Source organism: Rhodopseudomonas sp. P1 (genome assembly GCF_039642825.1).
Classification (GTDB): Bacteria; Pseudomonadota; Alphaproteobacteria; order Rhizobiales; family Xanthobacteraceae; genus Rhodopseudomonas; species Rhodopseudomonas palustris_H.
In genome coordinates this window covers 2,442,951-2,498,912 of the sequence record NZ_CP088006.1, presented here as the reverse complement: position 1 = coordinate 2,498,912, position 55,962 = coordinate 2,442,951, and the positions used below count along the sequence as shown (strand labels likewise).

The 55,962-nt window shown below is 64.3% G+C and carries 55 protein-coding genes (2 of these 55 running past the window's edge); 24 read left to right on the top strand and 31 right to left on the bottom strand.

Translation table 11 applies throughout. The features are described from left to right. The 3 genes from LRC39_RS11605 to LRC39_RS11595 form a co-directional block, all read right to left on the bottom strand. Window positions 1–120, bottom strand: partial view of a hypothetical protein gene (locus tag LRC39_RS11605; RefSeq protein ID WP_346297358.1) — the beginning only. Its footprint begins 357 nt before the window's first position; 120 of the gene's 477 nt are visible here — the first part of the coding sequence; its start codon is at window positions 118–120; its stop codon lies beyond the left edge, outside the window. Further along, complete coding sequence (locus LRC39_RS11600; protein ID WP_263991576.1) at window positions 117–677, bottom strand: PepSY domain-containing protein; 561 nt, start codon at window positions 675–677, stop codon at window positions 117–119. Before LRC39_RS11600 ends, LRC39_RS11605 begins: the two co-directional genes overlap by 4 nt. A 566-nt stretch (window positions 678–1,243) precedes the next feature. Further along, entirely contained in the window at window positions 1,244–1,936 is a 693-nt protein-coding gene (locus LRC39_RS11595) for a TetR/AcrR family transcriptional regulator (protein WP_430624934.1), read from the bottom strand. A 216-nt stretch (window positions 1,937–2,152) separates the two neighbouring features. On the opposite strand from LRC39_RS11595, the gene LRC39_RS11590 reads away from it, so the two are divergent. Both LRC39_RS11590 and LRC39_RS11585 read left to right on the top strand, forming a co-directional pair. Beyond that, on the top strand, window positions 2,153–2,743 hold the full coding sequence (locus tag LRC39_RS11590; RefSeq protein WP_107355388.1) for a hypothetical protein: 591 nt from the start codon (window positions 2,153–2,155) through the stop codon (window positions 2,741–2,743). A 185-nt stretch (window positions 2,744–2,928) separates the two neighbouring features. Next, window positions 2,929–4,347 carry a sensor histidine kinase gene (locus tag LRC39_RS11585; protein ID WP_107344195.1) on the top strand — a complete coding sequence of 473 codons (1,419 nt, stop codon included), beginning with the start codon at window positions 2,929–2,931 and terminating at the stop codon, window positions 4,345–4,347. A gap of 14 nt (window positions 4,348–4,361) precedes the next feature. On the opposite strand, the gene LRC39_RS11580 is transcribed toward LRC39_RS11585, so the two are convergent. Next, window positions 4,362–6,656, bottom strand: a complete 2,295-nt coding sequence (locus LRC39_RS11580; RefSeq protein ID WP_346297357.1) for a CHASE2 domain-containing protein — start codon at window positions 6,654–6,656, stop codon at window positions 4,362–4,364. 171 nt (window positions 6,657–6,827) lie between these two features. On the opposite strand from LRC39_RS11580, the gene LRC39_RS11575 reads away from it, so the two are divergent. Continuing rightward, window positions 6,828–7,232, top strand: coding sequence for a hypothetical protein (locus LRC39_RS11575; protein ID WP_346297356.1), 405 nt, complete (start codon window positions 6,828–6,830; stop codon window positions 7,230–7,232). Between the two features lie 14 nt (window positions 7,233–7,246). On the opposite strand, the gene LRC39_RS11570 is transcribed toward LRC39_RS11575, so the two are convergent. After that, a complete protein-coding gene (locus tag LRC39_RS11570; protein WP_346297355.1) occupies window positions 7,247–8,968 on the bottom strand; it encodes a FecR domain-containing protein in 1,722 nt (573 codons plus the stop codon). Between the two features lie 11 nt (window positions 8,969–8,979). Then, window positions 8,980–10,308 carry a tetratricopeptide repeat protein gene (locus tag LRC39_RS11565; protein ID WP_346297354.1) on the bottom strand — a complete coding sequence of 443 codons (1,329 nt, stop codon included), beginning with the start codon at window positions 10,306–10,308 and terminating at the stop codon, window positions 8,980–8,982. Window positions 10,309–10,589: 281 nt separating this feature from the next. Here LRC39_RS11565 and LRC39_RS11560 point away from each other — a divergent pair, with 281 nt between their 5' ends. The 5 genes from LRC39_RS11560 to LRC39_RS11540 all read left to right on the top strand — a co-directional run bounded on the left by LRC39_RS11560 (window position 10,590) and on the right by LRC39_RS11540 (window position 15,605). Beyond that, window positions 10,590–11,051: an SRPBCC family protein gene (locus LRC39_RS11560; protein WP_346297353.1), complete on the top strand. Its 462-nt coding sequence runs from the start codon at window positions 10,590–10,592 to the stop codon at window positions 11,049–11,051. Window positions 11,052–11,318: 267 nt separating this feature from the next. Then, a complete protein-coding gene (locus LRC39_RS11555; RefSeq protein WP_346297352.1) occupies window positions 11,319–13,145 on the top strand; it encodes a tetratricopeptide repeat protein in 1,827 nt (608 codons plus the stop codon). Beyond that, entirely contained in the window at window positions 13,142–13,309 is a 168-nt protein-coding gene (locus tag LRC39_RS11550; RefSeq protein ID WP_346297351.1) for a hypothetical protein, read from the top strand. Before LRC39_RS11555 ends, LRC39_RS11550 begins: the two co-directional genes overlap by 4 nt. 41 nt (window positions 13,310–13,350) lie before the next feature. After that, a complete protein-coding gene (locus tag LRC39_RS11545) occupies window positions 13,351–14,103 on the top strand; it encodes a hypothetical protein (RefSeq protein ID WP_346297350.1) in 753 nt (250 codons plus the stop codon). Continuing rightward, window positions 14,100–15,605 carry a hypothetical protein gene (locus tag LRC39_RS11540; RefSeq protein ID WP_346297349.1) on the top strand — a complete coding sequence of 502 codons (1,506 nt, stop codon included), beginning with the start codon at window positions 14,100–14,102 and terminating at the stop codon, window positions 15,603–15,605. The genes LRC39_RS11545 and LRC39_RS11540 overlap by 4 nt, the downstream gene beginning before the upstream one ends. Before the next feature lie 615 nt (window positions 15,606–16,220). Here LRC39_RS11540 and LRC39_RS11535 read toward each other — a convergent pair. Beyond that, window positions 16,221–17,846: a peptide chain release factor 3 gene (locus LRC39_RS11535; RefSeq protein WP_346297348.1), complete on the bottom strand. Its 1,626-nt coding sequence runs from the start codon at window positions 17,844–17,846 to the stop codon at window positions 16,221–16,223. Window positions 17,847–18,075: 229 nt separating this feature from the next. Here LRC39_RS11535 and sugE point away from each other — a divergent pair, with 229 nt between their 5' ends. Continuing rightward, window positions 18,076–18,390, top strand: a complete 315-nt coding sequence (sugE, locus tag LRC39_RS11530; protein ID WP_107355376.1) for a quaternary ammonium compound efflux SMR transporter SugE — start codon at window positions 18,076–18,078, stop codon at window positions 18,388–18,390. Window positions 18,391–18,496: 106 nt separating this feature from the next. On the opposite strand, the gene LRC39_RS11525 is transcribed toward sugE, so the two are convergent. Beyond that, a complete protein-coding gene (locus LRC39_RS11525; protein WP_264076480.1) occupies window positions 18,497–19,507 on the bottom strand; it encodes an inorganic phosphate transporter in 1,011 nt (336 codons plus the stop codon). Window positions 19,508–19,521: 14 nt separating this feature from the next. Continuing rightward, window positions 19,522–20,166: a DUF47 domain-containing protein gene (locus LRC39_RS11520; protein WP_107355372.1), complete on the bottom strand. Its 645-nt coding sequence runs from the start codon at window positions 20,164–20,166 to the stop codon at window positions 19,522–19,524. 599 nt (window positions 20,167–20,765) lie between these two features. Here LRC39_RS11520 and LRC39_RS11515 point away from each other — a divergent pair. Beyond that, a complete protein-coding gene (locus tag LRC39_RS11515; RefSeq protein ID WP_346297347.1) occupies window positions 20,766–23,336 on the top strand; it encodes a DUF4407 domain-containing protein in 2,571 nt (856 codons plus the stop codon). A 152-nt stretch (window positions 23,337–23,488) separates the two neighbouring features. On the opposite strand, the gene LRC39_RS11510 is transcribed toward LRC39_RS11515, so the two are convergent. The 6 genes from LRC39_RS11510 to LRC39_RS11485 all read right to left on the bottom strand — a co-directional run bounded on the left by LRC39_RS11510 (window position 23,489) and on the right by LRC39_RS11485 (window position 28,247). After that, entirely contained in the window at window positions 23,489–24,460 is a 972-nt protein-coding gene (locus tag LRC39_RS11510) for a branched-chain amino acid ABC transporter permease (protein WP_264076478.1), read from the bottom strand. Window position 24,461: 1 nt separating this feature from the next. Further along, window positions 24,462–25,337 (bottom strand): branched-chain amino acid ABC transporter permease, encoded by an 876-nt coding sequence (locus LRC39_RS11505; protein ID WP_107344180.1) that lies wholly within the window; start codon window positions 25,335–25,337, stop codon window positions 24,462–24,464. A gap of 39 nt (window positions 25,338–25,376) precedes the next feature. Continuing rightward, a complete protein-coding gene (locus LRC39_RS11500; RefSeq protein WP_264076477.1) occupies window positions 25,377–26,123 on the bottom strand; it encodes an ABC transporter ATP-binding protein in 747 nt (248 codons plus the stop codon). Next, window positions 26,116–26,871 (bottom strand): ABC transporter ATP-binding protein, encoded by a 756-nt coding sequence (locus LRC39_RS11495; protein ID WP_107344178.1) that lies wholly within the window; start codon window positions 26,869–26,871, stop codon window positions 26,116–26,118. Before LRC39_RS11495 ends, LRC39_RS11500 begins: the two co-directional genes overlap by 8 nt. A gap of 185 nt (window positions 26,872–27,056) precedes the next feature. Continuing rightward, entirely contained in the window at window positions 27,057–27,704 is a 648-nt protein-coding gene (locus LRC39_RS11490) for a hypothetical protein (protein WP_346297346.1), read from the bottom strand. Window positions 27,705–27,899: 195 nt separating this feature from the next. Continuing rightward, complete coding sequence (locus LRC39_RS11485) at window positions 27,900–28,247, bottom strand: ArsC family reductase (protein ID WP_346297345.1); 348 nt, start codon at window positions 28,245–28,247, stop codon at window positions 27,900–27,902. Window positions 28,248–28,465: 218 nt separating this feature from the next. On the opposite strand from LRC39_RS11485, the gene LRC39_RS11480 reads away from it, so the two are divergent. The 5 genes from LRC39_RS11480 (at window position 28,466) to LRC39_RS11460 (ending at window position 33,780) form a co-directional block, all read left to right on the top strand. After that, entirely contained in the window at window positions 28,466–29,944 is a 1,479-nt protein-coding gene (locus LRC39_RS11480; RefSeq protein WP_346297344.1) for a pyruvate kinase, read from the top strand. A 110-nt stretch (window positions 29,945–30,054) separates the two neighbouring features. Next, window positions 30,055–31,026, top strand: coding sequence for a hypothetical protein (locus LRC39_RS11475; RefSeq protein WP_346297343.1), 972 nt, complete (start codon window positions 30,055–30,057; stop codon window positions 31,024–31,026). A gap of 188 nt (window positions 31,027–31,214) precedes the next feature. After that, a complete protein-coding gene (locus tag LRC39_RS11470) occupies window positions 31,215–33,017 on the top strand; it encodes an NAD(P)/FAD-dependent oxidoreductase (protein ID WP_346297342.1) in 1,803 nt (600 codons plus the stop codon). 108 nt (window positions 33,018–33,125) lie between these two features. Continuing rightward, window positions 33,126–33,404, top strand: coding sequence for an AbrB/MazE/SpoVT family DNA-binding domain-containing protein (locus LRC39_RS11465; RefSeq protein WP_346297341.1), 279 nt, complete (start codon window positions 33,126–33,128; stop codon window positions 33,402–33,404). Further along, on the top strand, window positions 33,391–33,780 hold the full coding sequence (locus tag LRC39_RS11460) for a type II toxin-antitoxin system VapC family toxin (protein WP_346297340.1): 390 nt from the start codon (window positions 33,391–33,393) through the stop codon (window positions 33,778–33,780). The genes LRC39_RS11465 and LRC39_RS11460 overlap by 14 nt, the downstream gene beginning before the upstream one ends. A gap of 16 nt (window positions 33,781–33,796) precedes the next feature. Here LRC39_RS11460 and LRC39_RS11455 read toward each other — a convergent pair whose 3' ends face one another. The 3 genes from LRC39_RS11455 to LRC39_RS11445 form a co-directional block, all read right to left on the bottom strand. Further along, entirely contained in the window at window positions 33,797–34,354 is a 558-nt protein-coding gene (locus LRC39_RS11455; RefSeq protein WP_346297339.1) for a flavin reductase family protein, read from the bottom strand. A gap of 64 nt (window positions 34,355–34,418) precedes the next feature. After that, a complete protein-coding gene (locus LRC39_RS11450; RefSeq protein ID WP_346297338.1) occupies window positions 34,419–34,856 on the bottom strand; it encodes a hypothetical protein in 438 nt (145 codons plus the stop codon). A 228-nt stretch (window positions 34,857–35,084) separates the two neighbouring features. Continuing rightward, on the bottom strand, window positions 35,085–35,729 hold the full coding sequence (locus LRC39_RS11445) for a glutathione S-transferase family protein (protein WP_346297337.1): 645 nt from the start codon (window positions 35,727–35,729) through the stop codon (window positions 35,085–35,087). A gap of 84 nt (window positions 35,730–35,813) precedes the next feature. Here LRC39_RS11445 and LRC39_RS11440 point away from each other — a divergent pair, with 84 nt between their 5' ends. Next, window positions 35,814–36,794: a helix-turn-helix transcriptional regulator gene (locus LRC39_RS11440; RefSeq protein WP_346297336.1), complete on the top strand. Its 981-nt coding sequence runs from the start codon at window positions 35,814–35,816 to the stop codon at window positions 36,792–36,794. A 119-nt stretch (window positions 36,795–36,913) separates the two neighbouring features. On the opposite strand, the gene LRC39_RS11435 is transcribed toward LRC39_RS11440, so the two are convergent. Together LRC39_RS11435 and LRC39_RS11430 are read right to left on the bottom strand one after the other, a co-directional pair. Next, complete coding sequence (locus LRC39_RS11435; protein ID WP_346297335.1) at window positions 36,914–37,318, bottom strand: hypothetical protein; 405 nt, start codon at window positions 37,316–37,318, stop codon at window positions 36,914–36,916. A 31-nt stretch (window positions 37,319–37,349) separates the two neighbouring features. Further along, the gene (locus LRC39_RS11430) at window positions 37,350–37,745 is read right to left on the bottom strand and encodes a hypothetical protein (RefSeq protein WP_346297334.1); all 396 of its coding nucleotides are present in this window, start codon (window positions 37,743–37,745) and stop codon (window positions 37,350–37,352) included. A gap of 151 nt (window positions 37,746–37,896) precedes the next feature. Here LRC39_RS11430 and LRC39_RS11425 point away from each other — a divergent pair, with 151 nt between their 5' ends. Together LRC39_RS11425 and gltS are read left to right on the top strand one after the other, a co-directional pair. Beyond that, window positions 37,897–38,781 (top strand): AraC family transcriptional regulator, encoded by an 885-nt coding sequence (locus LRC39_RS11425; RefSeq protein WP_346297333.1) that lies wholly within the window; start codon window positions 37,897–37,899, stop codon window positions 38,779–38,781. A 104-nt stretch (window positions 38,782–38,885) separates the two neighbouring features. Beyond that, the gene (gene gltS / locus LRC39_RS11420; RefSeq protein WP_346297332.1) at window positions 38,886–40,082 is read left to right on the top strand and encodes a sodium/glutamate symporter; all 1,197 of its coding nucleotides are present in this window, start codon (window positions 38,886–38,888) and stop codon (window positions 40,080–40,082) included. Between the two features lie 303 nt (window positions 40,083–40,385). Here gltS and LRC39_RS11415 read toward each other — a convergent pair whose 3' ends face one another. Continuing rightward, a complete protein-coding gene (locus LRC39_RS11415) occupies window positions 40,386–40,997 on the bottom strand; it encodes a TetR family transcriptional regulator (protein ID WP_013502946.1) in 612 nt (203 codons plus the stop codon). Window positions 40,998–41,122: 125 nt separating this feature from the next. Between LRC39_RS11415 and LRC39_RS11410 the strand changes: the two genes are divergently transcribed. Then, window positions 41,123–42,025: a DUF3313 domain-containing protein gene (locus LRC39_RS11410; protein ID WP_346297331.1), complete on the top strand. Its 903-nt coding sequence runs from the start codon at window positions 41,123–41,125 to the stop codon at window positions 42,023–42,025. Between the two features lie 176 nt (window positions 42,026–42,201). Then, window positions 42,202–43,026: a hypothetical protein gene (locus LRC39_RS11405; RefSeq protein WP_346297330.1), complete on the top strand. Its 825-nt coding sequence runs from the start codon at window positions 42,202–42,204 to the stop codon at window positions 43,024–43,026. On the opposite strand, the gene LRC39_RS11400 is transcribed toward LRC39_RS11405, so the two are convergent. Continuing rightward, a complete protein-coding gene (locus tag LRC39_RS11400; RefSeq protein ID WP_346297329.1) occupies window positions 43,023–43,700 on the bottom strand; it encodes a thermonuclease family protein in 678 nt (225 codons plus the stop codon). The genes LRC39_RS11405 and LRC39_RS11400 overlap by 4 nt on opposite strands. 198 nt (window positions 43,701–43,898) lie before the next feature. On the opposite strand from LRC39_RS11400, the gene LRC39_RS11395 reads away from it, so the two are divergent. Then, window positions 43,899–44,072: a hypothetical protein gene (locus LRC39_RS11395; protein WP_346297328.1), complete on the top strand. Its 174-nt coding sequence runs from the start codon at window positions 43,899–43,901 to the stop codon at window positions 44,070–44,072. Window positions 44,073–44,141: 69 nt separating this feature from the next. Next, window positions 44,142–45,245: a DUF4238 domain-containing protein gene (locus LRC39_RS11390; RefSeq protein WP_346297327.1), complete on the top strand. Its 1,104-nt coding sequence runs from the start codon at window positions 44,142–44,144 to the stop codon at window positions 45,243–45,245. A 32-nt stretch (window positions 45,246–45,277) separates the two neighbouring features. Here the strand turns inward: LRC39_RS11390 and guaA are convergent, their stop codons facing one another. The 7 genes from guaA to LRC39_RS11355 form a co-directional block, all read right to left on the bottom strand. Beyond that, on the bottom strand, window positions 45,278–46,900 hold the full coding sequence (gene guaA, locus LRC39_RS11385) for a glutamine-hydrolyzing GMP synthase (protein ID WP_346297326.1): 1,623 nt from the start codon (window positions 46,898–46,900) through the stop codon (window positions 45,278–45,280). Between the two features lie 298 nt (window positions 46,901–47,198). Next, complete coding sequence (locus LRC39_RS11380; RefSeq protein WP_346297325.1) at window positions 47,199–48,500, bottom strand: RsmB/NOP family class I SAM-dependent RNA methyltransferase; 1,302 nt, start codon at window positions 48,498–48,500, stop codon at window positions 47,199–47,201. Between the two features lie 188 nt (window positions 48,501–48,688). Continuing rightward, window positions 48,689–49,714 carry an NADP-dependent oxidoreductase gene (locus LRC39_RS11375; RefSeq protein WP_107344159.1) on the bottom strand — a complete coding sequence of 342 codons (1,026 nt, stop codon included), beginning with the start codon at window positions 49,712–49,714 and terminating at the stop codon, window positions 48,689–48,691. A 246-nt stretch (window positions 49,715–49,960) separates the two neighbouring features. After that, the gene (gene guaB, locus LRC39_RS11370; RefSeq protein ID WP_107344158.1) at window positions 49,961–51,457 is read right to left on the bottom strand and encodes an IMP dehydrogenase; all 1,497 of its coding nucleotides are present in this window, start codon (window positions 51,455–51,457) and stop codon (window positions 49,961–49,963) included. Between the two features lie 188 nt (window positions 51,458–51,645). Next, on the bottom strand, window positions 51,646–52,311 hold the full coding sequence (locus tag LRC39_RS11365) for a nucleotidyl transferase AbiEii/AbiGii toxin family protein (RefSeq protein WP_346297324.1): 666 nt from the start codon (window positions 52,309–52,311) through the stop codon (window positions 51,646–51,648). Then, entirely contained in the window at window positions 52,295–52,615 is a 321-nt protein-coding gene (locus LRC39_RS11360) for a hypothetical protein (protein WP_346297323.1), read from the bottom strand. The genes LRC39_RS11365 and LRC39_RS11360 overlap by 17 nt, the downstream gene beginning before the upstream one ends. A 75-nt stretch (window positions 52,616–52,690) precedes the next feature. Beyond that, a complete protein-coding gene (locus LRC39_RS11355) occupies window positions 52,691–52,939 on the bottom strand; it encodes a hypothetical protein (protein ID WP_107346564.1) in 249 nt (82 codons plus the stop codon). A 191-nt stretch (window positions 52,940–53,130) separates the two neighbouring features. Between LRC39_RS11355 and LRC39_RS11350 the strand changes: the two genes are divergently transcribed. Further along, window positions 53,131–54,606 carry an MFS transporter gene (locus LRC39_RS11350; protein ID WP_107355348.1) on the top strand — a complete coding sequence of 492 codons (1,476 nt, stop codon included), beginning with the start codon at window positions 53,131–53,133 and terminating at the stop codon, window positions 54,604–54,606. Window positions 54,607–54,621: 15 nt separating this feature from the next. On the opposite strand, the gene LRC39_RS11345 is transcribed toward LRC39_RS11350, so the two are convergent. Continuing rightward, a complete protein-coding gene (locus LRC39_RS11345; RefSeq protein WP_234822365.1) occupies window positions 54,622–54,783 on the bottom strand; it encodes a hypothetical protein in 162 nt (53 codons plus the stop codon). A gap of 179 nt (window positions 54,784–54,962) precedes the next feature. Further along, window positions 54,963–55,676 carry an RlmE family RNA methyltransferase gene (locus tag LRC39_RS11340; RefSeq protein WP_263991537.1) on the bottom strand — a complete coding sequence of 238 codons (714 nt, stop codon included), beginning with the start codon at window positions 55,674–55,676 and terminating at the stop codon, window positions 54,963–54,965. A 197-nt stretch (window positions 55,677–55,873) separates the two neighbouring features. On the opposite strand from LRC39_RS11340, the gene LRC39_RS11335 reads away from it, so the two are divergent. Continuing rightward, window positions 55,874–55,962, top strand: the beginning of a protein-coding gene (locus tag LRC39_RS11335; protein ID WP_346297322.1) for a hypothetical protein. The gene runs 487 nt beyond the window's last position; the window shows 89 of its 576 coding nt (coding positions 1–89); the start codon lies at window positions 55,874–55,876; its stop codon lies off the right edge, out of view.

The following is a 55,962-nucleotide window of genomic DNA, read 5'->3' as shown; positions in this document are numbered from 1 at the left end:
CGCGATGCGCGCGGTCTGCTCCTGATGGCTCTGCGTCAGCCACGCGGTGGCCAATGAGGCCAACCCGCCGATCGCCGAGCCGGCGAGCGCGGCCAGGGCTGAGATCGAGGCGCCGGTCATGACGGCTGCTTGGCTCCCGACGCGTGCGGCTGATCAGAGCTGCCCGGGCGAAGCGGCGCCGGCCGGCGCAACCGCGCTCCGGGCGGTTCGAGCACCACTTCTTTGAAGTCGTCCCCGGCCAGCACCACGATGACGAATTTGAGCCGGCCCCGCTCGATCTGCAGCTCGCCGAGCACGGCCCGGCCGCGCGCCGAACGTTCGGCGACCGCAACCGCCTCGGACATTCCAGGTCCGACCGCGTCCAGCGTCGCCATCTCGGCCCGCTCATCTCCATCAGCGTCCTTCCGCGGCGGCGACGGATGGTCGCTGACGATCATGCCGGAGTCGGCGGAGACCACGCTTTCCCACACTTGGCCGTCGCGTGCAGCCCGAACCCGATAGATCAGCCCCTCGGCCGCAAGGTCGGTCTCGATCCGCAGGCTCTTGGTGCCGGGATGACGCTGCTCTGCAATACCGAGCGCCTGTTGCAGCGTCACCGGAGCGGCGCGCACCAGATCGAGCTTATGCCCGTCCTGCACCTGCTCAGAGGTTGCCTCGCCGGCTGCAGGACCGGCCATCGGTGCGCTGGACGCTGCGGCCCAACCGGCCGCCGGCGGCTGTGCCAAGCACAGGATGAGACCAAACGCGGAGATCAACGCGGGACGCATGGAATTCGGCTCCGGCCCTCAGGCCGTACAGGAAATGACGCCCGCCGGGACGAAAACAAGAAACGCGACCGATCACATGGGGCGGCAGGTGATCGGTCGCGCGCGGCCGCTCGACGGCGGCGGGAGTACGGCCATCTTGCAAGCCACGAGGCGCTGGGGCGCCACAACGATACGGTACCAGTTCGTTTCGTTTTGTCAAACACCGGACCGAGGAACGATGTGGACCAACTCACAAGATCAGCGTTGGTGAGACCGGCGCGGTCTCCAAGATCAGCGGAGATTCGGCAGGCGATCTCAAGCGATTAGGTAGTTCGGAGAGACGGCGCTGGCCGATCATCGATCGCGCTCACACGTCCGCGTGATCAGCGTCGCATCACGGCGAGCGCAGCAGCAGGAGCTTCATTCGATGGTAATTCAGTATCGTTCGCGAGAGCGCCGCATCACCGTCCCTGAACGACGTCGTGAACTTCGCGGCCTTACGGATCGACCGGCTTGATGCCGTTGACGAACAGTTTGACCGCGAGACGGAGCTGACGCTCGCGATACTTCTCGTCGATCGAGATGCCGAACATCGTCAGCCGCGTCAGCGGACCCACGACGATGTTGAGGAAGGTCTCGGCCGCCACCATGCTGTCGGGGACGCGAACGAGGCCCTGTTCGATCAGGTGGTCGAACAGGCGCGCCAGAGTCGCGACCGCCCGCCCCCACCCTTCCTCATGCGCAAGCCGCGCCAAATCAGGGAAATTCGCCGCCTGGAACGACAGCGTGCGCATGATCGCGATAACTTCCGGCCTGATGCCGATCTCCTGCACCTGGCGTCCGATGTTGAGGAACCAGTTCTCCAGCGATCCACTCGACGGATTGTTGCGACGCTCTTCGACACCATGCGACAGCGGCGCCATCCAGCGCTCGATCTCCCGCCGCAGCGCCGCTTCGAACAGGCCACGCTTGTCGGTGTAGCGCGAATAGACGGTGAGCTTGGAGACCCGCGCTTCCTCAGCGACGGCATCGATCGTGGTGGCATCGAACCCGCGTTCCATGAACAAGCGGGTGGCTACATCGAGCAGCCTGAGGTCGCGCTGGAGAGCGGCGGTGCGCGTCGGGCGCCCTCCGCGGGATTTGGTGGTGCGTTCCTTTGCAGCGGTGTTTTTCGCTGCGGACTTCAACATTGCTTGCGATGCCTCCCGTGGTCTCGCGTTGGAAACATTATAACCTGCTCCTGCCCTATATCTACACGACCATCGCCGCTTTGTCAGGAAACACCCTATCGACTTCCACAAAACAAAACGTTATCGTTCTATTAGGCGGTTTTGATGGAGTTCCGGCGCGGTCGCGGCTTGCCCGCCCGCGGTTGGACGTCTTCGTGAAGGTCGAAGGTCTGCAGCATGTCTATGAGCGCGAGCGAAAGCGACGAGGTCATTTGGATCCGGCAAAAGCGCGACGAGATCGATCTGCTCGCCTCCTCGCTCGGGCGCTGGGCCGCCCACCTCGACCGTGACGGCCGTACCGATGCGCATCGGGCGGTCGCGGAGCTGCTGTCGATCCGCACCGTGTTCGCCGAGCGGTTGGACGCGCTCTCGACCCATCCGACGATCCCGCCGCAGATCGCCGAAATCACCCTCGCCCGTCTGTCCGACGAATGGGCCAAGGCCGACGACGAGATCCGCTCGTTCCTGTTCGCCCGCTGCGGCACCTGCCCCAGCTCGGCCGAGCGTGACGACGACCGGGCTCAGCAGCGCGATGCCATCCAGGCGTCGCTGGAGCGGCTGCGTCAGGAATCGCGCGCTGCGATCGATCAGGCCAAGCGCGACCTCGACATCACCGTCAGCCGGATCGCCTCGGAGCAGGTCCGGCTCGGCACCTTCTCGACCACGAGCGACAAGGCGCTGAAAACCATCAAGGCGAGCTTCGAGCGGACCCGGACGCTGCACGACCAAACCTGGGAACGGGTCGCAGAACTGCTCAGCGAGCTATGAGCCCGATCCCCTCCTGATCAGCACCGCCATCGGCAAAATACTTTCGTCTTTCGTCTAATTCAGGGTTATCAGCGACGAAATCGCACACCAGAACTGCGTCCCTAGACCAAATCTACAAGTCTGATGCGATTCAATCCGCGCCGGATTTGCTTTAGGGTATCCCGGTCGTGATTGCGTGAGTGCCGATGACTCGAAACTCGTTATCAAGAACATTTCTCGCGCCGTGGCTGCTCGGCGCGACCTTGCTGTTGTTCATCGTCATCGCCGGCGCGCTGGTGCTCAACCTGGTGCGGCTCCGGGACAGCTTCGCCTGGGTGCAACAAACCAACAAAGCGCTGCTGGCGATCTCCGCCATCCAGCAGGCCGTGCTCGAAGCTGAGACCAGCGAGCGCGGCTTCCTGCTCACCGGCATCGAGACCTATCGCGACAGTTACATCCGCGCCCGCGACGCCCTCGCCACCCGGCTCGATGGGCTGCGCGCGGTGCTCGCTGATAATCCCGAGCAGATTGCCCATATCGACGAACTCAGGCTGCTGACCGATATGCGCATGGCCCAGCTCGGCCGCGTGGTCGAACTCGGCCCCGACCGGATGCGGGAGGCGCTGGACATTCTGGAACAGGCGCGGGTCGACCGGCTGACCGAGCGGATCGAGACCAGCCTGTCGGTGCTGACGCGCGCCGAGCAGCTGCTGCTGATCCAACGGCTGTCGAAGCACGACCGCGAAAGCCTCGCCGCGGCACTCATCACCGCCTGTCTGCTGATCCTCGCGGTGGGGAGCGCGGCGATCGCCGCCTTCCTGCTCGAACATCAGCGCGCGGTGACGCGGCAGCAGGAGGCCGACCAGCGGCTGCAAGCGCTGCAGGCCGAGCTGCTGCGGGTCGCCCGGCTCAGCACCATGGGCGAGATGTCGAGCGCATTGGCCCACGAACTCAATCAGCCGCTCGCCGCCGTCACCAACTATGTCCAAGGCTCGCGGCGACTGATCGAAGCCAGCAGCCATCCCGACAAGAGCAAGATCAGCACCGCGCTCGACAAGGCCGCCCAGCAGACGCTGCGCGCCGGAGCGGTGATCCAGCGGCTGCGCGAATTCGTCGGCCGCGGCGAGACCGACAAGACCATCGAAAGCCTGCGTGCGATCGCCGAGGACGCCCTAGCGCTGGCCTCGGTGCTGACCCGCGACCGGCCGGTCGATGTCGCGCTGTCGCTCGATCCTGCGTTCGACCGCGTGCTGGTCGACAAGGTCCAGGTGCAGCAGGTGTTTCTCAACCTGATCCGCAACGCCTTCGAAGCGATGCGCGAACAGCGTGAGCGCAAGCTGACGATCGGCAGCCGCCTGGTCGAAGACGACATGGTCGAAGTCGTGGTCGCCGACAGCGGTCCGGGCCTCGACTCTTTGATCGCCGAGCGGATCTTCCAGCCGTTCGCCACCACCAAGCCGGACGGCATGGGCGTCGGCCTGTCGATCTCGCAGACCATCATCCAGGCGCATGGCGGATCGATCAAGGCCGAGCCGGCGCCCGGCGGCGGCACGCTGTTCCGCTTCACCCTGCCCTGCGCCGACCCGATCCGCCAGCAGATCTCGTTCAGCCCGGCGGCAGAGTAACTGCCGTTTCGTTGCTAACCGCCGGCACGGTCCAGCACCGGCCGAGCCACGTCGGCCAACGCCGCAGTGCGCCGGGCGAAGTGATCGTACAAGCCGGTCAGCGCCGGAGGCGCCAAGGTGCGGCACGCGGCCAACGTCGTCTGCGCACGCGCTCCGTCACCAGCGGCAAGCGCATCGAGCAGATCGCGATGCAGCCGCTGCAGTTCGGTGAAGGTGTCCGATGCCGCGAACGCCTCGTCGCCGGCAAGCGCAAACAGCCGCGCCGGGTGCGACTTGCCTTTCAACCTGATCTCGCCGGCTTCGAGCAGCGCCAGCTTCGGCACGGCGCGCGCGACCTCTTCCGAGACCAACAGATCGGTGCCGAATTCCTTCGAGGCGCTCTCGATCCGCGCCGCGACGTTCACCACATCGCCCATCGCCGAATAGTTGAACCGCCGCGAAGAGCCCATGTTGCCGACGCAGGCCGTGCCGGTGTTGAGGCCGATGCCGATCCGCACCACCGGATCGGCGAAGCCGCGGGCGGCGAAGCCGAACGCATCGCTGTCGTTGAGCTGTTCGACGATGCTGCGCATCTTCAACGCGGCGTGGCAGGCGCGTAGCGCGTGATCCGGCACGTCGACCGGCGCGTTCCAGAATGCCATGATCGAGTCGCCGATGTACTTGTCGATGGTGCCGAGCTCGTCCTGGATCGCATCCGACAGCGGCGACAGCAGCGTGTTGATGAAATCCACTAGCTCGGTCGCGCTCAGCGCCTCGGAAATCGGGGTGAAGCCGCGCACGTCCATGAACATCACGCTCAGCTCGCGCTGCTCGCCGCCGAGCCGCAGGCCGTCCGGCCTGCGTTCGAGCTGAGCGAGCAGATCCGGCGCCAGATACTGGCCGAACGCCTGGCGCACGAACTTCTTCTCGCGGTCCGATGCAGTGTGCAGCACACGCTCGACCGCGATGTAGGTCAAGAGCGTCGCCAGCGACGGATACACCGGATCGATCAGCAGCCGGAAGTGCGAGAACGCGATCCACGAGCCGCCGATCGCGCCGACGAACACCAGCGCGCAGGCGACCAGCGAGAACCGCGCGCCGGCGATCAGCACCAGCGCTGCGACCAGCGAGCCGAGCAGCAGCGTCATTACGATCTCGAAGCCGTTCGCCCAGTCCGGTCGCTCGAGAAATTCCTGCGAGACGATCTGCTCGATCATCTGCGCCTGAATTGCGACGCCCGGCATCACCTGCCCGATCGGCGTGGCGCGGACGTCGCCGAGACCGGATGCGGAGGTGCCGATCAGCACGATGGTGCCTTCGAGCCGGTCGCGCATCTGCTCGGTTTGGGCCGGATCGAGCACGTCCTTGGCCGACACGTAGCGGTCCGCGCGGTCGCGATTGAAATACAGCCAGGCCTCGCCGTCGTGGGTCAGCGGCAGCTTGAACTGACCGATCCGCATGTCCACCAGCGCGGCATCGCCGACGTCGTCGTCGCCGGAAGCCCCGGTGCCGCGAATGATGACGCCCTTCTGGCCCTGCGCCACCCGCAGCGCCTCGACCGCGAGGCTCGGATACACCCGTGCGCCGTCGGACATCAGCATCGGCAGCCGCCGCACCACGCCGCCGCGATCGCTTGCCGACAGATTGATCGCGCCGATCCCGGCCGCGACGGCGTCGAGCTGCGGCAGATTGGAGACCGCGCCGCGGAACGGCGGCAGCACGTTGGCCGGCGCCACGCCGACGAATGCCAGGCCGGTCTTCACCGAGGGCCGCGTGTCGTTCGGGCGCTGGCTGGCGGCAAAGCCGAGCACGGTCGGCGTCTGCTGCATCGCTTCGGCGAAGCTGGTGTCGTGATCGGGCAGACTCTTCAGCAGCGCCACGGCGCGATCGCGATCCGGCAGATCGGAAGCACTCAGATCGGCAATCAGCCGCTCGGGCGTGGTGCGGTCCGGCTCGGAGAAGATGATGTCGTAGGCGATAACGCCGGCGCCGAGTTCGCCGAGCCGCCTGGTCAGGGCCGCGAGCCGCGTGCGCGGCCATGGCCACTGGCCGAACGCGGCGAGCGAGGCATCGTCGATATCGACGATCCGCACCGGCAGGTCGTTGCCCGGCGGCCGCGGCGCCAGCCGCTGATACGCGTCGAAGGCGCGCTCCTTGGTTTCGGTGACGATGCGCGGCTCGTAGGTCCGCAGCGCCGTCAGCGCGATCAGTGTCGCCAGCGCGGCGAGCACCGCGCGCATGTACTTGCCGCGAAACAGCCGCCGCAGCCGAACCCAGCCGCGCGCGGCGCGGCCGAGCAGCGGATGCGTCCCCCGGCTCAGCAGCCGCACGGCACGGCCTCCCGCTCCGCAAACGGGCGGATCGAACGGGACAGCGGCCATATCACGGCCGGGGGAACGGGGAACTGGCGCATCACGCCGACGTTAGCAGATCGCAGGCCGGTTCGGGAGCACGCCCGTCCCGCCAGGAGGAGCGCCCCGATGGGACCGCACAGCTCTCGCATGCGCATCGCAACCCCGCTGGCAGTCTTGTTCGCCATTCCGGTCGGTCTTGGCGCCGTCTATGCGGTCCCGCTGATCCACCCCACCGATCCGCCGCTGCAGCGGCTGGCCGACCAAGCCGCCCTGCAGGGCGTCACCGCGCTGGCCGCCAGCGCGGCCATCTCTCAGGAGCGCAGCACCGCTGTCTCGACCGCAGCCGCCCGCCGCGTTCTCGGAAACCGCGATGCAACGGTGCAAGCCAGCAGACTGTCCGCGGACGAACTCGAAGTCTCGGTCGAGGTCGTCGACCCCGTCACCCAACAAAGGGTGCGGTCGAGCGCACGCTACGTGCCGCCGAGCTCGGGCCGCATCGATCAGCAGTCGGCAGAGATCGGCCGCCGCGCCGGCCCGCCCGGCCATATGTAGGCGATCATCGGCCGTTACTTCATCTTCGCCGCGAAGATGCCGGCACCGAGATAGCCGGGACCGCTGACCGCGAGGCTGCCGCCCATCTCGCCGACCGGGTTCGATACGCCGCGGAAGAACGATCCCGCCAGCGCCATGTTGCGCGAACCGACGTCGCCCGCGAGCGATCCGACGAAGCCTGTCGTTCCCGAGAGCAGCGAGACCTGGCCTGCGTAGTTGGTGCCGTCGAGGCCCGTGACGCTCACCTGCCCGGTCCGGGCACCGAAATTGACCGTGTTGTTGAAGACGCCAGCCGCGTAATACGTGCTGCCGTCGTTCTGGATCGCTGCGACGGCATGGCCGACATAGCTCGCCTGCCCGCTGAGCGGCACCTCGCCGGCGCTGGGCGGCCGGCCGGCGACCCAGAAGCCATGGGCCCAATCATAGTAAGGCCCCTGGTTGCTGCCGCTGCTCCAGAAGCCCCACTTGGTGTAGTCGCAACCGCATGGCTGGATGTTGCCGAAGCCTAGCGCCGAGCCGTATTGCTGGGCCATCTCGCGGGAGATCGTCACCATCGCGCCGGTCTGGTTGGTGATCGGCGCGCCGTCGATGGTCGACACGATCGACCCATTCCTGCGGATCGCCGGCCCGGCGGCAAAATTGGACTGGTCGTAGTAACCGCCTTGCGGGTCCTCATTCGGGTCGAGGGAGCCGAACTGATAGCTGAACGACCCTGGCAGATAATTGCCGTTCGCATCGTGCGCGACCGTGCCGTCGAAATTGGCCTGGACGCGCCGACGGACGGCATCGATACCGACCACCGCGGTGCCGGTGAACGGGCCGACCGTGGCATAGCCGTAATTGCCGTAGGTCGGGTTGGCGGTGTCGGTAAGCCACGTCGTCATCAGGCCGCCGATGAAGCCGAACAGCGTGCCTGACGCCTGCTGTATGGCGGTCTTTTCCACCGCGGTCTGCTGGGTCGAGGTCTGGATCGTCTGGTTCAGGGTCGACGCGGTCTGATTGATCGGCGGCAGCGGCGTCGGCACCTGCGGCGTCAGCGAGCCGGCGACCGAGCCGTTGGGTGTGCCGGTCGCGCGGGCCTCGGCGCGCTGCACATTGCCGCGCGAAGCGGTGCCCTGCCCGGCGCCGCCGCTCTGGCCGGGAGCACTCTGGAACGACTGAATGAGATTCTGCACGAAGTTCGGCGGCGGCGGTCCCGGAGGCGACGGCGGCTCGCCGGCGCCAGGGGTTTGGGTGAATTCGCCGGCGCCGAGCGTCACCGTGCCGCCGGGCGTCGTCACCGTCGAGGAGCCGTAGCCCGCAAACACGAAGCCGGTTCCGATCATCGCGACGCCGCCGCGGATGCCGACGGTGGCCGCGGCGGTTTTGATCTCGGCATCGCCGGTGTGGCTGATCTGGCCGCCGACGAACCGCAGTGCGCCCTTGCCGAGCCGGGCCGCCAGCTTGCCGGTGCCGGAATTCGGATCATAGACGTATTCGTCGATCGTCAGATCGCTGTTCGGCCCGACCGTCATCGAGGTCTTGTCGATGAACAGGATCTGCACCGAGCCCTTGTCGGTGGTCTTGATCCGCTCCTTGTGGGCGATCGACTCGCCGATCGAAATCGTCCGCAAATTCGCCGTCGCAGCGGGGTTCACCGCCGACGCCTTGCCGACCTCCTGCGCCACCGCGAGGTTCGTCCCGCTCCCGGCCGCGAGCAGTGCGGCGGCTCCGATCATCCATCCCGACAGACGCATCGCGAGCCTCCTCAGAAACGCACCGTCGGCCCGAGCGAGGCCGACAGGTTGTTGGTGCGATAGTTCGGCAGGTTGGAGTCGATCTTGGTGTACAGCACCTGGGTGCGCACGCCGACATTGCCGGCGATCTGCGCATCGAGAATGGCGCCGTAGCGGTATTCGTCCTCGCGCCGCGCCAGCGTCGGGTCGACGATGAAGTTCGGCGCATCGTAGTTCGAGCGGCTGTAGCCGATCGTCGGCGCCACCACGAACTGATGCGGCTGGCCGAACACCGGCACCACGAATTCGACCGGGAACGCCATGTCGATCGAGTAGCGCTTGTAGCTGTTGTAGTCGGCGACCGCCTTGTTGACGTCATAGCCACCGCGCGTGGTCCAGTGCACCGGACCGAACCGGAAGTCGGTGGTGATTGCCGCGGTGGTCAGATCGCCGGTCTGGGTGCCGGCGGTCGGGTAGTAGGTCGAGTCGGTGAATTTGCGGTGCCGGGTCTCGACATAGCCCTCGATCAGGCCGTTGTCGCCGATCGTCGAGCGCGCCGACAAACCGCCGCCGAGCGCGCCGAAATAGCTGTAGTCGCCGAGCCAGACCTTGTCGCCGATCGCGTAGTATTTGAACGAGGCGTTCTGGCCGATCCCGACGCGGTGGCCGACGGTGCCTTCGAGCAGGCCGAGGTTGAACTGGCTCTGCGTGAACTGCCGCGAATTGTAGCCGAGGAAGGTGGTTTCGATCGCGTCGCCGCGCATGTTGAGCTTATAGGCGTAGGCGGCGGTGATGCTCTGGAATGCGTTCCAGTCCGGCTTGCGGCCGAACCGCGGATCGAGGATCGCATCCTGGCCGAGCGCGCGCACCTGCAGCGAATTCGGACCGATATTGGCGTTGGTCTGGTAGCGCATGCCACCCTGCATGAACACGCTGTATTCATGCTTCGACAGCCGCCGGTCGATCTCGGACAGATACGCCATCACCTGACCGCGGATTTCGTCCGGAACGTTGCCGCCTTTGATCGCGTCGAGCAGATAGCCGCGCGCGATCTCGTAGGAGGCAAGCTTGAAGTACAGCACGCCGAGTTCGAGCTTCACCCGCGGCAGATCGGGATTGAAGAACAGCATCCGCTCCAGCGCGCCGATCGCGGCCTCGTAGTCGCCGCGCTCGACCGCCGCATGGGCGAATTTGAAGCTGACGTCGAGGTTGGCCGGCTGCTGATACATCTGGTTGAACAGCGCGTCGTAGCCCTGCTGCACAACCGCGGCGGGTGTCGCCTTCTGCTCTTGCGCGGACGCGGCCGAGCCGGCGATCACCGTCGCCGCCACAGCGCATAACCATGTCGCCTTCAATCGCACGCCGCACCCCGAAATGATCTGTCTGGAAACCGATTGCTCGTTGGCCGAGCTAATTGGTCGGGATTTTGCGGGAGGCGTTCGGCCGGCGGTATCCTTTTTTGCGCGAAAGGTCCGCAATTGCACGCCGACGTGGCCTTTTTGCCACGCGGATCGTCCTGAAACAGAACGGAACCGGCAGTTTACGCAAGAACCGCGCTTCGCGACTGGGGAATACTGATCCTGGAACCGCCTGCCGCCCATCCGACTGCGGCAACAGAGCAACACCGCCCGAGGGACTCTCCATGGCCGATGCACCCGCCCGCAGCCCGACCTCGCCGTTCGAAATCCGCCATGCGGTGACGATCGCCGCGGCGCCAGAGGCCGTGTTCGACTACGTCACCAATCCGAAATCCTGGCCGGAATGGCTTCCCTCCTCCCACGCGCTGGACTGCGACGACCGCCCGATGGGATTCGGCGATACTTTCCACGAGCACTGGTCGACCCGCAGCGGCCCGGTCGACCTCGACTGGCTGGTGATCGCCTGCGACCGCCCGACGCTGTGGATCGGCCTGACCCAGACCAGCTTCATGGGCCCGGTGGTGGTGCACTACACGTTCGAGGCGACGGACGGCGGCACCCGCTTCACCCGAATCCTGCGCAACCCGGCGAGGCCGAAACCGCCGACCGCGGAGATGGTCGAGCGGATGAGCGCGGAGGCGGAGCTGGGGCTTTCGAATATCAAGCGGATCGTCGAGGCCAAATAGGCCCGCCCAACGAAGCGCCAACGCCATCCCGCCGGCGACACCGTCCTGGGAGACGCCGAGCGTCCGCCTCCCTCACTTTCTCCAACCTCCGCTTGATATCGACCCTAGCCGATTACCAGACCCATGACGACCGGGAGCGCGATTCCCCGTCGTCGCATTTAGCGTTGCATGAGTTCGTATTTAGAGCTGAGCTAACATGTGTGATGTATGGTGGATTCGCCTTGCTACCGGCCGGCGGCTCGCCGCTGCATGATGGAATGCTCGCCGATGACGGGGATGAATCGTAACGAGCGGAGGAAGCAGGCGAAGCTGGCCGCCAAGGATGGCGGCCCGAGCCAGCAACACAACATCGTTCAGCAATGGTTTGCGGCCGCGGTGCAGCACCATCAACAGGGCCGGCTGGCGGAGGCCGAGGCGCTGTACCGGCAGGTGCTGAATGCGGATGCGCGCCATGCCGACGCCTGGCATCTGCTCGGCGTGCTCGCGCTGCAGGTCGGGCGCAACGACATCGCGCTGGAGATGATCGGCAAGGCGATCGCGATCAACCGGATGGTCGCGGCCTATCACGGCAATCGCGGGCTGGCGCTGGACGGTCTCGGGCGTCCCGCGGAGGCGCTGGCGTCTTACGATGCTGCGCTGGCGATCGAACCGCGCTTTGCCGAGGCGCACTGCAATCGCGCCGCCGCGCTGATCACGCTCGGCCGGCTCGAGGACGCCCTGCGCGCGGCCGAGGCAGCGCTGCGGCTGCGGCCGGATGACGTCAACGCGCAGATCAACCGCGGCAACGCGCTCCGCGATCTCGGCCGGCTGGACGAGGCGCTATCCGCCTATGAAGCCGTGTTGCGAACGGCCCCCGGTAACGCGCTGGCGCACACCAATCGCGGCATTGTCCTCAAGACGCTGGGGCGGCTCGACGAAGCCCTCGCCTGCTACGACGCCGCGCTGCAAGCCAATCCCAACCTCGCCGAAGCGCACACCAACCGCGGCGTCACCCTGAAGAACCTGTTGCGGCTCGACGAAGCCCTGACTGCCTGCCGCACAGCGATTCAACTCCAGCCGCGCAGCGCCGAGGCGCACTACAATCTGGCGACCGTGCTGCACGATCAGTGCCGGCTCGACGACGCTCTCGCCAGCTACGATCAGGCGCTGGCGCTGCGGCCCGACTTCGCCATGGCGCGCTGGAATCGGGCCTGTATCCTGCTGTCGACGGCCCGTTTCGAGGAAGGCTGGCGTGAGCACGAATGGCGATCGCACAGGGAAAGCGCGCCGCGGCAATTTCCGCAGCCGCAGTGGGGTGGCGAAGCGATCGCCGGCCGAACCCTGCTGCTGCATGCCGAGCAGGGTCTCGGCGACACGCTGCAATTCCTGCGCTACGTACCCAAGGTTGCGGCGACGGGCGCGCGGATCATCCTGGCGGTGCCGGGACCGCTGCACCGCCTCGTCGCGCAGTCATTCCCGGACGTTGTCGTCGTCGACGATGCCGGCGCCCTGCCCGCGTTCGACTTGCACTGCCCGCTGCTGTCGCTGCCGCTGTGCTTCGGCACCACGCTCGAGACCATTCCGGCGGACGTACCGTATCTGTGCGCCGATCCCGCCGCGGTGGCGCGCTGGCGCGAGCGCCTCGGCCCAGGATCGCGTCCCAAGGTCGGTCTGGTCTGGGCTGGCAATCCGCGACACGCCAACGACCGCAATCGCTCGATCGCGTTCGAGCAACTCGCGCCTCTGCTGGATGTTGCCGGGATCGACTGGATCTCGCTACAGGTCGGCCCGCGCCGCGCTGACCTGTCAGGCGCGCCCGCCGGCTTCATGCACGACGTCGCGGACGACCTGACCGACTTCGCCGAGACCGCCGCCGCGGTGAGTGCGCTCGACCTCATCGTCTCCGTCGACACCGCAGTGGCCCACCTCGCCGCGGCGCTGGCGCGACCGGTGATCATGGCGATCCCGTTCGTGCCCGATTGGCGATGGCTGCTCGGCCGCGACGACAGCCCCTGGTATCCGACCGTCCGCCTGGTGCGCCAAACCCGGCCGCAGGACTGGGACAGCGTCGTGACCAAACTCGCCGCAACGCTGACGCGCTGCATCGAGACATGACCGGCGGCACCCGCTTGACCCGCATCCTGCGCAATCCGGCCAGGCCGAAACCGCCGACCGTAGAGATGATCGAACGGATGAGCGCGGAGGCGGAGCTGGGGTTGGGGAATATCAAGAGGATTGTGGAGGCCTTCACATTCGCGGATGGCGAGTGTAATGACTGACATCAATCCTTAGATTCACCGAATTCAAATTTAGGCGCATTATGGCTGCGATTGGGCACTTACTCTGCGGCAAAAATGAGAATTGCGAAGGCATTGCGAAGACTGCGCTGAGCCAGCTCTCATCGTCAATCGATACGTTTGCTGAGAGAGCCGTTTCCTTTTTGTCAGGAGATTTTACTCACGACGCTCTCACCTTCGGGCCATTCTGCGCTCGCGTGCTATTGGAAAATAGTTGCGCCGCCCTCGTTGGCCGCCTCGACTCGTTCCGAATGCTGTACCTCAGTGAATTTCAAACCCAACCAGAGTACGAACACGGCAAGCGAGCCAAGTCCGCTTTCTCATGGACGGGAGACGTTATCCCTGAAGAGAAGCAGCAACAGCAGCTCTGGAATCTGGATCACGACCTATCGAAAATAAGTCGAGCACTTTTCTCTAAGCATCTCGACCACCTCTACTGGAAACCCGCAGTTGAACGAATGCTCGACTATTCTTCCCAGCACGACTCCGACCCACTGCTAACTGAAATTCGATCACTCGATGCGGATAATTTTATCAGCACGGTCAGGGGCAAGAGTATTCAATTATATTCAACCCTGTCTAAAGGGGTCCATTGGGAGTTTTTCACCAGCGCGCTCGTATTTGACGAGACTACTGTGAAGAGCGCAATTCGCGACACCTGCTTACTTGTTAGCCAACTTGGCCTTGCATCACATTTCATTCCCACGGCGTATGCTTCATTACCCCACAGCGACGCCCTCGGCACCTACAAGAGCTTCAGAGAGGAACTGGCGTGAGTAACGATCATGACCGAGACATCGACGCAGGCTTGATTCTTGCCGCGGAAGAGTGTCCGCCAGATACCTTTTCAAAGTATCACAGCTTCTCAGCATATGATGACGTTATCATTCGCAAGCTTAGCTCTCATGGCCCAGTGCTTGTTAGAGGAAGCCGCGGCAGCGGAAAGAGTGCGCTTTTGTTGGAAGCGCATCGCCGAATGCGTGGCGAAGGAAACATTCTTCCGGTGTACGTAAGCCTCAGATATTTGCCGCTCCTGCAATCAGACGGAGCCGAATATATTGAACACTTTTGCATCATCCTTTCAAAGGCGATTCAGAAAGAATTGCAAGATCGTGGAATCTCGTTTGATTTTGGAATTGCAGGAGATCAACTGACGCTTCAGCTGGGACTGACCAGCCTCTCTCAAAACGTAAACAAGCGGATAGTGCTTCTGTTTGACGACGCCGCACATATCGGCCGCGAAAAGCCGCTTGAGGTCTTCTTCGACCTATTCCGAACGCTTTCGAGCAATCTAACGTCGTGCAAGGCATCAATATATCCCGGTGTAACTAAGTTTGGCGTACGCTTCGACGTGTTCAACGACTCTACCGTAATAGACATCAACCGATCGGACGTATCTGCCGGATCGAACTTCTTTCCCGACGTAATAAGAGCTCGCTATCCAAAGCTAGCTGACAAAGGCAGCTTCTCGGACCGCCTTTCTCCCGCGCAGTTTGCCAATATTTTAGGTCGCGCCGTCGTAGGAAATCTCCGCGGTTTCATCTTGGCGTGCAATAGATTCGAAGAGAAGGAAAGGATTGGCATTCCGGAGTTGACTAGCTGCTTCCTTGACATGGCAACGGACTATTTCTGGCCGCTAATGGATGAGGTAGCGCCAAAGCTCGGCGTTTATGAACCTCTAATTGAACCAGCTCGGCAGGTTGTCGAACTTGTAGTTGATCATGCCGCACGTCCTGTGAAGGAGAAAACGCGATCAATCGCTCAGGATCGCGTCCTTATCCATCGCCAGATCGTCAGCCACTATGCGAAAATCTTCGAAATATTGGAGTACCTAGGATTCGTTGCTCGTCGGGAGGCCTCTCGCGCTTTGAAATCTGGTGGCCGTGGTCCCGTCTTCGCAGTAAATTTGTGCCACCTTCTCGAAGCCGTCCCTTCGAGGCGCCTCACTTTTGAGATGATTGAAGAATGGATTAAGGGCACACCAGATCCATCGGAGATCCACATTTCCGGAACTACTTTTCATGAAGTTGTCCTGCCCGAATTGCCGGACGAACATGGACTCGCCATTCTGGAAAGACCCGTCTCTGTTCTAGGCAAGTCAAAGACGTATCCGTACGGACTTACCAAAGACATGATCGATCGTCTTGAGAATGCGGGTATTCGCTCCGTGGGCCAACTAGCAACTACCACTAATCAAGAGCTGGACCGAATTGACTATATCGGAAGCGCGAAGATCAACCGCATTCGTGACGTGGTCTATCAAGCCATCTGGATGTAGTTTACCGTTAGCGGCCCGATTGACAGCCCCACAGATCTGCTTATATTCCTATTCGTCTCGTTCGCGAGGGGCGCTTCTCGAGGGCGCTTGCGAGGCGGAGCGGGATACGGCGTCCTGCGTGACGTGCCTCGCAAGCACGCGCCCGGGAGGTTGAGGGTCACCGTCCGCCGCTACTACGAGCGGCCGCCGCTTCAGAGGCTGGACGGGTGCGGTAGAGGCCGGGGAAAGCCCGCAAGCTCGCCGTATCCCGGAAGAGCGGTCCTTCAGCCAAAAACCGCCGGGGTGGCGCGCCGCAAGGCGACGCGCGGTTCGCGATCTTCGCCCCTCGCGCGGGCGAAGGCCGGATCGCGACACTCCCAACGCCGCGTCTTGCGGCGCGCCGCCGCCCCTCACTTTAGGGCGGCTGTTCGGGCACAACTCGGGCGCGACGCGCCGCGAGGATGCGGAGGTGTGGCTGTTTGACAGGGATGATTATATGAAAGTCGTCATGCGCGGGCTTGACCCGCGCATCCATCGCGCGCTTAGCGCGCAACAAAGACAGCGACTAAGCGAAGAGGATGGATTGCCGGGGCAAGCCCGGCAATGACGCATCGTGATGGCGCGTAGTACGCCGCCTCACCCCGTCTTCTTCACGTCCTTGATCTCGGAGAACACGATCCCTTCGGCGCGGTCGCGGGTGTAGCCGAGATAGAATTCGTTCTTGGCGAGGTACACCGGATCGCCGTCGACGTCGTCGGCGATCGACGAGCCGTTATTGGCGATGAAGGTCTCGAGCTTCTTGCGGTCGTCGGAGGAGATCCAGCGCGCGAGCTGGAATTCGGACACTTCGAAATCGACCGGCAACTGATACTCGGCGGCGAGCCGGGCTTTCAGCACGTCGAGCTGCAGCGGGCCGACGACGCCGACCAGCGCCGGAGCACCGTCGCGCGGGCGGAACACCTGCACGACGCCCTCTTCCGACATCTGCTGCAGCGCCTCTTTCAGCTTCTTGGCCTTCATCGCATCGGTCAGCCTGACGCGGCGGACGATTTCCGGCGCAAAGGAAGGCACGCCGACGAAGGTGACGTCCTCGCCCTCGGTCAGCGTATCGCCGATCCGCAAGCTACCGTGGTTGGGAATGCCGACGACGTCGCCGGCGAACGCTTCGTCCGCCACCGAGCGGTCCTGCGCGAAGAAGAACTGCGGGCTGGACAGCGGCATCGCCTTGCCGGTGCGCACCAGCTTGGCCTTCATGCCGCGGGTCAGCTTGCCGGAGCACAGCCGCGCGAACGCGATGCGGTCGCGGTGGTTCGGATCCATGTTGGCCTGGATCTTGAAAACGAAAGCGCTCATCTTCGGCTCGTCGGCTTCGACCTTGCGGGCGCTGCTTTCCTGCGCGCGCGGCGGCGGCGCGTAGCGGCCGAGGCCCTGCAGCAAATCGCCGACGCCGAAATTGCGCAGCGCCGAGCCGAAATACACCGGCGTCAGATGGCCTTCGCGGAACGCCTCGAGGTCGAACGGCTTGCAGGCTTCGGTGGCGAGCTCAAGCTCCTCCTTGACCGCGGCGACGTCGAGATTGGGATGGCGCTTGCCGAGCTCCTCGATGGTGATCTGCTCGGCCGCGCCGGTCTTGGCGCCGCCGCCTTCGAGCAGGCGCACGCCGCCGTCGAGCACGTCGTAGGTGCCGAGAAAGTCGCGGCCGCGCCCGACCGGCCAGGTCATCGGCGTGGTGTCGAGCGCCAGCGTCTTCTCGATCTCGTCGAGCAGATCGAAGATGTCGCGGGTCTCGCGGTCCATCTTGTTGATGAAGGTGATGATCGGAATGTCGCGCAGCCGGCAGACCTCGAACAGCTTCCGCGTGCGCGCTTCGATGCCCTTGGCGGCGTCGATCACCATCACGGCGGAGTCGACCGCGGTCAGCGTCCGGTAGGTGTCTTCCGAGAAGTCCTCGTGGCCCGGCGTGTCGAGCAGGTTGAAGACGAGCCCGTCGAACTCGAAGGTCATCACCGAGGTGACGACCGAGATGCCGCGGTCGCGCTCGATCTTCATCCAGTCCGACCGGGTATTGCGGCGCTCGCCCTTGGCCTTGACCTGGCCGGCCAGATTGATGGCGCCGCCGAACAGCAGCAGCTTTTCGGTCAGCGTGGTCTTGCCGGCGTCAGGATGCGAAATGATCGCAAAGGTGCGCCGCCGCGCCACTTCATGGGCGAGCGAAAACGGGGTCGAGGACGGCGCTTCGGCCGGAACAGCGGTGTCGGACATTCATCAGCCTGTGGCAGGGAAAGCCGGCGCGATCAAGGGCTTCCGGCGGGTCGTGGCGCCGGCAGTTGCGCGGCGGAACGGCGTCCCTCATATAAGGGATCGAGGACGACCTCAAAATCACCTTTTCGGCCGGGACGACCCGGCCTCCTCAACACCGCGCATTGCGCCGGCGCGCCATCCCGTTGGATGGCCTCATGAAAATTGCCCGGACGTGCGCAAGGAGGCCGCTATGGCTTGGTTCTATCTGTTCGTCGCCGGTCTGATGGAGATCGGCTGGGCGCTCGGCCTGAAATACACCGAAGGCTTTACCCGCTTGGTTCCGACGGCGCTGACCGTGTCGGCGATGGTCGCCAGCGTCGCACTGCTCGGGCTCGCGCTGAAGACGCTGCCGATCGGCACCGCCTATGCGGTATGGAGCGGCATCGGCGCGGTCGGCACCGCGGCACTCGGCATCGCGCTGTTCGGCGATCCGGCCACAGTCGGCCGCCTCGCCTGCATCGGCCTGATCGTCGCCGGCATTGTGGGGCTGAAAATGGTGGGCTGACGCCGACCAGTCCATCCGTCATTGCGAGGAGCAAAGCGACGAAGCAATCCAGGATTCGGTATGCCGGCCTTGGATTGCTTCGCTACGCTCGCAATGACAGCCCGCTTCAGAACGCCGGCACCAGCCGCGTCGCCCAATACGCCAGCGCCGCGACGATCGCCGAGGCCGGGATCGTGATCACCCAGGCATAGACGATCGAGCTTGCCACGTTCCAGCGCACCGCCGACATCCGGCGCGCGGCGCCGACGCCGACGATCGCACCGGTGATGGTGTGGGTGGTCGACACCGGCACGCCGAGAAAGGTCGCCATGAACAACGTCGCGGCGCCGCCGGTCTCCGCGCAGAAGCCCTGCATCGGCGTCAGCTTGGTGATGCGGAGCCCCATGGTGCGGACGATCCGCCAGCCGCCCATCAGCGTGCCGAGCGCCATCGCGGCCTGGCACGACAGCACCACCCAGAACGGCACCGAGAACTCGCTGCCGAGATAGCCCTGCGAATACAAAAGCACCGCGATGATGCCCATCGTCTTCTGGGCGTCGTTGCCGCCGTGGCCGAGCGAATACAGCGACGCCGAGGCGAACTGCAGAATGCGGAAGGCGCGGTCTACCGCGAATGGCGTCGACCGCACCGACGCCCAGGAGACGATCGCCACCAGCACCAGCGCCAGCAGAAAGCCGACCAGCGGCGACAGCACGATCGCCAGCAGCGCCTTGGTCAGACCGCTCCACACCGCGGCCGACAGGCCCGCCTTGGCAAGGCCGGCGCCGAGCAGGCCGCCGATCAGCGCGTGCGACGAGCTCGACGGGATGCCGAGCCCCCAGGTCACCAGGTTCCAGACAATGGCGCCGGTCAGCGCCGCGAAGATCACCGAGGCGTCGATCACGCTGGGCTCGATGATGCCGGTGCCGATGGTGTTGGCGACGTGCAGGCCGAACACCATGAAGGCGATGAAATTGAACGAAGCCGCCCAGAACACTGCATATTGCGGCCGCAGCACGCGGGTCGAGACGATGGTGGCGATCGAATTGGCGGCGTCGTGCAAGCCGTTCAGAAAGTCGAACAGCAGCGCGACGGCGATCAACCCGACCAGGATGGGCAGCCCGAGCGAAGCGTCCACGGCCGGCCCCTGCCCTAGACCTGCTCGATGACGATGGAATTGATCTCGTTGGCGACGTCGTCGAAACGGTCGGCGACCTTCTCAAGGTGATCGTAGATCTCTGCGCCGACGATGTAATCCATGGTGTTGGCGTTACGGTGCTTGAGGAACAGTTCCTTCAGCCCGATGTCGTGGAGATCGTCGACCCGGCCTTCCAGCTTGGTGATCTCCTCGGTCATCGCCGTCAGCATCTGCAGGTTCGGCCCGATCGACTGCATCAGCGGCACCGCGCGCCCGACCAGATTGGCGCTTTCGACCAGGAGCGACCCGATCTCGCGCATCGGAGGTTCGAACTCGCGGACCTCGAACAGGATCACCGCCTTGGCGGTCTGCTGCATCTGGTCGATGGCGTCGTCCATCGAGTTGATCAGGTTCTTGATGTCGACCCGGTCGAACGGTGTGATGAAGGTGCGGCGCACCGCGGTCAGCACCTCGCGGGTGATGCTGTCGGCCTCGGATTCGAAATGGCTGACGCGCTGGCAGTGCACCAGCGTTTCGTCGCCGCCGCGCAGCATGTCCTGCAGCGCCTGGGCTCCCTGCACGACCGTATGCGTGTGCTGGGCGAACAGGTCGAAGAACCTCTCTTCCTTGGGCAGAAAGGCTCGAAAGTATCGTAGCATCGGGAGCTATCCGGTTGACGTAACGCGGGTTCGTAGGTCGGCCGTGGGAGGCCGGAGACGCCCGACCGCGTCACACCGGCGTCATAAAACACTTCAGAGGCTCACAGGCAACCGTCCATTCCGGACCGATTGGACGTGGGAGCCGCGGACCGGTCCTGTCCGCGATCGGACGGCACGGGATCGGGACATTTCCGCAATCGCCGTCCCCCCTCGTCCACAGGTTTCGCGCCGCCGCCGGGTTGCCGGCGGACACCTTGTCACGGCCCGGGTCTCGCTAGCTCGCGAATCACTTCAACGCGCTGATGTGAAATCGAGCCCCGAGAGGTCGCTTAGCAGTGGTAATCGAGGAATGGACGGACGTGTCCGCCCCCACCATCACGACAAAATATTGAGGACGGCGAAGGCCGCCTCCCCGCCTCTCCAACTCAGCAAGTTTGCAATCGATCACGGTCACTTAGCAGCAACTGCTGAGATCAAATCGGAGCCTGGTGACTCGCCTACTAAACGTCGCCTCGTATTGAATTTGTTTACGCTCTGTTAGACTCGATCGACCTGTCACAACCAAACCGCGGCGCATGTCACCGCAGAACTGGGCGGCCATGATTCAACGCGTTCTTGGCATCATCGCTGGCGTCGATCGCAAGACTCTTCAGAGCTGCCCGCCCTCCGACAAATTATGGGCCACGCATCTCGGTGCATCGCTCTGTCTGTCGTTCGTGGTCGTGCTCGGCGTGTCGTTCCACGCCACCGGCTACATGATCGACAATATATGGACTCGGCTGCTGGTCTCGACGGTGATCGCGCTGACCGTGCTGATGTTCGACCGCGCGCTGTGCCAGTCTGACTGGTTCTATCAGGGCACGCTGTGGAATACCTCTGCGATCCAGTCGCGCGCCGAGGCGAAGCAGACAGCCTGGCGGTTCGTCCGCGTCGGCATCCGGCTGCTGCTGTCGTTCGGGCTCGCCTGGGTGATCGCGATGTTCCTGGAACTCGCGATCTTCTCCTCGACCATCAACGAGAAGATCGAAGCCGACCGCGTCGCCGCCAACCAGCCGATCTACGACAAGATCGCAAGTTTCGAAGCCGGGCTGAACGCCGAAGCCAAGCGCCGGCTCGCCGACATCGAACAGCTCGAGGCGCTCCACCGCGACGCCCTCACCGAGCAGCCGAAGCCGGAGCCGACCACCCAGGCCCGCACCGAGGACATCGAGCAGCAGATCCGCGCGCTGGCGACCCGCGAAGCCGGCATCCGCGCCGACATCGCCGAGATCGACAAGACGATCCAGCGCTACATCGCCGACATGAACGCCGAAGAGTTCGGCCTGAAAGCCACGCCGAACAATTCCGGCCGCCCCGGCGCCGGCCCCCGCTACGAATTCGCCAGGAAGCAGCGCCAGGCTTTCCAGGCGCAGCGCGCCGAGCGTGAAGCCGAGATCGCCCAGCTCCACGTCCGCCGCGACGACCTCCGCGCCGCTCAGGCCAAGATCACCGCGGATGCGCTGGGCGCCCGCGAGCAGGAGCGCGGGGCGATCAAGGCGCGCGCCGATGCGCTGCAGCAGCGGATCGATGCGGCCCGCGCCGACCTGAAGCAGTTCGAAGTCGACAAGGCCGCCAGCGTCGCCGACTTCCGCAAGAAGGTGATGGCGGACTCCTATTACCAGGAGAAGAAGGACAAATTCGATCCGCTGACCCGGATCGCGGCGTATCAGGAATTGAAGAACGACCCGCGTGACGGCGCCACCATGACGCTGTTCTCGTGGATGACCCGCTGCTTCATCATCTTCCTGGAAATCGTTCCGGTGGTTGCGAAAATCTTCTTCTCGCCGCCCAGCGTCTACGCCGCGAAGATTCAGGCGCAGGTCGAACGCGCGCGGCAGCGCATCGAGAACAACGAAGACCTCGAGGACGAAGCGCCGAAGCCCGCTCCGGCAGCCGCGGTGGCTGCGGTCGGCCAGCCAGCGGCGCCTGCTGCCGTCGCAGCCGCGCAGCCACCGGAACAACCACCGAAGCCACAGCCTGTGGCGCCGGAGCCGGTGCGCGCCGAAGAACCGCCCCCCGCACCGCAGCGCCCGGCGGAGCGCCCGCGCAGCTTCGAGCATGCGTCCTACGATGACGAAGCCGAGTACGAGGAGATGCGCCGCCGCGACGATCGCCGCGCCTACGAATGGCGGCGCTACGGCGGTCGCGACAGCGATGGCGGCTATGACGAATACGATCCGCGTGAGGTCGAACGCCGCGAGTTCGCTCGCCGCCACGACTACGACCGCTATGACGACCGGCCGCGCCGCGCCACCGCTCGGCGTGCCCAGCCGCAATTCGTCGCACGGGACTATGCGGTGCGCGACTATGGCGGCCGTGACTTCGCCGAACCGGACTACGAAGCCAGCGACATCGACGTCCGCAATCTGATCATGCCGCGGCGCGGGTCAGCGCGGCGCGAGGCCTATGCGGTCGAACCGGCCGCGCGGGTTCGGGTCCCCGTCGATGACCGCGCGATGGCCCGGAGCGCTGCCCTGGAGCCGGCCGCCGAACGCAGCCTGCGCTGGCCGGACGGCATTCCGGTCGACGACCACAATACCCGCGAACTGGTGCGTCAGGTGCTGGCCGATGCCGGCTCAGCCGCCCGCGCCGAACCATTGCGCAGCGAACCGGTGCCGACCGAGGCGCCGCGCGTCGAAGCCCTGCGCCCGGTCGAGGCTCCGCGCCCTGAGCCCGTCCCCAGCGAGCCGGCCGCCGTCGAGCTCGCGACGCCCGAGCCCGCGACAAACGAGCCTGCTGCCGCAGAGCCTGTCGTCGTCGCAGTGGCCGAACCGGCAGCCTCGATCCCGGTCCCAGAGCCGGCCATGACGGTCGCTGAAGCACCGCCGCAGGCGCTGGAGCCGGATGTCCTGCCGAACGTGCTGGCGCGCACGCGTCCGGCCCCGGTGGAGCAGCCGACGCCCCAGGCGGCGATCGCAAGCGACACCGCGACGGCAAGCATCGGCAGTCCCGAGGCCATCGGACCGCAGTTCAAGTCCAGCGGCGACGTCGAGAAACTGATGACCGACGCTGTCGAGCAGGCCCGGCCGCGCAAGAAGGCGGCGCATCCTCGGCGGGAGCATCACGCCGAAGGCGAAGCCGAATTGCCGCTGGAGCACAAGGTGCGACACGAGACGCCGCCGCAGGCGTAACGCCTGCGGAATTAGAGCCGCCCCAACAGAAAACCGCCGCGCGGCTCAGCCACGCGGCGATTCTTGTTTCTGACAGCGGTCTAACGAGGCCCGCGAGCCAGAAGACCAGCGCCCTTTGCGGCGCTTGCTTTCCCTCTGCCCTCGCCTCGCCGTTATAGCGAGCGTTTGAACAGGTGCCCGATCTCGCCGACGATGCCGCGGCGGAAGGTCAGCACGCAGGCGACGAAGATCACGCCCTGGATCACCGTGACCCATTGGCCGAAGCCCGCAAGGTATTGCTGCATGGCGATGATCACGAAGGCGCCGACCACCGGGCCAAACACCGTCCCGAGGCCGCCGACCAGCGTCATCAGCACGATTTCGCCGGACATCGACCAGTGCACGTCGGTCAGCGAGGCATTCTGCGCCACGAAAACTTTCAGCGCGCCGGCAAAGCCGGCCAGCGTGCCCGACAGGATGAACGCCAGCAGCTTGTACTGGTCGGTCTTGTAGCCGAGCGAGATCGCCCGCGGCTCGTTCTCGCGGATCGCCTTCAGTACTTCGCCGAACGGCGAGTTGATCGCCCGGTAGATGATCAGGAAGCCGAGCAGGAAGCCCGCCAGCACCACGAAATACAGCGTGGTGGCGTTGGACAGGTCGATGAAGCCGAACAGCTTGCCCTGCGGAATGCCCTGGATGCCGTCTTCGCCATGGGTGAACGGCGCCTGCAGATAGATGAAGTACAACAGCTGCGACAGCGCCAGCGTGATCATCGCAAAATAGATGCCTTGGCGGCGGATCGCGATCAGCCCGGTGACCACAGCCAGCGCGAACGAGGCGCCGGTGCCGGCGATGATCGCCAGTTCCGGCGGCAGTCCCCACACCTTCAGCGCATGGCCGCTGACGTAGCCGGCGGTGCCGAGAAACATCGCGTGGCCGAACGACAGCAGGCCGCCATAGCCGATCAGCAGATTGAAGGCGCAGGCGAGCAGCGCGAAGCACAGTCCCTGCATCACGAAGAACGGATAGACGCCGGTGAACGGCACCACCACCAGCAGCGCGGTCATGATGCCGAACGCGATCATCTCGTCGCGCACCGGGCGGCGGGTCGTGGTCGGGACGGAATTCTGCGTAATCGTGGTCATGTCAGGTTGCCCGTCCAGTCAGGCCCGAGGGTTTCACCAGCAACACCAGCACCATCAGCACGAACACCACGGTGTTGGAGGCCTCGGGGTAGAAATACTTGGTCAAGCCCTCGATCACGCCGAGGGTGAAGCCGGTGATGATCGAGCCCATGATCGAGCCCATGCCGCCGATCACCACCACCGCGAACACCACGATGATCAGATCGGCGCCCATCAGCGGCCGGACCTGGTTGATCGGCGCCGACAGCACGCCGGCCAGCGCCGCCAGCCCGACGCCGAGTCCGTAGGTCAGCGTGATCATCCGCGGCACGTTGATGCCGAACGCCCGCACCAGTGTCGGGTTCTCCGTGGCGGCGCGCAGGTACGCGCCGAGCCGTGTGCGCTCGATCAGGAACCAGGTAAGCAGGCACACCACCAGCGAGAACACCACCACCCAGCCGCGATACACCGGCAGATACATAAAGCCGAGATTGATCGCGCCGCGCAGCTGTTCGGGGATCGCATAAGGCAGGCCGGACGAGCCGAAATAGTTCTGGAACACGCCCTGGATGATCAGCGCCACGCCGAAGGTCAGCAGCAGGCCGTACAGGTGATCGAGCCCGGACAGCCATTGCAGCAGCGTGCGCTCCATCACCATACCGAACAGGCCGACGATGATCGGCGACAAAATCAGTGCCCACCAATAGTTCAGGCCGAGCAGGTTGAGCAGGAAATACGCGCAGAAAGCGCCCATCATATACAACGCGCCGTGCGCGAAGTTGATGATGTTGAGCATGCCGAAGATCACGGCAAGGCCGAGGCTGAGCAGCGCATAGAACGAGCCGTTGATCAGGCCGACCAGAAGCTGCGCCAACAGAGCGGGGACGTTGATATCCATCTTGCTCTCAGTCTTTCGTGGAGGTCACCGGTCCCGCCGTCAGACGCCGAGATAGGTGTGAAGCTTGTCCATGTTGGCTTCGAGCTCGGAATTGGCGAAGCCGTCGATGATCTTGCCGTGCTCGACCACGTAGTAGCGATCGGCCACCGTGGCGGCGAAGCGGAAGTTCTGCTCAACCAAGAGAATGGTGAAGCCCTGCTTCTTCAGCCGCGCGATGGTGTGGCCGATCTGCTGGATGATCACCGGCGCCAGACCTTCGGTCGGCTCGTCCAGCATCAGGAACCGCGCCCCGGTGCGCAGGATGCGGGCGATCGCCAGCATCTGCTGTTCGCCGCCCGAGAGCTTGGTGCCCTGGCTCTTCAGCCGCTCGCGCAGGTTCGGGAACAGTTCGAAGATCTGATCGAGCGACAGCCCGCCGGGGCGAACCTGCGGCGGCAGCATCAGGTTTTCGCGCACGTCGAGGCTGGCGAAGATGCCGCGCTCCTCGGGGCAGAACGCGATGCCGCGGCGGGCGATCTTGTCCGACGACGCCCGGCTGATGTCGGTGCCGTCGAACGTGATGGTGCCGCTGCGCTTGCCGACGATCCCCATCACCGCCTTCAGCGTGGTGGTCTTGCCGGCGCCATTGCGGCCGAGCAGCGTCACCACCTCGCCTTCGCGGACGTCGAAATTCATGCCGTGCAGAATGTGGGATTCGCCGTACCACGCCTGCAGATCGCGCACGCTCAGCATCGCTGCGCCGGCAGCCGACTTTGCGGGCCGTTCCATTGTGGTCGCCTCAACCATGGCCCGCTCCGAGATAGGCTTCCTTGACCCGCTGATCCTGGGTCAGGTCGGTGTAGTTGCCTTCCGCCAGCACCTGACCGCGGGTCAGGACGGTGATGACGTCCGACAGATTGGCGACAACGCTCAAATTGTGCTCGACCATCAGGATCGTGTACTTGGCCGAGATCCGCTTGATCAGCGCCGCGATCTTGTCGATGTCCTCGTGCCCCATGCCGGCCATCGGCTCATCGAGCAGCATCATCTCCGGATCGAGCGCCAGCGTGGTGGCGATCTCCAGCGCACGCTTGCGGCCGTAAGCCATCTCGACCGCGGGCGTGTCGGCGAACTCGCTCAGCCCGACGTCATCGAGCAGTTCCCGCGCCCGGTGGTTGTACTTGTCGAGCACGCTCTTGGAGCGCCAGAAATCGAACGACGACCCGTGCTGCCGCTGCAGCGCCACCCGCACGTTCTCGAGCGCGGTCAGATGCGGGAACACCGCCGAGATCTGGAAGGAGCGCACCAAGCCGAGCCGCGCCACGTCGGCCGGCGCCATCGCGGTGATGTCCTGCCCATTGTACAGGATCTGCCCGGCGGACGGTCGCAGGAACTTGGTGAGCAGATTGAAGCACGTGGTCTTCCCGGCCCCGTTCGGACCGATCAGTGCATGAATGTGACCACGGCGGACCCGCAGGTTGACGTCCCGCACGGCAAAGAAGCCGGCGAATTCCTTCGTCAATCCATTGGTTTCGAGGATGATATCATCGGCCAAGCAACTTCCCCCCATCGAACGCAGGCGGTGCCGGCGCAGACGTCCGATGTCTTCTTTTTTGGAGCCGGTGCTCGGAGCGCCGTTGGCGCCCGGCCCGTCTTTCTGGCCCGACTATGCCGCTATTCGCGAGCCTTGTGCAAGATGCAAAGCTGGGCAGCGAAAAAGACGGCATCCACTACCGCGAGCTATGGGCCGGCGGCCGGCAGATCGACCTTCAGCCATTCGACTGCCAGGCTGACGAAGTCGGCGAAGGTCAATTCCGTAGGGTCGAGTTCGGCATGACGACAAACCTGCGGCAGGGCCGTTTCGAACAACTGATACCTGCGAAACACCTCGGCGCCGCCGGGAAGAGTCCGGCCGGACGCCGTCCGCAACCAGTTCCGGACCGCCGCAATGGCGCGTTTCTGCTCGCCGCCATGAGCCTGGATATCCTGGCCGGCAATGTCGGACATGAATTTCTGGTAGCGATAGCGCTCGGTGTCGAGCACCAGGCACGTCTTCTGCCGCTGCACCCGTCCGCCGCACCGCTTCACACCTAGGAACATGCCGAGTTCGAGCGGCATGTTGAACCGCGGTAGTTGGGAGTGGTCGTCGAGCTCGGTTCGGGAAAGATCGTGAATTCCGAAACGGCAACGCTCGATGATCGAGAAGATCTTCTCGATCCGCGGCTGGCTGCCGTCATCGATCTCAAGGGCGCATCTTGCGCGAAATCCGCACAGAATGACGGTGAAGACGATCGCGTTGAAGAGAGGCTTGTATTGGGAATCGAACGGGCAGTTGACGAAGACGCTGTCGTCGTAGTCGGCGGACTGCTTACTTAGCTTTCGCGCCATGCACTTCGCGCACCGCCTTGCGGATGTCCTTCAGGGAAGCGGAACTCGGTCGCTGCTTGGGCTGCAACAGGGTGACCTTCGTCGCTTCCTCGCGCGACCGTGCGGGAGGTACGTACCGAATGAATCGCCCCGTCTCGGCGTGCCGTTTGTTCGTCATACGATTAAGAATGCAATATCCCTGGTCAGGTTCAAGCCCTAATCGAACACCTCGGCATAGGCTTCCGGGCGGAAGCCGACCAGCAGCTTACGGCCGTGCTCCAGCACCGGACGCTTGATCATCGACGGCTGCGCCAGCATTAGCGCGATCGCCTTAGCTTCGGTCAGCCCCTCTTTGTCCGCCTCGGGCAGCTTGCGGAAGGTGGTGCCGGCGCGATTGAGCAGCGTCTCCCAGCCGGCCTGCTTCGCCCAGCGCTCGAGATGCTCCCGGTCGATGCCCGCGGTCTTGTAGTCGTGGAACGTGTAGCTGACGCTGTGGCCATCGAGCCAGGTCCGCGCCTTCTTCATCGTGTCGCAGTTCTTGATGCCATAGAGGATGGTGGGCACGCGCAGGCTCCGCAAGATTGAAAGCAATCGACTCGCATTCAGGCCGCCCACCCATCAGCCGTCAAGCGCGATGGCCGCGCTGTGCATGAACTCGCGAAAGAAGCTGGGAAGAAAGTCTGAGGCTGCGGAACGGCACCTGTCACATCGGTTTCATCCAGCGCTCCTAGAGCGGGTGGAATGCGGTTCTCTATGCCGCCCAAACCCGTGAGATGCCTGCGATGTCGACCGAAATCCTCCGCCTCAAGCACAAGCTCGACACGCTGATCACCGAGATCGACGAAGGCAGCCGCGAGCGGCTGGCCGGCTGGGCGGATCAGATCCATCGTCCCGGCTTCGGCCCCAGCGCCGCCAACCTCGCCCACTATCTGGCGCTGCGTCACCACGATCTGCGCCCGCTGCAGCACGCCCTGATGGCGCTGGGGCTGTCCTCGCTCGGCCGGCTCGAAAGCCGGGTGATGCCGACGCTGCTCGCGGTGCGCGCCACCCTGGCGGCGCTGGCGGGCGAGCCGGACATGCTGCGGCCGTCGTCGAAGCAGTTCTTCGCCGGCGAGCACGATCTCGCCAGCCGCAGCGCCGAGCTGTTCGGACCGCTGTCGGGCGCCCGCCACTCCGCCCTGCTGGTCACCTGCCCGTCCGAAGCCGCCGACGATCCGACCTTCATGCTGCGGCTCGCCGAGCGCGGCGTCGAGGCAGTGCGGATCAACTGCGCCCACGACGATGCCGCCGCCTGGCAGCGGATGATCAATCACCTCCATGTCGCAGAGGAGGCGACCGGGCGTCGGATGAAGGTGCTGATGGATATTGCCGGCCCCAAGATCCGGACCGGCGCCGCGCGCACGCCCGACGGCCGCGACCGCATCGTCACCGGCGATCTGGTGGCGATCGTGGCGCAGGGCGAATTCGAGCGGATTGATCTCGACGACGAGCATTTCGCGGTGGAATGCACCTTGCCCGATCCGCTGACCCGCGCCGCCGTCGGCGCCCGGGTGTTCGTCGACGACGGCAAACTGTGCGTCCGGATCGAGCGCAAGACGGCGTGGGGTCTCGTCGGCCGCGTCACCGCCACCGCCGACACCGGCTTCCGGCTGAAGCCGGAGAAAGGCCTGAACTTCCCGGATACGCCGCTCGACATCCCGGCGCTCACCGCCAAGGACCGCGCCGACCTCGATTTCGTCGCCGCCCATGCCGACGGCGTCGAGTTCTCGTTCGTGCAGTCGGTCGGCGACGTGAAGATGCTGCAGGCTGCGCTCGCCGAACGCCGGCCCGACGACTGGCACAAGCTGTCGCTGGTGCTGAAGATCGAGACGCCAGATGCGGTCGCGCACCTGCCGGACATTCTGGTCCAGGCCGCCGGCCGCCAGCCGACCGCGGTGATGATCGCGCGCGGCGATCTGGCGGTCGAGATCGGCTTCGCCCGGCTCGCCGAAATGCAGGAAGAGATCCTGTGGATCGGCGAAGCCGCCCATGTCCCGGTGATCTGGGCCACCCAGGTGCTCGAACATCTGGTGAAGAAAGGCACGCCGTCGCGGGGCGAAATGACCGACGCCGCGATGGCGGCACGCGCCGAATGCGTGATGCTGAACAAGGGCCCGTATCTGTTCAAGGGGATCACCGAGCTCGATACGCTGCTCGGCCGGATGGCCGACCATCAGCACAAGAAGACGCCGCAGCTCCGGCGGCTGCGTAGCTGGGGGTGAGCGCAATCACTTTCGGTATCAACCTAAGGTTGACTCTATAACTCCTTCGTTCACTCTATGTTCCCAAACGGGCAGAGCCGCTGTGCCGGCCGGAGTGAGCGGAGGAAATCATGAGGCAGCAGACGGCTCGATTTGCAGCCGCGATCACCCTGCTGATGACCTTGGGCGTGACGGCAGCGCCGGGGCACGCCGAAGAGGCTGCGGTCGATCGGATCGACGCCGCGCTGCAGAACATCACCAGCATCGTCCGGGCCAAAAAGGTCGGCTACGCGACGATCTGGGACGGCAACAAATACATCCAGTGCCGCCGCCTGCCGAGCCGCGAGATGCGCTGCGAAGCTGCCGGCCCGACGCTGCAACCAACGTTGAAGCACGTCCTGACGATCGAACGGCAAAATCGGCTTGCGGCGCTCGGCTGGACCATAGATCCGGCTTTCGGCAACTACGCGAAAGTATTTCCGGCCGACGCGCCGACCGGCCAGATCTCTGCGGACATCTTACGCACGCTGACTGATGCCTACGACATCAACCTTCAAGACCTCGAACTGAAAACCGACTGGGTGATCGACATCCCCTGCCCGCCGCGGAACGGGCCGTCCCAGAATCTCGCCGGCATGGTCAGCGGCGCACCGTCGATGCGTTCGACGGCGCTACTCACTTGCTCCTATGCGGCGAACCCGCAGCCGCAGACCGCCGAAACTGCGGAAGCGCTGATCAAGCTGTACGGTCCGTCGGTCACAGCAGAGATTCAGCGACTGCGGGTGAACGCGGCACATCGGGTCTATGCGGTGTTCGACAGCGGCATCGGCTACATCCAGTGCATGCCGGAAACGCCGCCGGTGGCGCTGTATTGCGAGGCCGCGTCGGCCGAAAGCTGGGCGGCGTTGAGCGCCGTCCTGAATCCGGATCGCATCGCCCGCCTGACGGCCGCCGGCTACAAGGAGCCCGGCCGCGCGCCGAACTACAGCAAGAGCTATCCGCTGACCCTGACGGATGCCGCGATCGCCGCCGAAATCCTCACATTGCTGCACGACGTCTACAACTACACCGGCGCGTCCAAGCTCGACGTCAAGACCGAATAGAGCCGCACACGCGGCCATTGCAAACGCTGTCGCCACTGCGTGCATCGCAGCAACCGACTGATCACAACTTCACTAGCTGGCTCGCTTCGCTCTCCCCTCGGATGCACGCGATGGTATCATCGCGAAAAAACGACGCCGCATCGCGACGCAACAATGCTGTCAAAACAACAGCCCATGGGAGGACCAGCATGCTCGACACCGCACCGAACGGCAAAGTCACCACGCTCCTCGGACAACTCGACGACGCGCTGAGCGCCGGCGACATCGACCGCGCGGTCGATCTGTTTCAGACCGACTGCTACTGGCGCGACCTGATCGCCTTCACCTGGAACATCAAGACGATGGAAGGCAAGGATCAGGTCCGCGACATGCTGACCGCGCGGCTCACCGATACCAAGCCGTCGCATTGGCGGATCGCCGACGGCGAGGACGCCGCCGAGACCGACGGCATCGTCGAGTGCTTCATCCAGTTCGACACCGCGCTCGCCCGCGGCGTCGGCCATCTCCGCATCAAGGACGGCCGGATCTGGACGCTGCTCACCACCATGGCCGAACTGAAGGGCTTCGAAGAGCCGCAAGGCTTTCAGCGCCCGATGGGCGTCAAGCACGGCGCCGATCCCAGCCGCAAGACCTGGAAGGAAGAACGCGACGCCGAAGCCGCCGAACTCGGCATCACCCGCCAGCCTTATTGCGTGGTCGTCGGCGGCGGCCAGGGCGGCATCGCGCTCGGCGCGCGGCTGCGCCAGCTCGGCGTGCCGACCATCATCATCGAGAAGAACGAGCGCCCAGGCGACAGCTGGCGCAAGCGCTACAAGTCGCTCTGCCTGCACGACCCGGTGTGGTACGACCACCTGCCCTATCTGCCGTTCCCGCCGAACTGGCCGGTGTTTGCGCCGAAAGACAAGATCGGAGACTGGCTGGAGATGTACACCAAGGTGATGGAGCTGAATTACTGGGGCTCCACCGTCTGCAAGCGCGCCTCCTACGATGACGTCGCCAAGGAATGGACCGTGGTGGTCGAGCGCGACGGCCAGGAGATCACGCTGAAGCCGAAGCAGCTGGTGCTCGCGACCGGCATGTCGGCCAAGCCGAACATGCCGAAATTCGAAGGCATGGACGTGTTCAAGGGCGATCAGCATCACTCCTCGCAGCATCCCGGGCCGGATGCTTGGAAGGGCAAGAAAGCGGTGGTGATCGGCTCGAACAATTCGTCGCACGATATCTGCGCGGCGCTATGGGAAGCCGGCGCCGACGTCACCATGGTGCAGAGGTCATCGACCCACATCGTCAAGTCGAACTCGCTGATGGAGCTCGGGCTCGCCGGGCTCTACTCCGAGCAGGCGGTGCAGAACGGCATCACCACCGCCAAGGCCGACCTGATCTTCGCCTCGCTGCCCTACAAGATCCTGCACGAATTCCAGATCCCGATTTACAACGCGATCCGGGAGCGCGACGCCGAATTCTACAAGCGCCTGGAAGCGGCCGGCTTCATGCTCGACTACGGCGACGACGATTCCGGCCTGTTCATGAAGTATCTGCGCCGCGGCTCGGGCTACTACATCGACGTCGGCGCCTCCGAACTGGTGGCCGATGGCCGGATCAAGCTGAAGAGCGGCGTCGACGTTCAGCGTCTGACCGAACATTCCGTGATCCTCAGCGACGGCACCGAGCTGCCGGCCGACCTCGTCGTCTATGCCACCGGCTATGGCTCGATGAACGGCTGGGCCGCCGACCTGATCTCGAAAGAGGTCGCCGACAAGGTCGGCAAGGTCTGGGGCCTCGGCTCCAACACCCGCAAAGACCCCGGCCCGTGGGAAGGCGAGCAGCGCAACATGTGGAAGCCGACCCAACAAGAAGGCTTGTGGTTCCACGGCGGCAATCTGCACCAGTCGCGCCACTACTCGCAGTTCCTGGCGCTGCAGCTCAAGGCGAGGATGGAAGGCCTCCCCACCCCGGTGTACGGCCTGCAACAGGTGCATCACCTGGGTTGAGTGACTACCGCCCCCTGGGGAGCGGCTACGGCCACCCTCCGGCATCGCTCTGGCTTGTCGACCGGCGAAGCCCGCCCTATCTTACGTTCGTCTTACAGGGCACGACCAATGGCAGTACCGGCCGACAAGCTGACGACGATAGTCTCGACCAAGGGGCAAGTGATCCTGCCCAAGGCGATCCGGCAGCGCCGGCAGTGGCCGGCCGGCACCCGACTGACCGTCGAAGAGACGCCTGACGGCGTGCTGCTGCGCCCTGCTCCGCTGTTCGCTTCGACCCGGCCGGACCAGGTTTACGCCTCGCTACGCTTCGACGGGCCACCGAAGTCGCTGGACGACATGGCCGCCGCGGTTGCCGCGGAAGCACGGCGTCGTCATGCGCGCGATTGATACCAATCTGATCGTCCGGTATCTGACCGGTGATCATCCCATGCAATCCGCCCGAGCCCGCGCCACCATCGATGGCGAGGACGTCTTCGTCCCCACGACCGTGATGCTCGAGACAGAATGGGTGCTGCGCAGCGCCTACGGGTTCGATGGCTCCGCGGTATGTCACGCGCTCCGCAGCTTCGCCGGATTGCCCAGCGTCACGCTTGAGGACCCAGCGCTGGTCGCCGCCTCCCTCGACCGCGTCGAGGCCGGCATGGATTTCGCCGATGCCCTGCATCTCGGCTGCGCGGAAGCCTGCGATGGCTTCGTCACGTTCGATCAACGCTTAATCCGCGCCGCTAAGGCAGCAGGTCTCACAAACGTTTCGGCGCCCTGACTGGCGCCGCCCGCACTCACAACATCCCCGGCCGGAACAGTGATTTGCGGCTGATGGTCTTGCCGGCGACCATGAAGACGCCGTCGCCGGTGTAGTGCAGCGTTTGCGGATGTTTCGGCCGGGCGGCGACGTGGGCTTTGACGACTTCGAAGATGAAGAAGTTGTACTTGTCGACCAGGGCGTCGTCGTGCAGCCGACATTCGAACGCGGCGTGGCATTCGCCGATCAGCGGGGCGGCGACCGCCGTCGCCTTCTCCGCAGTCAGCCCGAAATGCGCGAACTTGTCGATCTCGGCGCCCGAGGTGTTGCCGATCCCGACCACGATATCGGTCAGCGCCGTGGTCGGCAGATTGACGACGCATTCGCCGGAGCCGCGGATCATCTCGAACGAGTGGTTGCCGCTCGAGATCATCAGACCGATCAGCGACGGGGTGAAATCCAGTACGACGTGCCAGCCGAGCGTCATGACGTTGTCCGCGCCGCGCCAATGCGAGCTCACCAGCACGATCGGCCCCGGCTCGAGATAGCGGCGCACGCCAGAGACGGGAAAGTCGGATTTGCGTGGATGCATCATCTTCCGCGTGCTCGATCTATCCGGGCAGTCCCTTATCAGCAGCGCATGCCGAAAGAATGACCTCTCACACCGTGATGTCCACGCCGCGGACTTCGCCCTGAAACCGCTGCATGGTTTGCAGCGCGGATTGCAGGCGGGCGAACAGGTCGGTGTCGTTAGTCTGCAACGCCCGCTCCATCCCGCTGCGCACCGACTGCATGAAATCGACTTTCTGGGTATTGTCCGGCGCCAAGGAGGAGCCGTCGACCGGAATGCTCACCGTCATGCTGATGAAGGTCGAGCTCTCGTCGAAACTCATCTCGCCGCTGGCGATCTTGCTGTTGATCCAGTCGAACAGCTGTTGATGGGTCATCTGGGTGAAGTCGGTCTTCTGCACCCCGCCGCTGCCCGGCTCGGTCGCCGCCGCACTGTCCGCAGAGGCGGACGCCGCCGATGCACCTGCGCTGCTGCGCGACGCCGCCACCAGCGAGGCCGCATACGATCCGATTCCAGAAATGTTCATCACGCGCCTTCAAACGTGTTTGGTCGAGTACATTCAAAAGCAACGCACGTGCCACCCTGGCCGCGGATGTTTTTGCAAACAACCGCAGCGCATTGCGGCACCACGTCAGCGGCGCCGCCCCGTCTGATGTCGGCAAGTCTTGCCGCCTGCACGACGATCTTGCCGCCTCACGACGGTCGCCAGCACTCGTCATTCAACAGCCCGACAGCGCAAGCGATCCGCGCCCGTTCAGCCACCGACCGCGGCGGCATGCTCCGCCGCCATCTCGGCATCGGCCTGTTCGACCCGCTGGAATGCCGGTCGCGCGGCGATCCGTTCGGCGAAGCGCACGAACACGTCCGTCTTCGGCACCAGGCCGAAATTCACAGTCCAGTTGAGTGCGATCCCCCACAGCACGTCCGCGGCGGTGAAGCGGTCGCCGAGCAGATAAGGTCCGGTCGCAAGCTGCGCTTCGAGCGCGCCGAGCATCGTATCGTAGTCGGCATAGGGCGACATCTCCGCCGGCCCGGGCTCGCGCTGCATGAACCTGTCGACCACCGCCGGCTCGAACGACGAACCGTAGTAAGCGATCCAGCGCAAGTAAGGGCCGCGCAGCGGATCATTCAGCGCGGGCGCGAGGCCGCCCGGCGAAAACAAATCGGCCAGGTAGATGGTGATCGCGACCTGCTCGGTCACCAGCGCATCACCGTGGCGAATGGCCGGCACCTTGCCGAGCGGATTGATCGCGAGATACGCCGGCTGGCGCTGCTCGCCGGCCTTCATGTTGAGGACGTGAAGATCGTACGGCGCTCGCATTTCCTCGAGCAGCACGCGCATGCCGGTGGCGCGGGTTTGCGGGGAATAGAACAGGGTGACGCGGTTCGGGCTGGTCATCGGGGGCTTCCTCGGCTGGACGGCGATGACACCTGCTTACAGCCCCATACCTGACATCTTCTGTCAGGTATGGTTGAATGAACCATGCGCGCGAGCCGAATGCTGTCGATCCTCACCACCCTGCAGGCCAAGGGCCGCGTCACCGCGCCGGAGCTGGCCGAGGCCTGCGAGGTGTCGGTGCGCACGATCTATCGCGACATCGACGCGCTCTCTGCGTCCGGTGTGCCGGTCTATGCCGACCGCGGCGCCGACGGCGGCTATCGGCTGCTCGACGGCTATCGCGTGCGGCTGAACGGGCTCTCGCAGAGCGAAGCCGGCGCGCTGTTCCTCGCCGGCCTGCCCGGCCCCGCCGCCGCGCTCGGTCTCGATGCGGCGATGATCGCCGCGCAGAACAAGCTGATGGTCGCGCTGCCGGTCAATCTGCGCGAAGACGCCGGACGGATGCAGGAGCGCTTTCATCTCGATGCGCCGGGCTGGTTCGGCGAGGCCGAACAGCCGAAGCACTTACGCGCCGTCGCCGCCGCGGTGCTGCGCGGCACCCTGATCAAGATCCGCTACGAGAGCTGGCGCGGCCAGAAGCGCCGCCGCGTCGCCCCGCTCGGCCTCGTGCTGAAGGGCGGCAGCTGGTATCTCGCCGGACAGGTCGACGGCAACGTCCGGACCTACCGGATCGCGCGCGTACTCGACTGCACGCCGCTCGACGACCGCTTCACGCGTCCGGCCGATTTCGATCTCGCCGCCTACTGGCAAAGCGCGACGCTGAGGATGGAAGCCGAGCTGCATCCCAACGTCGCGGTCGTCCGATTGTCACCGTTCGGCGTGACGCTGCTCGACGCGCTGAGCCAGCCCTATGTCCGATCGCGCACCAAGCTCGATGCCATCGCCGACGCCGACGGCTGGCGCATCGCCAAGATCCCGATCGGCAAAACATCCTGGCACGCGGCGTCCGAATTGCTGCGGCTCGGAGCGGAGGCTGAAGTGCTGGAGCCGGCAGAGCTCCGCGCGACGATCGCCGAGATGACGCGGGCGATGGCGAAGCGATACGACAACGAACTCACATCATGATGGTCACGCCGCAACGCAGCGACCAGGATCTCCCTGAGAGGCGATGACGCGATCCGGCCGCCGATTTCGGCACCGCGCGTGATCTAGCTCCGAAGAAAAAGCGCACCGTCGCGTGTTCGTCAGGCAGCGCTCGGCCCGGCGCGATCCGCCAGCAGTTTGCACCCGATCGCCATCGCCTCGTCGCGCGACGCGGCGAGCAACAGCGGGTAGCCCCAGAACTTCTGGAACGTGATGCCGAACGCCTTGAACGCGAGGCGCTTGGCAGCGCTCGGCTCGACGATGATCATGGCCAGCACGAGCTTCCGCAGCTCGGCCTTGTGCTTCTTCATCCACAGCGACGTCCGCTTTCGTTCCGCCTGCGAATGCTCATGGTCTTCGCTGGGAGCGGAATCGGTCAGCACCACGAACGGCTCGCCGCGCTTCAGATTCTCTTCAAACGCTGCGAAGTCCTCGTCATGGTCGTGACCGGGGCCGTCTGTATAGCTCATCCAGACGAACGGAAAATTCGAGTTGTCCATCGGCATGGCGGGCGTCCTTATCGGTCTGTCGTGCTGATCAGGCGGCCCGAAGCCGGAGCCACGACAGCGCGGTCGCGACTGCGCCGGGAAGCGTGACGGCCAACAGCACCAAGACAACGAGATGGCCGCCATCGCGGATGCCGTCGAACACGCCCGCGAGTGTCGTCAGCACCACGAGAATCCCGCCGAGGATCAGCGACGCCCAATGGGCCGCGCGTCGCTCGATCAGCGCCAGCAGAGCCGGGATCACCCAAGCACCGTAGAAGGCCGCGATCGTCCACACTTGCGCGGCGGTGAAGTTCAGCGGCGGCGTTGCCTCTTGCGCACCGGCATGCGCCATGTAGGTGAAAATCTGAATCATGCCGTAGATCGTCACGCCGACCGCCGTGATCAGCCAAACGAGCGGAAGTCGGAGTTGTCTGCTGTCGTCCATCCCAGGTCCATCCATCTACGATCGGTCAGCGGCGGCGAGCCGCGTCAACCAGAGCTTGGCCTCGACGATAGAGCGACGTGCAGCTGGCGTCATTGCGCAACCACGACATTGCATGTTTTAAACCGGCCAAATGGTTGTCGCAGCGAGCCCCGTGGATCGGACTCTCCGAGGAGATTGGTCATCGTATGTCGATGAGGTCCCGCGCGACCTCGTCGCAGCGAATGGTGTCGGCAGCCTCGAGAGCATCGAGCAATCCAAGCGGCATCGTCACGACAAGGCGCAGCTGCTGTATTGCGCCAGAGGCGTCATCAACTGCGAGGTCGAAGACGGCGTCTGGATCGTGCCGCCGCAATGCGCGATCTGGATTCCCGGCGGTCTGCCGCATGCGGCCTTCGGCTCCGGCGAGGTGGAGTGCATCTGCCTTTTCGTCGCGCCGGATGCGGCCGCGGACATGCCGGTCACATGTTGCACGATCGCGATTTCGGATCTGCTGAGGCATCTGCTGATCAGGGCGAGCGAGTTGCCGGAGCGCTACGACATCGATGGCCCAGACGGCCGCATCGTTGCGGTGATTCTCGATGAGCTCGCCAAAGCTCCGGTCGAGCAGCTCTGCCTTCCGATCCCCTCCGATCCACGGCTCAAGCAGCTCGCCGAGCTGCTGGTGTCATCGCCGGCGGACCATGCGACCGTTGCGGAATGGGCCGGTCGGGTCGCGCTCAGCGAGCGCAGCCTCAGCCGCATGTTGATGGACGAGATCGGCATGAGTTTCGGCCACTGGCGCCGCCAGCTCCACGTCATCCTCGCGCTGCGGCGGCTGAGCGCCGGCGAGACAGTCCAGACCGTCGCTGTCGACCTCGGCTACGAGAGCGCCAGCAGTTTCGTCACGATGTTTCGCAAGATGGCCGGCAAGCCGCCGATCCGCTATCTCGTAGAACGGCAGACAAGCGCTCCTCTTCCGAGGTCAGACTCGCCGCCCAAACCACGCCTTCGCCGGCATACGCACATCGCGTTGTCCCGCGTCCGCCCCTCCCGATGACTGCCAATCGCGCGCGTTGAGCGAGCAGCCCGATTAAAACCCCGTCCGCAGTGATGGCAAAACTGCTGTCACTGCCTGGTCCCCTATTGGAACTCGAAAAGCCTATGGAAATCGATGCCTTCTATACGTTCACGATCGCCGTCATCCTGCTTTTGACCGGCAAGATCGCGACACTGAACGCGCCGCTGCTGCGCAAATACTCCATTCCCGAGCCGGTCATCGGCGGGTTCCTGTGCACAGCGGTGGTTGCGCTCAGCTACGCGCTTCTCGATCGGCCGGTCACCTTCGATCTCGCGATGCGCGACTTTCTGCTTCTGTTGTTTTTCGCGGGCATCGGGCTGAAGGCCGAGGTCAAGATGCTTCTGGCCGGCGGCCGGCCCCTGGTCATCCTGCTGTCGCTCGCTGTCGTCCTGATGCTGATCCAGAACTTCGCCGGCATGGGCATGGCTTCGCTGTTCGGACTGGAAGCCAAGGCAGGCCTGATGGTGGGCTCGATCTCGCTGACCGGCGGCATCGGGACGACGCTCGCCTGGGCACCGACATTCACCGAGCGGCTCGGCATCCCCAACGCAATGGAATTGGGTGTTGCGGCCAACACGGTCGGCTTGATAGCAGCTTGCATGATCGGCGGCCCCGTGGCCGCCTTCCTGATGAAGCGTCACAGTGTCGCCGCCACCGACGATCCTGAACTCTCCATCGGCGTTTCCAATGACGGCCGTCAGCCCAGACTCGACTACTTCTGTATCCTTTGGGCCGTGCTGGCCTTGAACCTCGCCATCATCCTCGGGCTCGGCATTCATGATGCGCTGACACGCACAGGCCTGAACCTACCCGCCTTCGTAAGCTGCCTGATGGCCGGAATCCTGATCCGCAACCTCATGCCCATCGCCGTGAGTTCGCGCGTCCAAAAACTTTGGCCCGGCGTGGACGACGGGCTGGCGCTCGTCTCCGATCTCGCCCTCGGCCTGTTCCTGACCATGGCGCTCATGGGACTTCAGCTCTGGCAGCTCAATGGCGTCTTCACCTTCGTCGCCTCGGCCATTGTCGTGCAGATCATCCTGGCCGTCATCTTCGCCATATCGATCGTGTTCCGCTTGATGGGGAAGGACTACGAGGCTGTGGTGATCTCGGCAGGCTTCGGCGGAATCGCGCTGGGCTCGACGGCCACCGCCATTGCCAACATGACAGCGGTCACCCAGCAATACGGCGCCGCCCACCGCGCCTTTATCGTCGTGCCGCTGGTGTGCGGCTTCTTCATCGACATCGTCAACGCCCTGATCATATCCGCCTTTGTCGGTTGATCGGGCGGGGCATCACGGTTCGGGCATCCTTCGTGGATCTTTTTTTGGCGACGATCCGAGCGGCTTCGAGCAGACCATGGTGAGCTTCAGGCCGAAAGAACTGCCTACAAAATGCGCCTCATGGCCGAACGCGACGTCAGCGACGGCACGATCCCGGAGGCCGGAGATGTCTAGCGGCTCACCAAGCTGCTGGGCAGGCCGCTGCACACGTATCGGAACTTCGCGGCGGCGATGCTGCGGACGGGGTGAGCGGGCGGAGATAGCCGTCACTGCTTGCTCCGGTCCGGGTATCCCGACCAGAGCTTAGATCTCTGCCTTCAAATTCCTGAAGGCGTCCTCGATGTACTTGGCGAGCGGACGCTTGCCACCGTGTTCGAGCCATCGATCGACGCCAAGCCGCAGGGCGCCGATCGAGACCATGGCGACCAACCGCAAGCCGTCGCGGCGATCCTTCTTTGGCCAGATCTCGAACAGCGCGTCGGCAACACCTTGCTCGAATGTCTGATACCGGCTCTGAGCGCGAGTACCCAAGAACTCGCTGCCTGACACCAGCCCCGCGGTCGCAATCGTTTTGCGATCGCCAAACTTGGACGCGAGCTTGAGCAACGCGTTGCAAACCACATCGATGGGCTCGCCAGCCGATGAGCTCTGGAGCACAGCCGCCCTCAGTTCGTCCGTGCGTCGGCCAAGATATGCGGTGAGAATGTCGTCCTTGCTCGCGAAATAGTAGAAGAAGGTTCTGCGGGAGATGCCGGCGGCCTCGGCGATCTCATCCAGCGTCGTCGCATCAAAGCCCTTGTTGAGAAACAGCTCGAGCGCGGCGTCGGAAATGCGCTGCAAGGTCTCGCGCCGCTTTCGCTCGCGAAGGCCTTCCGGCTTCTCGGAAACGTCCTGTTTTGTCTGCAGCTCTTTCATGAGCGCCTTTTCCCATCAATTGCGCTCGAAGTAAAATTACACCTGAGTGCAATGTTTTCACAAAACGGCCGCACTTTTAAATTACACCCGAGTGCAATTATTCACGCATCTCGGAAACCATCCTTATGCCCCCTCCCGCGCCGTCCCTTCGCCGTTCGGCCGACTTCACCTGTTGCACGGCGGTGGTTCTGTCGGGATTAATGTCGGGATGCGCCACCGCCCCCCTGAACCGTGCCGGATCGCTCCACGGCTATGCCGATCTCAAGCCGTCGGACGGGCTCGTGACCCGCTCACTCCTGAAGGTGAGCCGGGAAGACGTACTTGCAGCAAAGACGGTGCGGATTGTTCCGACGGCGTTTCCGGACCCCGACGGTCGCGGGCCGCTCACGGCGACACAGCGCAGACTCGTCACGAATGCCGCCGACAGGACACTCTGTTATGGTTTGAGTGAGCGTTTTCGGGTCGTGAGCGCAGCGGAGCCGGCCGATCTCACCGTGCGAGCCGTCATCACCCACGTCACACCAACCAACACCGTGGCAGTCGGCCTCTCCAAAGGCGCGTTCGTGGCCAAAACAGTGCTTCTTCCCGGCGTCCCCTTCCCCATTCCGCGCATCCCGATCGGCCTCGGCAGCCTGTCGCTCGAGGCCGAAGCGACCGACGACCGCGGCAACCAAAAGGCTGCGATGGTCTGGGGCCGCGGCGCCACAGCGCTCGATCCGGGTCGGGTGGCCGAGGAAGGCGACGCCTATGGTCTCGCGGCATCGTTCGGTGACGATTTCAGCAAGATGCTCGTGATCGGGAAGACGCCGTTCCGTGGCCTCCCTTCAGCTCCGTCGGCCAACGCGCTGATGGCTGCCCTCGGCGCTGCACCCAAATATCCAGCCTGCGAAGCTTTCGGAAGGTTGCCCGGCGTCGTCGGCCTGCTCGGAGACGGCATCGGCCTGCCGCCCGGCTGGACAGACCAGGGAGGCAAACCAATTTCCGGCCCACAGACACTGGCTAACCCTGAAGCAGCAGTAACCGAGTGAAACGATGTCCTGCCGCCATTGTGCTTAGCAGCTGTACGAACAACCGGTCGACCCCGATCGAATATCGCCCACGGCGCGAAACCCTCCATAACGGAAGTTATTGATACATATCATTCACAACTCCAATCAAAATTGCGAATTGATGCCGACCAACAAACCAATCACTGTGCGATGGCATGGACAAGCCGAAACCCAAAAAACTGTTGATCAATTTCGAATTAGAGCAAGGCGATGAGATCCATCACGATTGGAAACCTGGAGAACCGGGTTTCAGGCTCTGGGTAACAAATAACGGAGAGAACGTCTCTCGACCAGTAAGCCAACTACTGCTCTATCAACGCGAGAAGAAACCGAAGATAATTCACCATATTAGATATCGAAGACCGTCTCACTTTTCAGCAAGAGCTGAAGATGCGCTTGCGCTGTATGAACAAGTGTGGGCGATCGACACCAACAGGCGTGACGCTTTTGACGTCACGATGAACGTTGCCGCCGTCTGCGCGCTCGATCCGGAAGGTGAGAGCAAGCCCAAAGATTGCGTTGGACTGGCATTCGGCAAAGTTAAGGGCAATCCGGAACTATTCGCCTGGAGGAAATTCATCGAATTTCTTTTACAAAACGAAATTATCGACCCGAGTAAACGCTACGCCCTCGTAGTCGACTCGGAGCTAAACAGGATTGATGAACTAAACCGCAGAACAATGCCGATACACTCAGAATTCATACTTCCCAATAATTTCGATCTCATCTACGCAACTGCAGATGCTGGCCGCTCACTCATCTTCAACAAAGCATTACGAAGAAGCGACAAGCTAGCAACCGTGACGTTGGGATCAATATCCAAACTTGCGAAGAACGCGCTCTTCTTCCAGAATGTCGAGGATGAGGACGCCTACAGGCCGGAAATATTCGTTTTTCAAACGCTTCGTGAGTATCTCGGCGCTATTCCCATTAGATTGTCCCCGGAGGCTTCGAAATTATATCGTACACTACGCGATTAACCCCCTTCGCCCGACCACAAGCCCGCCTGCGCCTCGCGGGCGGCCGCCTCCGACGACTCGTAGGCCTGCAAAGACCCGGCGACCGCCAGCGCCCACCCCGACCGCACGATCCAGTCCGCGACGCTTTCTGTGCCGACCGCACAACTCCCCAGCGACCGGCCGACCTTGTCGCGGCCAGCCACCTGGCAGGTCCACGGCTTGTCGCCGAAGCGCTTGATCAGCTCGTCGCGCGCCGCCAGGCCGCACGTCCACCCCGTCCCCTTTTCGTCGACACAGACCTGATCGCTGTCCGGCGCGTCGATACCCTGCAACCGGATTTTCGTGCCGTTGATGTCGATCGTGCCGCCGTCGAGGATCTTCGGGACACCTGCCAGTTCGATGGCGTCGTCAGCCGGCAGACAGATGTACTGCGTGCCCCGCATGCCCAGGCACTTCGCCGCCCCGGGCGCGAAGTCGATCTTGACGCCCGTCTCGCGCGACTTTCCATACGGTCCGCGATCGTTGATGCTGATCTGGCAGGTGCGGCCGTTCACCGGATTGGTGACCGTGACAGTGGTCTGCAGCGGATAGTCGTGCGACGCTGCCGTGAGGCTGTCGTGCCGCATCGGTTCCCCGCTGCTGGTCCGCGTGCCGATCGAGTACATCGAGGCGAGAACCTCCTTGCCGGCCCGCAATTGCCGGTCCGATGCACTAACCTGTGCACGGTATCCCAGCCGCCCGCCTCGGCACTCTGGCTCGCGAGCGCGACCACCACCGCAACCGCCCCGCCAATCGCCCCCTTCAAAACGCTCCGCATCAGTCCATCGCCTCGCAAGGCGCTTCGCATAACATAGTCGCCGGGGAAATGAAGGGCGGGGCATGGAGGGAGAGCCATGTCGGTGCGGGGCGTGCCGGCCCGCGGCCCGCCGGTGGGCGCGCTGTTCCTGCTCAGCGCCCGCCATCTGCGAGGCCCCCAGGGGCTGATCACTCTCACCCTCGCCCGCGACGCCGGCGTCACGCGCATCATCTATCTGTCGGTGCTCGGCGCCGACGTTCCTAGGATCTGACATCACATGGATTAAAAAAAACAGACTCAGCTATTACTCATTTCATTTCCTGATGAATCGAGCGGCTCTATGGCTGACAATAAAAATCAACACTATGTTCCTCGCATTCTTCTTAAGCCTTTCACCTTGGGCTCAGAAGGCAATGCGATCAATCTTCTAAACATCGATCGCATGAAAGCTATCAGAAATGCCCCTGTTAAGAACCAATGCTCGGGAGATTATTTCTATGGCAATGACGAAAAACTTGAGAAGGCAATCAACTCTGTCGAAACAAGCTACGCCGCAGTCACAAAGAATCTTATTAGAACAACTCCGGCAATCAATCCTGAAACCCGAATAATCCTGCTACGTTTCGCCTATCTACAGCATCTTAGAACTGAAGCGGCTGCGCGCAAGGGCGCTGAAATGACACGCGCGTTGCTCGACGTGCCGGGAGCCGATATTCCGACCCCTTCCGTTAAAGAGGAAATTAAATCCTCCGTACAGATTGCAATGCTGCATTTCGCCGATACCATGTCGATGGTCGACGATTTGAAGGTTTGCCTGGTAGTTAATCGCTCTATTCAACCCTTTATCACGTCCGACGACCCAGCTATTCTCACCAACCGTCTCCACCTCCAGAGGGGACATAGACTGCACCGGAAAAATTTCGGGGCGATCACAGCCGGTGCAATATTTCTTATGCCCATCACCCCCCACCTTTGTACAATCGCATACGATGCAGCCGTCTATGAACTGCAGCATAGTAACGGGATAGTCGACACCACCCGGGTTTCAGATATCACCGCAATTAATCAGCACCAAATCTTAAACTGCGCGGCCAACTTGTATTATCGAGACTGGGAGATTCGAAATAAGCTGATCGAACAAGTCGCGTCAATTAAGGACCTTCGACCGAAGCAGAGACACGAAATCGTTCATGCAACCCTTAAAGAAAGAACGGAATGGGGAAGCCACTACGTAGTGAAAGAAATTCAGGACCTTAAAGATGAAGAGGAGATCCTAGTCCATGTGAAGACCAACCACCCCAAACCCTCCGCTTGGCCTTCGTTTTTGCGGTTTCGGCCCGGGGCTAAAGCCTACTCAAATGGCACCGGTGCAGGACTAACACGTAAGTGGTGTATTCAGCAGGGATATGTAACTGGCACGGGGTATCGAAAGTTGAGCGTCTAAGTGGGCTCCTTCAATCGATTCAAATCGCCCCCTCACTCCCACTCAATCGTCCCCGGCGGCTTCGACGTGACGTCATACACCACGCGATTGACGCCTTTCACCTCGTTGATGATCCGCGTCGCAGTCGCGCCCAAGAAGCTCATCTCGAACGGGTAGAAGTCCGCCGTCATACCGTCGGTGGAAGTCACAGCCCGCAGCCCCACCACGTACTCATACGTCCGCCCGTCGCCCATGACGCCGACGGTCTTCACAGGTAGCAGCACCGCAAAAGCCTGCCAGATGACATCGTAGAGGCCCGCCTTGCGGATCTGGTCGATGTACACCGCATCCGCATTGCGCAGGATGTCGAGCTTCTCCTCGGTGATCTCGCCAGGGCAGCGGATCGCAAGGCCCGGGCCCGGGAACGGATGGCGGCCGACGAACACGTCGGGCAGCCCGAGCTCGCGCCCCAATGCGCGGACTTCGTCCTTGAATAGCTCGCGCAGCGGCTCGACCAGCTTCATGTTCATGCGTGCAGGCAAGCCGCCGACGTTGTGATGCGACTTGATCGTCACCGACGGGCCGCCGGTGAACGACACGCTTTCGATCACGTCCGGGTACAGCGTGCCCTGCGCCAGGAAGTCGGCGCCGCCGACCTTCTTGGCTTCGGCCTCGAACACGTCGATGAACAGTTTGCCGATGGTCTTGCGCTTCTGCTCCGGATCGGTGACGCCCTTCAGCGCGCCGAGGAAGGTCTCCGACGCATCCACGTGCACCAGCGGGATGTTGTAGTGGTGGCGGAACAGGTCGACGACGGTCTTGCCTTCGTCCTTGCGCAAGAGGCCATGGTCGACGAACACGCAAGTGAGCTGATCGCCGATCGCCTCATGGATCAGCACCGCCGCCACCGCGCTATCGACGCCGCCGGACAGGCCGCAGATCACCTTGCCGCTGCCGACCTGGGTGCGGATCTTCTCGATCGCTTCCTCGCGGAAGGCGCGCATCGTCCAGTCGCCGGTCAGCCCAGCGACCTTGCGGACGAAGTTGCGCAACAGCTTGGCGCCGTCGGGCGTGTGCACCACTTCGGGGTGGAACTGCATCGCGTAGAACTTGCGGGTGTCGTCGGCGATCACCGAGATCGGCGAACCCGGCGCCTGCGCCACCGCGCGAAAGCCCTCGGGCAGCTTGGTGACGCGGTCGCCATGGCTCATCCAGACGTCGTATTTGCCGCCCTTCTGCCAGACGCCGTCGAACAGCGCGCAGTCGTCGGTGATCTCGATCTGGGCGCGGCCGAATTCGCGGTGGTGGCCGCCCTCCACGGTGCCGCCGAGCTGCTTGGCCAGCGTTTGTTCGCCGTAGCAAATGCCGAGCACCGGCACGCCGGCTTCGAGGATCGACGTCGGGGCGCTGGGGGCGTTGTCGTCCAGCACCGAGGCCGGGCCGCCGGACAGGATCACGGCTTTCGGCTTCATCTCGGCGAAGGCGGCCTCCGCCTTCTGGAACGGCACGATCTCGGAATACACGCCCTGCTCGCGGACGCGGCGGGCGATCAGCTGGGTGACCTGCGAGCCGAAGTCGACGATCAGGATCTTCTCGTGGATCGCAGCGACGTGCGGCGAGGTGTCGGCGCCAGAGGGGACGACGGACGAAGCGGAGGATGTGCTGGGGGCTGTCATGGGCAGCAGATACGCGACCGCGGCGCCGCTCGCAACGGGGAAAAACGGCGATGGGGACAGCGACCGGGCGCAGGCGCTACCTCACCTCGCGTTCGCGCCGTCGTGACCTCTCCCCACGTGCGGGGAGAGGTCGAAAGTCACGCGCCAGCGGGCCTTTTGGGTGAGGGGACGCCTTATCGAGGACGAGCCTCAGTGCTTGGGTCGCCCTCACCCCAGCCCTCTCCCGCGCGCGGGAGAGGGAGCGCGCCTCGCTTGGGCGGTCGCGGACTCGAAACGAAAGCGCTGCGCCCTGCCCGGTTCAGGCTTTGCGCTTCAGCACGCTGACGAAAAACCCGTCGGTACCGGTGCGTCGTGGGGTCATCAGCAGGCCTTCGGGCGAGGTCCAGGCGGCGGCGAGGAACAGCTCGGACTTGTCCCACAGCGCGGCGGCGACTTCGGCCGGCGGCACCACCGCGAACTCCGGATGGGCGGCGGTAAAGGCCTGGATCTGGCCGGTATTTTCGGGCGCCAGCACTGAGCAGGTGACATAGGCGATCCGCCCGCCCGGCTTCACCAGCCGCGCGGCGCGCGCCAGCACCTCGGCCTGGTCCTTGAGGCGGATTTCCAGCGCGCCGGGGCGCATCCGCCATTTCGCGTCCGGATTGCGGCGCCAGGTGCCGGTGCCGGTGCACGGCGCGTCGACCAGCACCAGATCGGCGCTGCCCTTGATGTCGGCCAGCGGATCGGCGTCGCCCTTCGGCGCCCTCACCTCGGCATTGTGCACGCCGGCGCGCGACAGCCGCTCGTGGATCGGGGCGAGCTGGCGCTTGTCGTCGTCGGTGGCGATCAGCCGGCCCTTGCCCTGCATCATCGCGGCCAGCGCCAGGGTCTTGCCACCGGCCCCGGCGCAGAGGTCGATCACCTGCTCGCCGGGCTTGGCCGCCGAAAACAGCGCAGCGAGCTGCGAGCCCTCGTCCTGGACCTCGACCGCGCCCTTGATGAAATCCGGCTCGGCCTGCACCCCGGGATTGCGGGCGTCGGCCGGTAACTCGATCCGCAGCCCCCACGGCGACCACGGCGCCGGCTTGGCGCGCAGATGCGCCAGCGAGGCCAGCACCTTGTCGCGCGAGGCTTTCAGGGTGTTGACGCGCAGGTCGAGCGGCGCCCGGCTAGCCATCGCCGCCGCTTCGGCGACGCGGGCCTCGCCGAACATCTCGGCGAGCGCACCGTCGAGCCATTCCGGGTAGTCGCCGGCGATATGCGGCGGCGCGCCGTCCAACGTCCGCGTCGACAACGCGGCGTGTTCGGCATCGCTCAGCGGCTCCGGCGCGAACCGGCTGCCGTCGCACAGCGCCGCGATCGAGTCGGGCGTCATGCCGCGCTCCAGCTTCAGCATGCCGAGCACCCGCGCCCGGGCGGTATCGGAATCCATGATGAACGCGCTGGACGCCCGTCGGCGCAACACGTCCCACACCAGCCCGGCGATCGCAGATCGGTCACCTGAGCCGGCGTAGCGATGCGCAGTGCCCCATTCCTTCAGCGCCTTGGCCGCGGGAATGCGCTGGCTGTCGATGGTGGCAATCAGGTCAATGGCTGCGGACAGCCGTGCGGCGGGGGTCATGCGGAGCTTTCAATCAGGGTCAGGGCGCGCGACGCGCCGAGCGGCGTCACAACAGGACGATACGCTCAAGGGCGGTATCGGTCCGACGCTTTCAGGCTCCCGCTATAGCTGCCGCCCCCGCCTATGACAATCGAACCACCGCAACGCAGAGTCCCGGCCACGCCGGGGCTCTGCTGCGGCGCTTGCGATCAGGCGCGCTCCGGCCCGACGCGGACCAGCTGCTTACCGAAATTGGCGCCCTTGAGCAGGCCCATGAACGCCTCCGGTGCGTTCTGCAGCCCATCGGTGACGTGCTCGCGATACTTGACCTTGCCGTCCCGCACCCAGCCGGACATCTCGCGCAGAAACTCCTGACGCCGGCCGGCAAAATCGCTGACGATGAAGCCGCGGATGGTGAGCCGCTTGGTCAGCACGTGGCGCATCAGCGCGGTCGCCCATTTCGGCGTCGGCGGGGTTTCGAACGCATTGTACTGCGCGATCAGTCCACACACCGGCATGCGGGCGAAGGCGTTGAATAGCGGAAACACCGCTTCGAACACTTCGCCGCCGACGTTCTCGAAGTACACGTCGATGCCGTTCGGACACGCCGCCTTCAGCTTCGCGGCGAGATCGGGATCGCGGTGATCGAGGCAGTCGTCGAATCCGAGCTCCTGCTTGACGTAGTCGCACTTGTCTTTGCCGCCGGCGATGCCGATCGCGCGCGCGCCCTTCACCTTGGCGATCTGGCCCACGGCAGAGCCGACCGCGCCCGAGGCCGCCGCGACCACGACAGTCTCGCCTTCCTTCGGCTGGCCGATGTCGAGCAGCCCGGTGTAGGCGGTCATCCCCGGCATGCCGAGCACGCCGACCGCGGTGGAGATCGGGCCGAGCGACGGATCGATCTTGCGCAGCGGCTTGGCGTCGGCAACCGCATGCGTCGCCCAGCCCGAATGCGCCAGCACGATGTCACCCTTGGCAAAGGCCGGGCTCTTGCTATCGATCACTTCGCAAACCGTGCCGCCCTCCATCACGCCGCCAACCGGCACCGGCTGCGCGTAGGACGGGCCATCACTCATGCGGCCGCGCATATAAGGATCGAGCGACAGCCAGATCGTGCGGAGCAATACCTGCCCCTCGCCGGGCGCCGGAACGTCGAACTCTTCGAGGCGGAAATTCTGCGGCGTCGGCTCGCCGACCGGACGCGACGCGAGCACGATACGCTGACCCTTGGACATTTCGTCTCCTTTTTGATGTTCGTTGTCGTCAGGGCCGCGACTGTAAGCGACACCACCGCATTCGCCAACTGCGTCAGGCTGCGCACGTAGCCTGTCGCTCGTCATTCCGGGGCGCGCGAAGCGCGGACCCGGAATCTCGCGGGTCGGAGCACCGCAGAGACTGCAACAGTCTCCAGATTCCGTGTTCGCGCGTTTCACGCGCGCCCCGGAATGACTGTGGAGAAATTGTTACTTACGTCAGACGCCTCACACCCCGCCCGGGTAGTTCGGGCTCTCGCGGGTGATGGTGACGTCGTGGACGTGGCTTTCGCGCAGGCCCGCGCCGGTGATGCGGACGAACTCGGCCTTGGTGTGGAATTCGCCGAGGTCCTTGGCGCCGACATAGCCCATTGCGGCGCGCAGGCCGCCGGCGAGCTGATGCACGACGTTGCCGACCGGGCCCTTGTACGGCACCTGCCCCTCGATGCCTTCCGGCACCAGCTTCAGCGTGTCCTTGATGTCCTGCTGGAAGTAACGGTCGGCCGAACCGCGCGCCATCGCGCCGACCGAGCCCATGCCGCGATACGCCTTGTAGGAGCGGCCCTGCCACAGGAACACTTCGCCGGGAGTCTCGTCGGTGCCGGCGAGCAGCGAGCCGACCATGGCGATATCGGCGCCTGCAGCGAGCGCCTTGGCCAAGTCGCCCGAGTACTTGATGCCGCCGTCGGCGATCACCGGCACGTCAGCCTTCTTGCAGGCTTGGACCGCATCCATGATCGCGGTGAGCTGCGGCACGCCGACGCCGGCAACGATGCGGGTGGTGCAGATCGAACCCGGGCCGATGCCGACCTTGACGGCGTCGGCGCCGGAGTCGATCAGCGCCTGGGCGCCGTCGCGGGTGGCGATATTGCCGGCGATCACCTGGACCTCGTTGGAGATTCGCTTGATGCGGGTGACCGCGTCGAGCACGCGGGCCGAATGGCCGTGCGCGGTGTCGACGACAACGACGTCGACGCCGGCTTCGATCAGCCGTTCGGTGCGCTCATAACCACCCTCGCCGACCGTGGTTGCGGCGGCGACGCGAAGGCGACCCTGCGCATCCTTGCTGGCGAGAGGATGCGCGACCGCCTTCTCCATATCCTTGACGGTGATCAGGCCGACGCAGCGATACTGATCATCGACCACCAGCAGCTTCTCGATGCGATGCTGATGCAGCAGCTTCTTGGCCTCACCCTGGCTGACGCCCTCGCGCACGGTGACGAGGTTCTCGTGCGTCATCAGCTCCGAGACCTTCTGCGCCGGATCGGTGGCGAAGCGCACATCGCGATTGGTGAGGATGCCGACAAGTTTGCCTGGGCCGTGGCCCTGCGCGCCGGTGACCACCGGAATGCCGGAGAAGCCGTACTGATTCATCAGCGCCAGCGCATCGGCCAGCTTGGCATCCGGGCTGATGGTGAGCGGGTTCACCACCATGCCGGATTCGAACTTCTTGACCTGACGGACCTGCGCAGCCTGCCCTTCGGGATCGAAGTTACGATGGATCACGCCGAGGCCGCCGGCCTGCGCCATCGCGATTGCCATCCGCGCTTCGGTGACGGTGTCCATCGCCGAGGCGATGATCGGAATGTTCAGCGGGATCGCACGGGTGATCCGCGAACGGATGTCGACCTCGGACGGGAGCACGTCCGACAGGCCGGGCTTCAGCAGCACGTCGTCGAAGGTGAGGGCTTCGATAAATTGCGGGGATGCACTCACTGACGCCATGGCCAACTCCGTTCAGCGGCACCGAAGGCCGCGCTCGATTTTGCGGGGACGGGAGGCACGTTCGGCGCCGCTGGGTGCGGCACCGTCGAATCGAGCCCGTCGGTAGGGTTGGCGGTGGTCGATAGCATGGGGATATGACGAATCAAAGGGGCAAGGCTGACAGCCCCGCCCCGCTCCCCAAGCATTCCTCAATCGGCCACCAATGGGCCGGAAATCAACGCAATTTCAGGGATTTCGCTGACGGCATCGCGGGCCGAGCGGAGCACCAGGCGATCCGCTTCAGGTACCGTGGCGAGGTCGCCGTCCTCAAAGAAGCCTATCGCCCGCAACGGCAGAGCGGGATCGCGGCCGAACATCTTCGAAAAGCCCGCCAACGACCGGGGTAACGACTCGCCCGACGCCAGTAACGCCGCGATGTCCCGATAATCCTTGGCTTCGGCCCGGTCCAAGATCGCCTTCAGCTTGGTTGCCAGCAAATCCTGGCGCGACGCGACGAGCATCACTCGGTCAGCGGTCAGCAATGGCGGAGCGAGCCTGCCGAAGTTGAAGCCGCCGAAAAATGATAACTTGACCACACCGGCAGGCATCGCCGCCCGGACCACCAGCGTATCCTTGGCTTCCTGGACGATGTCGGAATTGGGAAGTCCATCGAGGGCGGCGCCCAACTGATGCTTGTCGAGAGGCTCGGAACTGAAGAAGTCGAAATCGACCGAAACGCGATGGCCGAGATACAACGCGACCGCAGTCCCGCCGTACAGCACGAAGTTTAGGCTGGAGCTGAATCGGAGCAGTGGCCAAATCTGTTGCTGAGCTTCCGGCAGCACCTCAAGGCACGGCTCAAACGTCTCCGGCATCGAACTTTCTCTGCGGCGGGATGTCCGGGATCGACCGGCCGGTCGCCCGTCGCAAGCGGCCCCGCCAGAACTCCCAGGACCGCGGATCGATCCAACCCGGCCGTGCCGCCAGCATCACCTCCACCAGCGCGTCGGGACCCAGCACCGTCTCCAGCCTCCGCACCTCATCGTAATTGGCGAAGCTCATCGCCTGAGCCAAGATGCGGGCCTCCGTTCGCGGCGCAGCGCCGATCGCCTCCCACCAGAAATACTTCCGCTCCAGCTCGGCCGCAAAATCAGGAGACATCCGAAGGGCGACGGTCATTGTGGCAGACTAGCACGGAACCGCTGATTTTGCGACGATTCTCATTGCCCATGAGGCGCTTTGCCCATGGCGCGCTCAGCGCCGGTAGGCCGGCGGCAGACCATGTTCGCGGATCGCCTCGACGACCTCGCGGTGCATCCGCTTTTCGCGCTCCATCCGCACGGCAATCAGCGCGTGCAGCGACGGAATCACCAGCAGCGGGTGGAAGATCAGCCCGAGGACGATGCAGAGCACCAGCAGCACGAGGTTGAACACCGCCGACAGCGGCTGACCGTTGAACAACAAGCCGAGCGGCGGCAGGAACGCAGCGAGCAGATAGATCATCGGCCAGTCTCCGTCGCGGAACCGATCGAGGCGCCGCTCATCGTCATCACCGCAAGCACATCCGAAGGCGTTTCCGCCATGAGGAAGCTGTGCCGGTCACGGAGGATTTAGGTAACCGCGCAAGGTCCGCAATAGCCGGGGCCGCGACACGGTGCTACAGCCCGAGCGCCCTCCTCTGGTCGAAATCTCCGATGAACAAAGATCGAGTTATTCCGCTGATCGTGGCTGCCGCGCTGTTCATGGAGAACATGGACGCCACCGTGATCGCGACTTCGCTGCCGGCGATCGCCGCCGACATCGGCACCTCGCCGCTGACGCTGAAGCTGGCGATCACCTCGTATCTGTTGTCGCTGGCGGTGTTCATTCCGGCGTCGGGCTGGACTGCGGACCGGTTCGGCGCGCGCACGGTGTTCTCGATCGCAATCGCGGTGTTCATGGTTGGCTCGATCGGCTGCGCGCTGTCGAGCTCGATCCATCACTTCGTCATCGCCCGCATCATCCAGGGGATCGGGGGGGCGATGATGACTCCTGTTGGGCGGTTGGTGCTGCTGCGCTCGATCGAAAAAAGCGCGCTGGTCGGGGCGATGGCCTGGGTCACGGTACCGGCGCTGATCGGGCCGGTGATCGGGCCGCCGCTCGGCGGCTTCATCACCACCTACTTCTCCTGGCACTGGATCTTCCTGATCAACATCCCGATCGGGCTGATCGGGATCGCGATGGCGCAGCGCTTCATCGATCCCATCCAGGGCGAACGCCCAGAGCGGTTCGATCTGACGGGCCTGGTCCTCGCCGGCATCGGCGTCGCCGGTATCGCCTTCGGCCTGTCGGTCGCCGGCCTTGGCCTGCTGCACTGGAGCGTGGTGGTCGGGCTGATCGGCGTCGGGGCGATCGCGATGACGCTGTACGTGTTCCACGCCCGCAGAGTGCCGGCGCCGGTGCTGGATTTCTCGCTGCTGCGCCTGACGACGCTGCGCTCCAGCCTGATCGGCGGCTTCCTGTTTCGGCTCGGCATCGGCGCACTGCCGTTCCTGCTGCCGCTGCTGATGCAGATCGGCTTCGGGCTGTCGCCGTTTCAATCCGGCCTCGTCACCTTCGCCTCCGCAGCCGGCGCGATCGGGATGAAGACGCTGGCGGCGCGGATTATCCGCGCGTTCGGGTTCCGTAACATCATGACGGTGAACGCCGTGGTCAGTTCGGTGTTTCTCGCCGCCTGTGCACTGTTCGCACCGGGCACGCCGCTCTTGCTGATCATGATTATCCTGGTGGTCGGCGGCTTCTTCCGATCGCTGCAGTTCACCTCGATCAACACCGTCGCCTATGCCGAGGTCGAGCAGGCCCAGATGAGCCGCGCCACCACCCTGCTCAGCGTCGGCCAGCAGCTCGCGCTGTCGGCAGGTGTTGCAGTCGGTGCATTCTCGGTGGAAGCGACGATGGCGCTGCGCGGCGTCACCACGCTCGGCGCGGCCGACTTCGCCCCCGCCTTCATCGTGGTGGCGGTGCCGGCCGCGCTGTCAGCGCTGTTCTTCTGGCAGATGCCGAGCGATGCCGGCCATGAGATCTCGGGGCGCAAGGCGATCGAGATTTCGAGCAAGAAGGCCGGCGCCAAAGCCGCGACCAAGGCCGCGTCCGAACAGACCCAGGACGCCCGCGACCAGCGGTTCGGCTAGGTAAGGTTCTGTCGATCAGCCGAAACGGTCGCCACCGGACTGGGCGCCGTCGTCCTGGCGGACGGCCAGGCGCAGCACGTCGTTGCAGATCGGGCAGCGATAATGCGGCACATCGAACGACGCGTTGGCGTGCTCGATCTCGATCAGCTCCCGATCGACACCGCAGGCTCTACACATCGGCGTAGGAATCTCCATTGGTCCCCCCGATTCGCCCGATGGATGCCGCTAAGCCTATGGGAACTACGAGGAAGTGCTCTGTAGAAAGCTACCTTTACCAACAATTAACCAGATGAATTCGCTCGTTTAAAGCGCGACTAAGTTGCACTCTCGCACGGCAAGGCGCCAAGCGAGCGGCATCACTCCAGTTCGCCGCCAGCCGTTGCGTCACGCGCCGCACCGCCACGAAAGCCGGTCGCCAGCAGGTAGCGCTCGGACGAGTCCTTGCGGCTCGCCGCCGGCTTGACGTGCTTCACGCTGGCATAGTCGCGCTTCAGCTCGGCCATCAGCGCTGCATCGGCGCCGCTCTGAAACACCTTGGCGAGAAACGCCCCGCCCGGCTTCAACACTTCGGCCGCGAACATCGCCGCGGTCTCGACCAGGCCGACGATGCGAAGCTGGTCGGTCTTGCGATGGCCGGTGGTGTTGGCGGCCATGTCGCTCATCACCAGATCGGCACCGCCGCCAAGCATGTCGCGCAGCCGGTCCGGCGCCGAGGGATCGAGAAAATCAAGCTGCGCGAAGGTGACCCCGGGAACCTCGCCCATCTCCAACAGGTCGATCGCCACCACCTTACCGCGGCCGTCGGCGGCCCCGACCTTCTTGGCCGCAACCTGGCTCCAACCGCCGGGTGCGGCGCCGAGGTCGACCACCGCCATGCCGGGCTTGAGCAGCCGGAACTTGTCGTCGATCTCGGTCAGCTTGTAGGCGGCACGCGAGCGGTAGCCGTCGCGCTTGGCCTGCGCCACGTAAGGGTCATTGAGCTGGCGCTCCAGCCACAGCTTGGACGACAGCTTCATCCGCCCGCCGCTTTTGACGGTGACGCGCATTCGTCCGGTGGTGTCCTTGGCCATGGCTTCGCTTATGATCGAGGGATAAGGCCGCTGCTTACCAGACGGGCCCGGAAAAACCAGTGCGGAACCGGCGCCATCCTGCCGCCATCGCGGATGCGTGCCAGGATGCCGCGGCGTTTCGAGGCTTGCGGCATGATCAAGATCAAGACATCGATGGCCGCAAAGAATACCTCCCGGAGGTCCAACAGGCTGGGATCATGTCGTTAGCCGCTTTCGCCTCCGTCGTCCTGGCGCTGCTGCTTGCCCCGGGGCCGACCAACACCCTGATCGGCGTCGCCGGGGCGCA

Coding starts and splice junctions, on each gene's coding strand:
- LRC39_RS11600 (WP_263991576.1), bottom strand. CDS start 677: ATGGCCGGTCCTGCAGCCGGCGAGGCAACCTCTGAGCAGGTGCAGGAC.
- LRC39_RS11595 (WP_430624934.1), bottom strand. CDS start 1,936: ATGTTGAAGTCCGCAGCGAAAAACACCGCTGCAAAGGAACGCACCACC.
- LRC39_RS11590 (WP_107355388.1), top strand. CDS start 2,153: ATGTCTATGAGCGCGAGCGAAAGCGACGAGGTCATTTGGATCCGGCAA.
- LRC39_RS11585 (WP_107344195.1), top strand. CDS start 2,929: ATGACTCGAAACTCGTTATCAAGAACATTTCTCGCGCCGTGGCTGCTC.
- LRC39_RS11575 (WP_346297356.1), top strand. CDS start 6,828: ATGCGCATCGCAACCCCGCTGGCAGTCTTGTTCGCCATTCCGGTCGGT.
- LRC39_RS11570 (WP_346297355.1), bottom strand. CDS start 8,968: ATGCGTCTGTCGGGATGGATGATCGGAGCCGCCGCACTGCTCGCGGCC.
- LRC39_RS11560 (WP_346297353.1), top strand. CDS start 10,590: ATGGCCGATGCACCCGCCCGCAGCCCGACCTCGCCGTTCGAAATCCGC.
- LRC39_RS11555 (WP_346297352.1), top strand. CDS start 11,319: ATGACGGGGATGAATCGTAACGAGCGGAGGAAGCAGGCGAAGCTGGCC.
- LRC39_RS11550 (WP_346297351.1), top strand. CDS start 13,142: ATGACCGGCGGCACCCGCTTGACCCGCATCCTGCGCAATCCGGCCAGG.
- LRC39_RS11545 (WP_346297350.1), top strand. CDS start 13,351: ATGGCTGCGATTGGGCACTTACTCTGCGGCAAAAATGAGAATTGCGAA.
- LRC39_RS11535 (WP_346297348.1), bottom strand. CDS start 17,846: ATGTCCGACACCGCTGTTCCGGCCGAAGCGCCGTCCTCGACCCCGTTT.
- sugE (WP_107355376.1), top strand. CDS start 18,076: ATGGCTTGGTTCTATCTGTTCGTCGCCGGTCTGATGGAGATCGGCTGG.
- LRC39_RS11520 (WP_107355372.1), bottom strand. CDS start 20,166: ATGCTACGATACTTTCGAGCCTTTCTGCCCAAGGAAGAGAGGTTCTTC.
- LRC39_RS11515 (WP_346297347.1), top strand. CDS start 20,766: ATGATTCAACGCGTTCTTGGCATCATCGCTGGCGTCGATCGCAAGACT.
- LRC39_RS11510 (WP_264076478.1), bottom strand. CDS start 24,460: ATGACCACGATTACGCAGAATTCCGTCCCGACCACGACCCGCCGCCCG.
- LRC39_RS11505 (WP_107344180.1), bottom strand. CDS start 25,337: ATGGATATCAACGTCCCCGCTCTGTTGGCGCAGCTTCTGGTCGGCCTG.
- LRC39_RS11500 (WP_264076477.1), bottom strand. CDS start 26,123: ATGGTTGAGGCGACCACAATGGAACGGCCCGCAAAGTCGGCTGCCGGC.
- LRC39_RS11490 (WP_346297346.1), bottom strand. CDS start 27,704: ATGGCGCGAAAGCTAAGTAAGCAGTCCGCCGACTACGACGACAGCGTC.
- LRC39_RS11480 (WP_346297344.1), top strand. CDS start 28,466: ATGTCGACCGAAATCCTCCGCCTCAAGCACAAGCTCGACACGCTGATC.
- LRC39_RS11475 (WP_346297343.1), top strand. CDS start 30,055: ATGAGGCAGCAGACGGCTCGATTTGCAGCCGCGATCACCCTGCTGATG.
- LRC39_RS11470 (WP_346297342.1), top strand. CDS start 31,215: ATGCTCGACACCGCACCGAACGGCAAAGTCACCACGCTCCTCGGACAA.
- LRC39_RS11465 (WP_346297341.1), top strand. CDS start 33,126: ATGGCAGTACCGGCCGACAAGCTGACGACGATAGTCTCGACCAAGGGG.
- LRC39_RS11460 (WP_346297340.1), top strand. CDS start 33,391: ATGCGCGCGATTGATACCAATCTGATCGTCCGGTATCTGACCGGTGAT.
- LRC39_RS11455 (WP_346297339.1), bottom strand. CDS start 34,354: ATGATGCATCCACGCAAATCCGACTTTCCCGTCTCTGGCGTGCGCCGC.
- LRC39_RS11450 (WP_346297338.1), bottom strand. CDS start 34,856: ATGAACATTTCTGGAATCGGATCGTATGCGGCCTCGCTGGTGGCGGCG.
- LRC39_RS11445 (WP_346297337.1), bottom strand. CDS start 35,729: ATGACCAGCCCGAACCGCGTCACCCTGTTCTATTCCCCGCAAACCCGC.
- LRC39_RS11440 (WP_346297336.1), top strand. CDS start 35,814: ATGCGCGCGAGCCGAATGCTGTCGATCCTCACCACCCTGCAGGCCAAG.
- LRC39_RS11435 (WP_346297335.1), bottom strand. CDS start 37,318: ATGCCGATGGACAACTCGAATTTTCCGTTCGTCTGGATGAGCTATACA.
- LRC39_RS11430 (WP_346297334.1), bottom strand. CDS start 37,745: ATGGACGACAGCAGACAACTCCGACTTCCGCTCGTTTGGCTGATCACG.
- gltS (WP_346297332.1), top strand. CDS start 38,886: ATGGAAATCGATGCCTTCTATACGTTCACGATCGCCGTCATCCTGCTT.
- LRC39_RS11415 (WP_013502946.1), bottom strand. CDS start 40,997: ATGAAAGAGCTGCAGACAAAACAGGACGTTTCCGAGAAGCCGGAAGGC.
- LRC39_RS11410 (WP_346297331.1), top strand. CDS start 41,123: ATGCCCCCTCCCGCGCCGTCCCTTCGCCGTTCGGCCGACTTCACCTGT.
- LRC39_RS11405 (WP_346297330.1), top strand. CDS start 42,202: ATGGACAAGCCGAAACCCAAAAAACTGTTGATCAATTTCGAATTAGAG.
- LRC39_RS11395 (WP_346297328.1), top strand. CDS start 43,899: ATGTCGGTGCGGGGCGTGCCGGCCCGCGGCCCGCCGGTGGGCGCGCTG.
- LRC39_RS11390 (WP_346297327.1), top strand. CDS start 44,142: ATGGCTGACAATAAAAATCAACACTATGTTCCTCGCATTCTTCTTAAG.
- guaA (WP_346297326.1), bottom strand. CDS start 46,900: ATGACAGCCCCCAGCACATCCTCCGCTTCGTCCGTCGTCCCCTCTGGC.
- LRC39_RS11380 (WP_346297325.1), bottom strand. CDS start 48,500: ATGACCCCCGCCGCACGGCTGTCCGCAGCCATTGACCTGATTGCCACC.
- LRC39_RS11375 (WP_107344159.1), bottom strand. CDS start 49,714: ATGTCCAAGGGTCAGCGTATCGTGCTCGCGTCGCGTCCGGTCGGCGAG.
- guaB (WP_107344158.1), bottom strand. CDS start 51,457: ATGGCGTCAGTGAGTGCATCCCCGCAATTTATCGAAGCCCTCACCTTC.
- LRC39_RS11365 (WP_346297324.1), bottom strand. CDS start 52,311: ATGCCGGAGACGTTTGAGCCGTGCCTTGAGGTGCTGCCGGAAGCTCAG.
- LRC39_RS11360 (WP_346297323.1), bottom strand. CDS start 52,615: ATGACCGTCGCCCTTCGGATGTCTCCTGATTTTGCGGCCGAGCTGGAG.
- LRC39_RS11355 (WP_107346564.1), bottom strand. CDS start 52,939: ATGATCTATCTGCTCGCTGCGTTCCTGCCGCCGCTCGGCTTGTTGTTC.
- LRC39_RS11350 (WP_107355348.1), top strand. CDS start 53,131: ATGAACAAAGATCGAGTTATTCCGCTGATCGTGGCTGCCGCGCTGTTC.
- LRC39_RS11345 (WP_234822365.1), bottom strand. CDS start 54,783: ATGTGTAGAGCCTGCGGTGTCGATCGGGAGCTGATCGAGATCGAGCAC.
- LRC39_RS11340 (WP_263991537.1), bottom strand. CDS start 55,676: ATGGCCAAGGACACCACCGGACGAATGCGCGTCACCGTCAAAAGCGGC.